This is a genomic window from Halothiobacillus sp. (assembly GCF_028710545.1).
GTDB lineage: Bacteria > Pseudomonadota > Gammaproteobacteria > Halothiobacillales > Halothiobacillaceae > Halothiobacillus.
In genome coordinates, this window is sequence record NZ_JAQTTX010000023.1 from 1 (window position 1) to 44,676 (window position 44,676).

The window sequence follows — 44,676 nt, forward strand, 5'->3', positions numbered from 1 at the left end:
GTGCCCGGCTTCGAACCGGACCCGAATGCCAAGCCCGAGCCATTGCGCAAACCACAGGCCGCGCGCCAACCCCGCCGCGACTTCCCGCAACGCAGCGCTCAAGGTCATGCCGCCCAAGCACCCCGGTCAGCAGGTTCCCAGCGAGACGGTCAACCCCGTTCACCTGGTGGTGCCGCAGCAGGCAATCGCCCCCAAAGAGAGGGCGGCAGAGATACGGGCAATCGTCCCGGGAATAACTCAGGGAACAACACCAGCAATCGCTCGCATACGGCAGGTTCCGGTCAACGCCGTCGACCATCTGGCAACATGTAACTTTGCGGCGTTTTAGTACGCAATATTGGATGCGGGTTCTGCAACGATCTCGCGGCCAACCGCGGGTAGCGATCAGTCTCAAACTAGAGCTAAACAGTACACCAGTTCCCAATATTCAAACGTTAGGGAAGCGCTGATTTATTCAGTGCGTCCCGCTTGGGGCAGGATGCCCCAACACGAACAAAGACGTAAGTCTTTGATTCGTGAGCGCCATCGCGGGCGTGTACCGCGATGAGCGCGCTGATTTATTCCAAGGATGGAATAAATCAGCATTTACTTAGGGCAGCTCGAAAACCCCCTCGAGCTGCCCCATTGTGATTACCACTCAAACACATCCCCCTGATGCGGCATGGTCACTTGGGTTTTTTCCAGGGCCTTGGCAAAGCTGCTCATCGCCTTTTCTTCGCCGTGAACCAGAATCGTGTGCTTTGGTTTGAGTGCCCGGTGCCAGGCCAGCAATTCATCGCGATCCGCGTGGGCGGAGAAACCGTTGATCGTGTACAGATGGGCATTGACCGGAATTTCATCGCCGAATAGCCGGACGGTCTTGGCACCGTCGATCAGAATGCGCGCGAGAGTGCCCGGAGCCGCATAGCCTACAAACACCACGCTCGAATCTCGGCGCCAAAGGTTATGGCGCAGGTGATGGCGCACCCGCCCGCCGGTACACATGCCGGAACCGGCCATGATGACGGCACCGCCAACCAGTCGATTGAGTGCAATCGATTCGGCGGTTTCACGGGTGAAGCGCAAACCCGGCAAGGCGAACGGGTCGCGTTTACCCTTGAATTGCTCGCGGGTCGCATCGTCGTAGCATTCATGGTGCCGGCGGAAGATTTCCGTGGCCGAAATGGCCATCGGCGAATCGAGGAATACCGGCAGATTCTTCGGCAAACGCCCTTGCTCAATCCCTTCGCGCAGGGTGAACAGTATCTCCTGAGTCCGCTCCAGCGCGAATGTCGGAATAATCACGTTCCCGCCGCGCGCGAGGGTTTCCGTGATGGCCTGGTATAGCTCCGCAATGGTCGGTTCAATCGGCTTGTGATTACGATCACCGTAGGTGGTTTCCATAACCACAACATCGGCTTTCGGCGGTATCTGGGGTTTGCGCAGAATCGGGCGCCCCGCGTTGCCGATATCACCGGAAAATATGACCGAACGCTTCTTGTCGCCCTTTTTCTCAATCCGGATACTGGCCGAACCGAGGATATGTCCCGCATCGTAGAAAGTCGCGGTTACTTTCGGGGCAATCTCGATGGATTCACCATAATTCACGGCGCGACCGAATTGCCCGACCGCGTTCAGGGCATCAAGGGTGTCATAGAGTGCATCGACAGGGTATTTACCATGCCGATGTGCATGACGGTTGTTACGCTCCGCCTCCTCTTCCTGCAAATGAGCGGCATCCAACATCACGACGCGCGCGAGTTCACGGGTTGCAGAAGTCGCAATGATTTCACCGTTGAAGCCGCGTTTCACCAGCAACGGGATGCGCCCGCAATGATCCAGATGCGCATGGGTCAGCAGCAGCAGGTCAATGGATTTCGGATCGAAACCAAACTCTTCGGCGTTTTCTTCCTCCAGTTCCCGCCCGCCCTGAAACATGCCACAGTCGATCAGAATGCGTTTGCCCGAAACCTCGAGCAGATGGCAGGAACCGGTCACGTCCCGATCCGCGCCGTGAAATGAAATCTTCATACCCTTCCCCTGATGTTGCCCGTTTCATCGATTGAAACGGTTCTTCCTGAATACCGACAATCCCTCAGTAAATGCTTATTCATTCCAATCAGCCGCGTTTTGCTTTCATCTTCGCTTCAATTTCAAGCACTTTGCGCGTGGTATTAACGACCGTATCGGGATTCAAGCTCATCGATTCAATCCCGATCTCGACCAGAAATGCAGCCATCTCCGGATAGTCGGACGGCGCCTGGCCACACAAGCCGGAGTGGATGCTGTTGCGCGCGCAGCCTTCGACCGCAAGCCGGATCATCTCCTTCACGCCGTCGTCACGCTCGTCATAGTCGAATGCAACCATCTCGCTGTCCCGATCCACGCCCAGCGTCAATTGCGTCAAATCGTTCGTGCCGATCGAGAAACCATCAAACCGTTTCGCGAACTGATCGATCAGGATCACATTATTCGGGATTTCACACATGGCGTAGATTTGCAGGCCGTTCTCGCCGCGTTTGAGCCCGAATTCCGCCATTTTTGCCAGCACGTCGTCGGCTTCTTTCACACGGCGAACAAAGGGCAGCATGAGAATCACGTTGGTCAAGCCCATCACTTCGCGCACGCGTTTCATGGCGAGACATTCAAGCCGGAATCCTTCCTCGTAGGCCGGATGGGCATAGCGTGCTGCGCCTCGAAAACCAATCATCGGGTTGGCCTCGTCCGGCTCGAAATCCGAACCGCCCAGCAAGCTCGCATATTCATTCGACTTGAAGTCGGACATCCGCACCACAACCGGCTTCGGCCAGAATGCGGCGGCAATCGTCCCCACACCTTCTGAAAGTCGCTCGATAAAATAGGCTTCGCCATTGGCATAACCGCTCGTCAAACGAGCGATTGCCGCGCGATCAGCCGCAGAAGAGACCTTCTCAGGATGCAACAGGGCCAGCGGGTGCGCCTTGATCGATTCATTGATGATGAACTCCATCCGGGCCAGCCCCACGCCATCATTCGGCAGGAACGAGGTTTTGAATGCAAGGTCCGGGTTACCGAGATTGATCATGATCTGGGTTGCCGGGCGCGGGATATCGCCCACTTCCGTCGTATCGACATGGAACGGCACGGCACCCTTGTAGATCCGACCGGTGTCACCTTCCGCGCAGGAAACCGTGACTGTCGCCCCATTGGGGATTTTTGTTGTCGCCTCGCCCGCACCGACCACGGCTGGGATGCCCAACTCACGCGCGATGATGGCCGCGTGGCAGGTACGCCCGCCGCGATTGGTCACAATGGCTGCTGCCGTTTTCATTACCGGCTCCCAGTCCGGCGTGGTGGTATCGGCGATTAGAACTTCACCCGGCTTGAATTCGCCCAGATGCTCGACATCCCTGATGACATGCGCGGTACCGGTAGCGATACGCTCGCCCACGGAGCGCCCGGTGATGATGACCGCCCCCTGACCATCGAGCGCATAGCTTTCGAGCAGATTGACCCGACGCTGGGACGCCACCGTTTCCGGCCGCGCCTGAACAATATAGATTTTGCCGTCCAACCCATCCTTGGCCCATTCCATATCCATGGGATGGCCATAATGCGATTCGATGGCGATGGCGTATTCGGCCAGTTCCAGAACATCCGCATCACCGATGCAGAACCGGCCACGGTCATCGGCGGGTGTGGGTACATTTCGGGTTGTGTTACGCGCGTCTCCGGCCATGTAAATCATCTTGATCGCCTTGCCGCCCATGTTACGCCGCAATACAGCCCGGTGACCCGCAGCGAAGGTTGGCTTATGCACATAAAACTCATCGGGATCGACCGCGCCCTGCACGATATTCTCCCCAAGACCATAGCTGCCGGTAATGAAGACGACATCACGGAAGCCCGATTCGGTATCGAGCGAGAACATCACGCCCGATGCCGACAGATCGGAACGCACCATTTTCATAACGCCGATGGAAAGGCCGATCTTGAAATGATCGAAGCCCTGATCGACACGATAATGAATCGCACGATCCGTAAACAGACTGGCAAAATCGCGCCGACAGGCATCCAGCAGGCTTTGCTCGCCCCGAACATTGAGAAACGTATCCTGCTGCCCGGCAAAGCTCGCCGTCGGCAAATCCTCCGCAGTGGCCGAACTACGTACAGCGAGTCCGACATCCTCACCATATTCTTCCTGTAGTTTGCGATAGGCTGCGATGATTTCCTTCGCCAGGTCATCCGGCAGACCTGCGCCGTAGACAATTTCCCGTGCTCGCTTGCCACGCCGCGCCAGATCGTCCACATCCTCGGGATTCAGTGCATCGAGCGCGTCATGCAGCGCAGGCCAGGCATTGGCCGAATCCAGCATATAGCGATAAGCCTCGGCCGTAATGGCAAAGCCATTGGGAATGCGCACACCGGCCGGTGACAGCTTGCGGTACATTTCACCCAAGGACGCATTCTTGCCACCGACCAGCGGCACATCGTCGATTCCCAATTCGTTAAAGAAGCGGATGTATTTGAATTCACTCATGAAATAACAACTCCTGTTTTGAATAGCCCTTGAATGAGGCCATGGGGATGCGCATTACCCGCATTAGGTACGGGAAAGGACACGGGACACGAACCGTCTTTATGCGGTCTTCAATTGATGCTCAAATCCATATCAATCTAAGGTAAATAAATCTGTTTGGGAATCCCCGATCAAATCAGAGTTTCCGTGCGGCACTTGGGATGTGTCGCCATGAACGGTCACGTATGTGATTGTTCATGAACAAAATCAAAAATCACATTTTTTGATTTTCGCCCTCAAAAAACTCCAGGATGGAATTATTCAGCGCTTTTTTGGAAAACAATAAGCCAACCCGACAATCCCAAACACACCCAAACCACAACACCGCTCCAGCAAACCTTATGAATCAATCCCGATTTATGGCAGAATCAGCGGGGTTCCGGATGTTCCTTATTTTCGCGGCGCCTCGGTCTGAGGTGTGGGCAGGAGTTGATTTGTGACAAAGATTATCGTTGTAACTTCAGGAAAAGGCGGCGTTGGTAAAACAACGACAAGCGCAGCGATTTCCAGTGGCTTGGCATTGGCCGGCAAAAAAACCGTCGTCATCGATTTTGATGTGGGTCTTCGAAACCTTGACCTCATCATGGGTGTTGAACGGCGCGTGGTCTATGACCTTGTGAACGTCATCCAGAAAGAGGCCGGCTTGAGCCAGGCGCTGATCAAGCATAAAGAGGTCGATAATCTTTATGTTCTGCCCGCCTCGCAGACCAAAGACAAGGATGCACTCACCGAAGAAGGCGTAAAGCAGGTATTCGATGATCTGAAGGCCGATGGCTTCGAGTACATCATTTGCGACTCCCCTGCCGGCATCGAGCGCGGCGCACAACTGGCTATGTATTTTGCCGACGAGGCGATTGTGGTTTCCAACCCAGAAGTATCTTCCGTGCGTGATTCCGACCGCATGCTCGGCATTCTCGCCAGCAAGTCACAGCGCGCGAAAAATGGTGAAACCCCGATTCGTGAATACCTGCTGATCACCCGCTACTCACCCAACCGGGTGGAGGCGGGAGAAATGCTTTCCATCGAAGACATGCTCGAAATTCTGGCCGTGCCGCTGCTGGGGGTCATTCCCGAATCACCCGCAGTACTCCAGGCATCCAACTCCGGTCGTCCGGTCATTCTCGACCAGACCGCCGACGCCGGACAGGCTTATCAGGATGCCGTCGCCCGACTTCTCGGCGAGGACCGGCCCATGCGGTTCGTCGAGGCTGAGAAAAAATCCTTTTTCAACCGCCTGTTCGGACGGGGGTAATCATGGGTCTTTTTGATTTATTCCGGGCACGTCCCAAGCCGACCGCACATCTGGCTAAAGAACGGCTCCAGATCCTGATCGCCCATGAACGCAGCCAGGGGCAGAATACCGACCCGGATTACCTGCCCAAGCTCAAAAACGATCTGCTGGATGTCATTCGCAAATATGTAGCGGTGCAAGACGACGCCGTTCAGGTGCAGATCGAACATCACGAAGGCGTCGATACGTTGGAACTCAATATTGTCCTGCCCGATCGCAAGGAAGAATCGAACTTACAACATTATTGATTTTATTTATACCTAATAAAACTAATAGAGTAGCTCAATAGGCCAATGAAAATGTTTAGCGCGCGGATTCAACATCCACACGCTAAAGTTCAGTCATATCTGCAATCGCCCCTGAGGGTGCAAACATGACTTTATCCGACTTCTCCTGGCTAACCGATTCCCCAATCTTTTCAACCGCCCTGTGGCCCGCATGGGTTGCAGGGGGTGCCATCGGTGCACTCGCTTTTGCGCAACGCTGGCTGACCGATCAACCTTTGGGCTGTTCGGCCGCTTTCGGTAACGCCTGTGCGCGCATGGGCAGTCGCCTGCCACTGTTCCAGGGGCCTGCTCACAGCACCGCGACCGACTGGAAACTCTGGTTCCTGGTCGGCATTTTCCTCGGCGGGCTTCTCGCAAGCCTCTCGACCGGCACGTGGGCCGAACCGACGCATTTCGGCACACTTTACACGGCATTGATGCCTCATTCCGATGTAGGTCGTGTGTTGTGGTGGCTGTTCGGCGGCGTTTTGATCGGCATGGGTTCACGCCTGGCCGGTGGCTGCACTTCCGGTCACACCATCAATGGCGTGGCCATGGGGTCACCAGCGAGTATTGTCGCATCCGCCTTCTTTTTCGCGGCGGCGGTCGGTACTGCGCAACTCTCCCACCACCTTCTGAACACATTCGGAGGTTGATCATGAATAACTCAAGCACCTTGATCCGCAACGGCAGCTTCCTGCTCTTCGGTGTGGTATTCGGCTTTTTGCTGAGCCGTGCCGGTGCAACCGATCCTGCGCTCATTGCCAGCCTGCTGCTGTTTGAGAACCTGCACCTGTTATGGGTCATCGCTACTGCTGTCGGCGTTGGCGCCGTACTCAATTTTCTCGCCAAGCAATTGAAATGGCGCAGTGTGGCGAGCGGTCAACCCATCAGCTTTCCGCATAAACCTTTCGTGCGCGCACTCATTCCCGGTGCCCTGCTGTTCGGTGTGGGTTGGGGCCTGACTGGAGTCTGCCCTGGAACCGCACCTGCCATGCTGGGCGAGGGCCAATGGTTTGTCGGCGTGATACTCATCGGCATCGTTGCGGGCACCTGGCTGGTCGGTTTTATCCACCACATCCAAATCAAGAGGCAGGTACAATCACGGAATATGACTGCCGCGAACAGATAATGTATGGCCAATTCCTCAGTAAATTCTTCAACCAACAAGACACAACAAACCGAACTCAAGGAACAGCGCATCGATACCTGGCTCTGGGCAGCGCGTTTTTTCAAGACACGCTCCCTTGCCTCCACGGCCATCGAAGGCGGCAAGATCGAAATCAACGGTCAATCATGTAAAAAATCCGGCAAGGTCATCCGAATCGGTGATGAGCTATCCATCGAACGCGGCGAAACCAAATGGGTTGTTACCGTTTCGGGATTATCCAAACAACGGGGATCGGCCACAGTGGCGCAAACCCTGTATTCCGAATCACCGGAGCATCTGGCCGAACGACTGAAAATAGCCGAACAAAATCGCCAAAATCACCTGATGAACCCAAGCCGCGTCAAACCGGATCAACATACCCGCATTCTGCTTCGCGCCCTGCGCGGCAAGCCTTCCTAAGTAAGCTCACACAAATGCAAAGCCCTCTTAAATCCCCCTCATTCCCCCTTTTACAAAGGGGGAGGCCCGCTCGTTCAAAAGCAGGTGGCTGATTCTCCCCCCTTTGAAAGGGAGGGATTTGCCGAGTCATGCCCGCTGCTCGAAGGAACGCATCATTATTTACACAGACCTTCCCTAAAGCACAATTCCCTCGATCTTGCGGCGATATGTCGGAATTACACTCTAAAATGCCGAGGTCAACCGGCTGTTTAGTGGACATTCCACCGGTCACACGGCACAATGCCGACAACTTGAATTTCACGACATAAAAGACACCCGCGACAAGGAACTGCGACGCATGGCAACAATTCTGCTGCTGAACGGCCCGAATCTGAATCGACTCGGCTCGCGCGAGCCCGAACGTTATGGCAAAACCACTTTGAACGATATCGTTCAGCGGTTGGATGACCTCTGCCGACACACATCGTCGACGCTTGAACATCTTCAAACCAATGCCGAACACGAGATGATCGAGCGTATCCATGCCGCTGCCGATGCCAGCGTGGATGGCATCGTCATCAATCCTGCCGCCTGGACGCACACCAGCGTCGCCTTGCGTGATGCCCTGCTCTCCACGGCCATTCCTTTCGTCGAAATCCACATCACCAACATTCATGCCCGCGAATCCTTCCGCCAGCACTCCTATTTTTCGGACATCGCGATCGGATCAATCGTGGGCTTGGGCGCCGTCGGCTACGAACTGGCGCTATTCGCCTTACTGAATCATCTTGGCATCCCCCGCAGCACGCTGTGGACGCCCACCCTGCCACCCGCCTGATTCCCGCTGAACTCAGGCCAAACTCATCTGGAGAAGTCCATCCATGGATATTCGTAAAATTAAAAAACTGATCGAACTGCTTGAGGAGTCGGGCATCGCCGAAATCGAGATCCGCGAAGGCGAAGAATCCGTGCGTATTTCTCGTAGCCAGATTGCTCAGGCCGCGCCGGTCCAGTACACCCTGCCAGCAGCCGCCCCGGCGTCTACCGCACCGTCTCCCGCGGCCCAACCCGCAGCCGAGGATCAGGCCAAGGGCACACCGATCAAATCACCGATGGTCGGCACCTTCTATCGCGCGGCCTCGCCCACGTCGAAACCATTTGTCGACGTCGGCAGCAGCGTCAAGGCCGGCGACACGCTCTGCGTCATCGAAGCCATGAAAATGTTCAACCAGATTGAGGCCGAAACCAGCGGCACCATCACCGCGATTCTGGTCGAGAATGGCCAGCCGGTCGAATACGACCAGCCTTTGTTCATCATCGAATAAGCCAGTGCGTTTTAGAGGTTTTGCCATGCTGAACAAAGTATTAATCGCCAATCGCGGTGAAATCGCGTTGCGCATCCTGCGTGCCTGTCGCGAACTCGACATCCAGACCGTCGCCGTCCATTCCACCGCCGACCGCGACCTAAAGCACGTTCGCCTTGCGGATGAATCGGTCTGCATCGGCGGCCCCCGTTCGAACGAGAGCTACCTGAACATCCCGGCGATCATCGCGGCGGCGGAAGTGACCGATTCGGTCGCCATTCACCCCGGTTATGGATTCCTGTCCGAGAATGCCGATTTTGCTGAACGCGTCGAGGAATCCGGTTTCATCTTCATCGGCCCGACGCCCCAGAACATCCGCATGATGGGCGACAAGGTCACCGCCAAGGAAACCATGCGAGAGGCCAATGTGCCTTGCGTGCCGGGTTCCGATGGCGCGCTGGGCGATGATCCGGATGAGAACCTGCGTCTTGGACGTGAAGTGGGTTATCCGGTCATCATCAAGGCAGCTGGCGGTGGTGGCGGTCGCGGAATGCGCGTGGTGCATACCGAAGCGGCGCTGCTGCACGCCATCGACATGACGCGTAGCGAAGCACAAGCGGCGTTCAACAATCCGCAGGTGTACATGGAAAAATTCCTTGAGCACCCACGCCACGTCGAAATCCAGGTACTTGCGGACACCCACGGCAATGCGATCTATCTGGGTGAACGCGATTGCTCCATGCAGCGCCGCCATCAGAAAATCATCGAAGAAGCCCCCGCACCAGGCGTCACGCCGGAGCAACGTGCCGAAATCGGCGCGGTATGCGTGGCCGCCTGTCAGCGCATGGGCTACCGCGGGGCGGGCACGTTCGAATTCCTGTATGAAAACGGCAATTTCTATTTCATCGAAATGAATACCCGTTTGCAGGTCGAGCACACGATCACCGAAATGATCACCGGCATCGATCTCGTCAAGCAGCAACTGCGTATCGCGGCGGGCCTGCCACTTGAGATCACGCAGGATCAAGTCCGCCTGACCGGGCATGCCATCGAATGCCGTATCAACGCGGAAGATCCGGCCACCTTTGTGCCGAGTCCGGGGAAAATCACCAACCTGCATTTTGCAGGCGGGCCGGGAGTACGCATCGACTCGCACATCTACAACGGCTATAGCGTGCCACCCTACTATGACTCGATGATCGGCAAGCTCATCACGCATGCCGACACGCGCGACCAGGCGATCCGCCGCATGGCCGGTGCGCTCGACGAAATGATGATCGATGGCATCAAGACGAATATTCCCTTGCACCGTGATCTGATGGCCGATCAGGCCTTTATCGAAGGCGGCACGGATATCCATTATCTGCAAAAGAAACTGGGTCTGAACTGATGTCCGAATCGTCTGCAATGAGTCCGGCCTGGCAGCGACTGAGCCTGGACGTTCCCCAATCCGATGTCGAAGCCTGCGAAGACGCCCTGCTTGAAGCGGGCGCAGTCTCCGTTTCGCTGGAAGAAATCGGCGACGAGCAGATTTACGAACCCAAACCGGGTGAAACGCCGCTCTGGCAGCGGGTTCGCGTCGCGGGTCTTTTCGAAGGCCATATCAGCCCGGCAGACATCATGGGACAGCTGCATGGCCTGCTGCGGCCATCCCTTCTGGGTGATTTCGACCACGAATTCATCGAGGAAACCGATTGGGTTCGGCAAACTCAAGCGGATTTCGCCCCCACTCATTACGGCGATGGCCTGTGGGTTACGCCCCATTGGAGCGACGCACCTACCGAAGCCAAAACCGTAGTGCGGATCGATCCGGGTCTGGCCTTCGGCACCGGGCAGCATGAAACCACATCCCTATGCCTCGACTGGCTCGATGCCCAATCACTCAAAGGGCTACGTGTCCTCGATGTGGGTTGTGGCTCGGGGATTCTCGCGCTGGCAGCCTTGATGAAAGGCGCCTCGGTTGCCTATGGCACCGATATTGACCCACAGGCACTCAAGGCCAGCCGGGACAATGCAGCCCTCAATGACATTCCGGAAGATCGCCTCTGGCTCGGTCTGCCGGAAGAACTGGGCTCAGCAGAAAGATTCGACGTCCTGGTCGCCAATATCCTGGCCCAGCCCCTGATCGAACTCGCGCCCATCCTCGCCCCCCATATCAAAGCGGGCGGACGTTTCGCGCTGTCTGGCATTCTCAATTCGCAAGCCGAAGCCGTGGCCGCGCAATGGATGGCGCAGGGCCTGACGATCGATGAAATCGAATCCCGGGGTGACTGGTCGCGAGTCTGTGGACATCGGGGTTAAACCACTACCCGGCACGCCCCCGAACCATGGATGGTTTTACCGGGGCATGAGGTTCAGGGGAAAGCCCCCGTACAGGCTCCAAGAATCCCCCTTCTTCCCCAAACCCTGATCAATCCGGCTCAGCAATCAATTGGCGTATTTTCGCTACGGCATCAGGCTGATCCCACTCCGCGCCACCAAACAAGGCGTAACGAATCCGTCCCTTCCGATCGATAAGGTAGGTGCTCGGATAAGCGTATACCTGCCATGTCTGCACTGCTGTCCCTGCCGGATCGGTCAGAATGGGGAAGTTGACAGGGTGCTGCTTGATGAAAGCATCGATGGCGGCGCGATCCTCGGCCAGATTGACGGCAAGAATCTCGAAAGGCTCGCCTTCCAACAAGGTTTTCAATCGGGTCATCGAGGGCATTTCATGCACACAGGGCGGGCACCAACTGGCCCAGAAGTTGAGCAATACCACCTTGCCCCGATAATCTTTCAAATCAATGGCTTGCCCTTGCAAATCCATGAGATCCAAAACTCTGTTCTGCGGCCCAGAATAAGGCTGAAGCTCGGTTGATTTTGTCTGCTCGACTGTTACCGGAGCCGACGTTTCGACTTTGCCCGCCACCCTCGGTTCGGCCATATACCCGGCCAACAACGAAGCCGCCTGAGCGATGCGCGACGACAGCGCCTTGCCTTGCGCCTGCTCGAACGCAGTGGCATCTGGCCGGAAATAGAAACGATCGCGCACGTCCGGCAGCAACTGCGTGAACACGGTGCTCCCGGATTTTTCCAACTGCTGCTTCAATTCCATAAGACGCCAGCGCCAGGGAGATAGCACGGCCTGCATCACAAACACAGGGGCATTGAATGCGGCTACTTGTGGCCAATAACGGGCAGGTTCACCGGGCACGGGGGTGTTGATATACAGATTCGGGTTAATGAAGACAAATCCAACACCCTGTTGGGGTGTGGATTGCAGCGCGACCCACCCCCGAACCGCCAGTTCGGCCGCCTTGTTGGGAGCGATCACAATCAAGGGCAGATTGTCGGCCTTTGCTTTAGTGATCAGGCCACTGATCCATTCGGGTGGCACCTTGTCGACAGCACTGGGCGTCGGCGACAGAAACAGCGGTTCGTAGAGATCGACAAACCAGCTCTCGAAACCGCGCACACTCAATGCCGCAGCCATCTGTTTCTCGGCAGGCAAAATCCCTTGCTCGGAAGGCAGCCACAACAAACGCATTTTGGGTGGCTCTTGGGCGGCTACAACATCGATCACAAGCGGCGTGTCCATACCCGGCATGGATAACTCGGCAGCCATGACAGAACTCGAAAACACCGCGCATAACAGCAGCAGCCAGCGCAAGTGCGCCGTGAAAAAAGCAGGTCGAAATATCTGGTACATTAAAATAACTCCGTGAATCAACGATCTATCACACCATGGTCAATTCCGGCCGGCCGTGTGCTGACCTGCCACGATGGCAGGAAATACATGACATAACGCACGGCCACATAACCAACCACGACGGTGGCGACCGCAAGTTCGACATCAGCGAGCAGATGGATCAGTTGCACATCGCGAAAATCGGCCCCCTCCGCCACCAGCCAGCCTTCAAGCATCACCAAGGCTTTTACGCCGATCACCATCGGGAAGGTGAATGCCGCATAGCCCGGGCTGAACGGCAATCGGAGCAGATCGAAGAATGCAGTGTAAATCAACAGGGTCATCAACACCGCGATGCTTGCCAACAGGGCCACCAGCATGGGCTGTGGCTGCGCGACCAGGGTCAGGTATCCGGCAAGCCCCAGACTGGCCGGGGCCGCCATGATGGCAATCGTCGGCTTGGCAGCTTCTGGGACATGTTCGACGAAAATCAACCGGTAGAGCATCATCGGCAGCATGATGGCATACATGCCAAGACCAAAATAGAGCAGCACTTGCGCCAAGAATAACAATGCCGGATTGCCGGGAAACGTCACATCGGCAACGATCAAACCGACCGGGGGCACAAACCAGGCGGGCACCATGTGGTGTAGGCGGAAGTCCCGTGCGCGATGGGTGACGAAGACACCCAGAAACAACAGATGCAGGGCGATCGCCGCCAGCCACAGCGCGACCGCGAGCCCGGCCCAATGCAGCGAAACGGCCTTGGAGACGACCATGAGCGTCATCGCAAACGTCGGCAGCACACTGCCCACGACCGGGTGCGCCAGTTCATTCCACACCAGGCTCCGGTTCAGCAGGAATTTAGCGGTCAACAGCAGCAGAAGCCCCCCTGCAATCAGGGCAGAAATGGTTTGCGCCCAGCCATGTAAGGGTAAAAAAGCTTCCCAGATCCAACCCAGGCTGGCCACCCCAAGGGCCAGCCCGGCAATCGGCGTTGGTATGGCCTGTAATTTGACAGGAAGTGATGTGTTCATCGTTTGCCTCCGGTGATGGTGATCAACTGGGGCTAGACTACTGCGTCCTTTTTGTTAAATATATTGGAACTTTTCTTACTATATGTAAGATTTAAATGAACACAGGGAATGATATGAACATTACCTTAAGGCAACTACAGGTTTTTCTCGCCATCACTCAGACGCGCTCGATCACCGCCGCAGCTGAGCGTCTGCACCTGACTAAACCCGCAGTCAGCGCCGCACTGTCCGAACTGGAAAAACGCATCGGCAACCCATTGTTCGACCGGTCAGGCAATCGGCTGCACCTCAATGACCTCGGCCAAAAGCTTCTGCCGCTGGCTGATGAATTACTGCAACGCAGTCGGGATATCGAAGTCCTGTTTTCCACTGAAGAAGTGCAACGCACCAGCTTGCGTCTCGGCGCCAGTTTTACCATCGGTCAGCAACTTATTCCCTGGCTGCTGCGGGATTATCGTCTCGACCATCTGCAGCCGCTGCCCAAGGTGCATATCAGCAATACACGCGAGATTTGCCAACAACTGATTGCATTCGAGCTTGACATCGGATTAATCGAAGGGGAGGTGGAAGATCCTGAGATCGAAACACTGACGTGGATGCAGGATCGTATGCTGATTCTAGCCAACCCGGAGCATCCATTGGCAGGTATAGAGCGATCAAGCCAAGAGGCCCTGGAGGATCAGCCTTGGGTTCTTCGAGAGCCAGGCTCAGGCTCGCGCAATCTGTTCCTGCATCGGATGGCGCCCCATCTGCAGCGTTGGCGAATCGCTTTGGAACTGAACAGTACCGAGGCGATCATCAATGCCACGGCAGCAGGTCTCGGCTTAAGCTGCCTGTCTGAATTGGAAGCGCAATACGCCATAAAATCCGGTCGACTCGTCGCGATCGAAGTCGATCTGAATCTGACGCGAACGTTCCGTCTCGCCTGGCACCGGGAGAAATACCTCAGCCCCGCACTTCTGCAGTTCGTGCACTATTGCCAGGCATGGAATGGTGTCGCGAATAGGGCCTGAGTAATTCTGCCCCCATACAGGGTGACTTCGAGCACTGGGTGCGATTTGGTAAATCCCCCACCCCCTCTTTCAAAGGAGGGAGTGAGTCATTTTTTGGACATGTGCGCTTCCCCCCTTTGTAAAAGGGGGAACGAGGGGGATTTGAAGAAGCTCTGATCTGTGGCGTGCTCGAATCCAAGCGCTTTTGCGGTCCAGCCATTGGCTTGTCATGCGAGCGGCAGTGTCTGCCTTGCGCACGATGCAGCCATCATTGATAGCTGAAGCGCAGGTGTATTCTCCCCAAGCTCAAAGCCGTTCGATCCGCAGCCGTTGCGCCCGTAATTCCCCAAGGCTGGTTTCGAATTTCTCCGCTCGCTCCCGTTCCTGTGCGACTACCTGCGCCGGGGCACGATCGGCAAAACCCGGTGCATCGAGTTTGTTACGGGATTTGGTCAACTCGGCTTCGGTCTTGGCAATTTCGCGCTCAAGTCGAGCCAATTCCGCTTCCTTGTCGATCAATCCCGCCAGGGGGATGTGGATTTGCAACTCGCCAACCAGTGCCATGGCCGCCTCGGGCACGGTCTCTCCCTCTGCCAATGGGGTAACGCGCCCAATCCGACCGACAGAATTCAGCAAAGCGCCAAACCGCTCAAACCGGGCGATCTCTTCAACGGTGGCATGCGTTACCAGCACGTCGAGCGATTTGCTGGGCGCTATGTCCATTTCGGCACGAATACGGCGCACGCCCAGAATCACATTTTTCAGCCATTCGACCGACTCGATCGCATGGGTATTGATTTTGCGCTCGTCCGCCAAGGGATACGGACGCCCCATGATGCTATCGGTTGACGACACATCCGCCAATACCATCGGTGCCAAGCGCTGCCAGATGGTTTCGGTAATGAACGGGATGATCGGGTGCAGGAGCCGCAAAAGTGCTTCGAGCACGCGCACGAGGGTGCGACGTGTGCCACGCTGAGCGGCTTCATCATCAGCCTTGAGCGCGGGCTTGGTGAACTCGAGATACCAGTCGCAGTATTCATTCCAGGTGAATTCATACAGAGCCTGTGCCGCCAGATCAAAGCGATATTCGGCAAAATGCCTTGCCACTTGTGCCTCGACCTGTTGCAGACGGCCGATAATCCACTCGTCCGCATCGCTCAGGGTCACCGGCGCGTCGGTCAGGCCGGTGTCTTGATCTTCGCATTGCATCATCACAAACCGGCTGGCATTCCACAGCTTGTTGCAGAAATTGCGGTAACCTTCGATGCGCCCGAGATCGAAACGGATGTCCCGCCCCGTGGTCGCCAGTGCGGCAAAGGTAAAGCGCAACGCATCGGTGCCGAAGGCCGGGATACCATTGGGAAATTCCTTGCGCGTGTCTTTTTCGATCTTCGCCGCCATTTTGGGCTGCATGAGGCCCGCGGTGCGTTTGGCAACGAGCGATTCGAGATCGATGCCATCGATCAGGTCGATCGGATCGAGCACGTTGCCCTTGGACTTGGACATTTTCTGTCCCTGCGCATCGCGAATCAGGCCATGCACGTACACTTCACGAAACGGCACGTCACGCATGAAGTACTTGCCCATCATCACCATCCGTGCGACCCAGAAGAAGATGATGTCAAAGCCGGTCACCAAGACGCTTGTGGGATAGAACTGCGCCAGTTCCTGTGTGTGCTGCGGCCAACCCAAGGTTGAAAACGGCCAGAGCGCGGAGGAGAACCAGGTGTCGAGCACATCGTTGTCCTGCGACAGAATCACCGTGCCTTCCAGATCGTATTTCGCCCTAACCTCGGCTTCGTTTCGCCCGACATACACCTTGCCCGATTCGTCATACCACGCCGGAATACGGTGGCCCCACCAGATCTGGCGGCTGATGCACCAGTCCTGAATGTTCTCAAGCCATTGGTAATAGGTATTCGACCAGTTTTCCGGCACGAATTTGATGTCACCGCCACGCACCGCGTCCAGGGCCGGGCGCGTAATGGCGGCCAGTCCGCCCGGACGACCATCTTCCTGTGTTTCGCGGGTGAGATCGACGAACCATTGGTCGGTCAACATCGGTTCAATCACCGCGCCACTGCGGTCGCCACGGGGCACCATGAGCTTGTGATCGTCGATCTTTTCCAGCAAATCGAGTTCTTTAAGATCGTGAATAATACGATCACGAGCTTCATAGCGATCCAGCCCCGCATAATGGGCTGGCAAGGCGCCCTCTTCTTCACCACCGATGATTTCCGGCAGTTCGCGAATCCGCGCATCGATGGTCAGCACATTGATTTTGGGCAGGCTGTGTCGTTGTCCGACGGCATAGTCGTTGAAATCGTGCGCGGGGGTGATTTTCACGCAGCCCGAGCCGAAGGCCGGATCGACGTAATCATCCGCAATGATCGGTATTTCACGGCCTACCAGCGGCAAGGTAATGGTCTTGCCAATCAGATGCTGGTAGCGCTCGTCTTCCGGATGTACGGCCACGGCGGTGTCACCCAACATGGTTTCAGGACGGGTCGTGGCGACAATCAAGTTGCCGCTGCCATCGGTCAGCGGGTATCGCAGATGCCAAAGGTGGCCGGTTTCCTCTTCGCTGATAACCTCCAAATCCGAAACGGCGGTATGCAGCACCGGGTCCCAGTTCACCAGCCGTTTGCCACGATAAATCAGACCATCCTCATACAAGCGCACAAAGACTTCACGCACCGCCTCGGACAAACCCTCATCCATCGTGAACCGCTCGCGCGACCAGTCGCAGGAGGCACCCAGGCGCTTCATCTGTTCGGTGATGAATCCACCCGATTCGGCTTTCCATTGCCACACCCGTTCGGTGAATGCCTCGCGGCCGAGATCATGCCGTGTCTTGCCTTCGGCCTCGAGTTGACGCTCCACCACCATTTGCGTGGCAATACCCGCATGATCGGTACCCGGCTGCCAGAGCGTGCGATCACCCTGCATCCGATGTACACGGGTGAGCATGTCCATCAGGGTATCCTGAAACGCATGGCCCATATGCAGGCGCCCCGTCACATTCGGTGGCGGCAGCATGATGCAGTAACTCGGTGCGTCGGCAGGCAGACTGGCATCGGGAGCAAAGTAGCCGCCCGCTTGCCAGCGCGCGTAACAAGGAGCTTCGATCTCGGCGGGATTGTAGGTTTTTTCCATTTTTATCATCAACTTAAATTATATATATTCGTACGGGGTTACGCGCTCAACGATCGTCACGCGGCACCTGGGCAATCTGCCGGTGAACGGGTTTGGTCCCTGTGGCTTGATACGCGCGCCAGCGTGCGCGGGCGGCATCCCGATTGGCGGGATTGGCATCAACAAGTTCATCCAGTTGAACGCGTTCGGCAACGCGCTCGATGGGTTTGCCGGAAAGATTGATCACATAATCAAAACCACCAGCCGCCACATCCACGCCCAGGAAAATCGGTGCGTGGGCGATATCTTCAGGGTCAGCCGTGTGCGGCACGAAGGCGTCGGGTTTGTAGCCCCATAAATAATCGTCAAAACTTTCCACATGCGCGAGATTGGCGCAGACAACATAGGTCATGTGCCCCGCTTCGGCCGCCTCAGCGCACAGTTCCGCCGCATAAAACCAGAAAGCCTCGGTGTCCGGATCATCGATCAGATGGAAAATCACGGCACTCATTCAATCGCCCCCTCGAGCACTCATTTAAAGACAGACACCACAACCACGCCCGGCGAGTATGACGGACGAACAGTGAGCGCGTATTATGCCCAATCCAGCCTTCTCTCGCAGCGCCACATGACTTCATCTGCACAATCATCCATTTCGCCCCGACTCAAAATGCTGCTTGCATGGGTTCTGGTGCTCGCGGTTCTGACCGGAGTGGTTGCCTGGATCGGGCCGGACAGACTGCTCGCACCCTGGCGCCTGATCTCCCTACCCGCACTCGGCATTGCCCTGATCCTGATGGTATTAAGCTATGCGCTGCGTGCCCTGCGTATTCAGAGATACTTTATCCACGAATTGCGTGGCCAATTCTGGCCCACACTGAAATTATCCACCTGGCACATCCTGCTGAACAATTTTCTGCCCATGAGAACAGGGGAAATCAGCTTCCCGATCCTGATGCAACGGTATTTCACCCTGCCCGCGTCCCGCACCGTACCGGTACTGCTCTGGTTTCGGCTACTCGATCTTCAGGCAATCGTTCTGCTCGGGTTGCTGGCTGCGATATGGGGCATGGGATTGCCGGATGCGTGGGCGATCCTCGTAATCATCCTCGTACCGGCTCCCGTGTTGATCTTCCTGGCCCGCCATCGCGTACGTCGAGTCATCGCAGCCCGCCCGGATGGCAAATGGCGAGGCCTTCTGCTCGGCAGTGTGGACAGCCTACCCCAATCCATCGCTCATTTCCTGGCCACACTCGGCTGGACCTGGGCAAACTGGCTGATAAAGCTTCTGACGCTGGCATGGGTTCTGTCCCATGTCGCCCAGCTGGGTCTGGCGGCCGCACTTGCAGGTGCCATTGGCGGCGATCTGACCACCGTCTTGCCCATCCATGCCCCCGGCGGATTTGGTACGTTTGAGGCAGGTGTCGTGCTTGCCCTGCAGCCTTTTGGTCTGGATGCGACGAGCGCACTGGCGGCAGCAGTCAATCTTCACCTGTTCGTGTTGGGTTCATCCCTGCTCGCGGCACTGATGGTTCTGCTCATCAAAGTACCCGGTCAAACCGGACAGGAAAGGGAACCGAGGCAAGATTTTTGACTCTACCTTCGGATTGAACCCCGTTGATTTCAATAATCGCCCTCAATAGTCAAGGAGCAAATCTGATGTATGTAGTCGCCAACCGAGTCCCCGTTGCCGCCGAATGGCACGATGCGTTTGAAGAACGTTTTCGCGCACGTGCCGGACAGGTCGATCTCCAACCCGGTTTTGTCCGTATGGAAATCCTGCGGCCCGATTCCGAAGACGGCGTCTATGTCGTTCTGACGCACTGGCAGGATAAGGCTTCATTTGAGAACTGGGTGGGCAGCGCGGATTTCAAGATCGCGCACCAGAATCCCTTGCCGAAGGAGGCATTTACGGGGCCGGGTAAGCTCGAACGTCACACGGCCATCATTGTCAGCGAAAAGATCTGAGCGCACGCTCTCCTCTCTTCGAAAAAACAACACGGATATTCCAGACGAAAAAAACCCCGCGTCGTCCGCGGGGTTTTTTGTGCGTTCAGCGAAATGCTCGCTTATTCTTCGCCGACCACGACCACTTTGATGATTGCATTGACATCAGTGTGCAGGTGTACAGGCACTTCGAATTCACCCACAGAGCGCAAGGCACCCGCAGACAAGCGCACTTGACGCTTTTCGATAGTCACGCCGTAGGCAGAAGACACGGCTTGTGCAATTTCAATCGTGCCGACAGAACCGAACAGCTTGCCTTCCGCGCCCGCTTTCACAGGGATGGTGACCATGGCTTCGGCCAGTTTCTCGGCTTGCGCCACAGCGGCGGCCAGTTCAGCGGCAGCCTGGCTTTCGAGTTCAGCGCGGCGGGCTTCAAACTCGGCCATGTTGGCCTTTGTTGCGGCCTTCGCTTTACCGTATGGAATAAGGAAGTTACGCGCATAACCGGCACGTACATTGACGATATCGCCCAAGGTGCCGAGGTTTTCGACTTTATTCAACAAAATAACTTGCATGATGTGTTCCTATACAGGTCGAACCGATCAGTGACGATCAGTGTAGGGCAGCAACGCGAGGAAGCGGGCACGCTTGATCGCAGTCTGGAGTTGACGCTGATAACGGGCAGCCGTACCGGTGACGCGCGCAGGCACAATCTTGCCGGTTTCGGTGAGGTATTGTTTCAAGGTATCGAGATCTTTGTAATCGATCTGTTTGACATTTTCGGCGGTGAATCGGCAAAAACGCTTACGACGGAAAAAACGTGACATGGTGTAATCCCCTAAACTGGTAAAGCTGGCTTATTCGCTTGCTTCGATTTGTTCTTCTTGATCTTCGTCATCGCGATCAAAACGGCCTGAATCCTGCTCGTCATCACGGCGACGTGGACGGCGCTCGTTATCACGCTCACGCATGATGATGGACGGCTCGGTCTCGGCTGCTTCCATACGGCTGGTCAGGTGGCGCAGAACGGCATCGTTGAAACGGAACGCTTCTTCGAGCTCGGCAATTGCGGCCTGAGACGCTTCAACGTTCATCATCACATAATGTGCTTTGACGAGCTTGTTGATGGGGTAGGCCAGTTGACGACGGCCCCAGTCTTCCAGACGGTGAACGGTGCCACCGGATGTTTCGATGATGCCGCGATAGCGTTCGATCATGGCGGGGACTTGTTCGCTTTGATCCGGGTGGACCATGAACACGATTTCATAGTGACGCATAATTGACTCCTGTGGATGGATAAAAAAGCAGCCTGCCGTATGCGCAACGGTCAGGCAGGAGAAACGAGGCGCGGATTATACGGGGTTTCTTGACCCATAACAACGGCCGCAGCCTTAAATGGAGTAGATCGGGAACTAATGCGCCAGATTCGCTCAAGGATCTCGCCGTCAATCTTGCCCGCACCTGAAGTCAAGTGTTATGCACGCATGGGCATAGGGATACAAGAGCGACTCATCGATCCCCGCCCTCGATGACCACAAATGCCAGCGCATGTGATCGTTCATCGCTGATGCTCAAATGCACCCGCACTGCCCCGATCTCATCCAGACGTTGTTGCGCCAGGCCGCTAAAAATAAGTTCAGGTGCGCCACGTGCGTTATGAATGGTCTGAATATCATGCAGGGAAATACCGCCGCTAAAGCCGGTGCCCAGCGCTTTGACGGCCGCTTCCTTGGCAGCAAACCGTTTGGCCAGCCAAGCTGTAAATCGAGGCGAGTCACTCACCGGTGCGGCCACCCGCTCCGATACGCCCAGAATTCGATGGACCAGACGATCGCCATGCCGGGCATAACTTTGCGCCAGACGTTCAATCTCCACCAAATCGGTGCCAATGCCAAGAATCATGAAACAATCAGCCCATCCGGGCTTCGCGCATCAACTTTTTCATGTCCGCAACCGCTTGGGGCAACCCGGTAAAAATCGAGCGGGCGATGATGGCGTGCCCGATGTTCAATTCCTCTATCTGGGGAATGGCCGCAATCGCCTGCACATTGTGGTAATGCAGCCCGTGGCCCGCATTGACTTGCAAGCCGACATCAGTCGCATCCCGTGCCGAACGGATGATATCGTTCAAAATCTGCTTTTGACCAGCGTCATCACGTGAGTCGGCATAATGACCGGTATGCAATTCGATGACGGGCGCCTCGCAGGCCACGGCCGCATCGATCTGGCGTGGATCGGCATCAATGAATAGTGACACACGAATGCCTGCCGCCCGCAACCGGTCACAAGCAGAATGGATGCGGTCAATTTGACCGGCCACATCCAATCCGCCTTCTGTCGTCAGCTCTTCGCGTTTTTCCGGCACCAGGCAGCAATCATGCGGTTGGACAAGACACGCAAACTCGATCATCTCTTCGGTTACCGCCATCTCGAGGTTCATGCGTGTTTGCAACATCTCACGCAGACGCAAAACGTCACGATCCTGGATATGTCGGCGATCTTCGCGCAAATGTAACGTGATACTGTCCGCACCCGCCTGTTCCGCCAGCAACGCGGCATGAACCGGATCCGGATAGGTGGTTCCCCTCGCCTGCCGCAAGGTGGCAACATGGTCGATATTCAGACCCAGAAGTGGTCGCAGCGCGGTCAGACGATTGGTCATAAATGTGTATCCCTTTTAACTGAAGTTTTAGGAGCAATTGCCCAAGTAATTTAATGAAGTTCGGTTACTGCGGGCGCAGGTGTTATTCGCCTTCGCCCGGTTGGGGCTGGCTCCGCCACAACGCTCTACTGTGAAACGGAGCCGATCCAACATGAGGCGCCAGCAGGCTTTGGAGCAGGTCGCGAGCCTGACGACGATCTGCCGCATCACCGAGTGCCTGATTTTCAGCAATGGCCTTCAAGACATTGCCTGCCACAGGATACCCTCGCCCCCGTTGTTGCAGAATCCCCTCTTCGGGAGCCAACCAGTACATCGCCTGCGGGTCAATCGACTCCTGGGTATCGGCAGTCAATTGCCAATCAATCCCTACACCCAGTTCTGCCAGCAAGTCACGCTCGAAGCCGCGCACCACCATACCAAAATCGACAGCTTGTCCAGTCAACTCGGCCAGATGCCGTGCATAAATATCAAACAATACCGGCGCTGGCTCATGGCGATGTAACGCGCGCATCAGCAATTCATTCAGATAGAATCCGACGGCAAGTGACTGACCATGCAGGATGTGCGCATACCCTGCCGGCTCGATCTGCGTGGCTGTTTTCATGTCACCACGACCCGCCAGCATCATCTGCAGGCATTGAAAAGCCATCGGTCTGAGCGGGGATTTCTTGCCACGGGTTCGCGCGCCGCGTTGATACGTGGTGAGTCGACCGAAGTCCTCAGTAAACCACTCGACCAGCAGGCTGGTATCCCGCCAGGGGCGCGTATGCAGCACAAAAGCACGGGTCATATCCACCGGTCCAAAACGTGCACCGGATTACTCGGGCAGCTGATAACCAAGCGACTGGACCGCACGCTCGTCATCCGCCCAGTCCGCTCTCACCCGAACCCATAATCGCAGCATGACTCTGGTCTGCAACATCTGCTCGAGATCATGCCGGGCCAAGCTGCCGATGTCTTTGAGTTTCTTGCCGCCAGAACCAATGACAATACCCTTCTGACTATCACGCGCTACATAAATGACCGCGTCGATTTCTGTCAGCTCCGGCTCCTCGCTGAATCGCTCGATCAGTACAGTGGTTTTGTAGGGCAATTCGTCGTGCAGTAAGCGCGCCATTTTTTCGCGAATGATCTCGGATGCCATGAATCTTGTGGTGATCGTGGTCACTTCATCCGGATCGTACATCGGCTCGCCCTGAGGCAGGTGCTTGAATATCAAATCAAGCAAGCCGTCAAATCCCCGGTCACGTCGCGCGGACAGGGGATAAAGCGCCAAAAAATCAAAGCGCGCCTGCATCTGGGCCAAAAAGGGGAAAAGTGCTGTCTTATCTGACAACAGATCGATCTTGTTGATCAGCAGGATCGTCGGCAGGCCGGATTGCCGGATCAATTCCAGCACACCGGCATCTTCTTCATTGAATCGACCGGATTGAACGACGAACAGCACCAGATCCACATCGTCGAACCCACTACGGGCCGTGCGATTGAGTTGGCGATTGAGCGCATCACTGCCGCCCTGATGAATGCCGGGGGTATCAACGAACACAATCTGCCCACGCGGTTCACTCAGAATTCCGGTTATCCGATGTCGCGTCGTTTGCGGCTTGGGCGCTGTGATGCTGATTTTCTGCCCGACCAGACGGTTGAGCAGGCTGGATTTACCGACATTCGGTCGACCGACAATCGCTACCTGACCGAACCGGTGAACAGCTGTTTCCATATTTGATGTGATTTTGGGCTCCATTTACTGCCCCGACCCGGTGAACTTCTGCTGCCTCAGGGTGAGCGCTTCATACATCGACTCAGCTGCCGCTTGCTCCGCCTTACGCCGGGAACTGCCACGCCCAACGGCTTTCTGCTGCGTGTCACTCAAACGACAGGTCACCTCAAACACTTGCTTATGTGCCTGCCCACTGATCTTTGTCACCTCGTAGGATGGCAATTCACGCTTGCTGCCTTGCAACCATTCCTGTAAACGGGTTTTCGGGTCCTTGAGGCTTGCGGCATCGGGCAGGTCTTTCAGCATGCGTTCAAACAGGCGTACCAGCAATGCCTGAGCAACCTCAAAACCCTGATCGAGATATACGGCCCCGATCGTGGCTTCGAGTGCATCCGCGAGAATCGAGTCGCGGCGAAAGCCTCCGCTTTTCAGTTCGCCCGGCCCGAGAACCAAATAACGCCCCAAATCCAGCTCCCGCGCAATGACGGCCAGACTTTCCTCTCGCACAAGACTTGCACGCCAGCGCGAAAGTTCACCTTCCGTTGCCTTTGAATGAATTGTGTAGAGTTGGTGGGCAATCACCAGATTGAGTACGGCATCACCCAGAAATTCCAGGCGTTCGTTATTCAAGTTGCCGGCCGAGCGATGGCGCAGTGCCATCTCAAGTAGCTCGGGGTTGGTGAAGGCGATACCGATGTGCTGCGCCAGCTTCTCCGGCGCAGCCACAAGCGGGTTGCCCGACTTAAGGACTGACATTCACTGAATGCGTAAAGGATGCCACCACCGCCAGGTTACCGACGATATCTGCGCGACCGTCATAATCGTAAGTCACTTTGTATCCATTACCGAATGGCGTGATTTTGAAATCTTTGGAGGTAATGTTATCGATTTCATTGATATCAAGTTGCTTATCGATCGTACTCCGAATCTGCATCGGATCACCATGAAAGCTCTGAAGCTGTTTAAAAATGCTACTGATTTTCTGGTCGGTCAGATAAAGCGGCACCACTTTCATCAAAAGTATGGCCAGAAAAAAGGCAATAAAGGCGTACATAATCAGGCCAATCAGGGTCATACCCGATTGGTGACGACGACTGGCGGTACTGTGATCAAGCTTCATGCAACTGTCCCTCTTCCATTAATCAAAACCAAAAAAATCAATGAATGCCCATACCGATACGGCTGGCGTCAAATTTGCCGTCTTTCCAGTCCCAATGCAACCAAATCATGAAGGCTTTGCCCACCAGATTGGCTTCGGGCACAAAACCCCAATAACGGCTGTCGTTACTGTTGTCACGATTGTCACCCATCATAAAATATTCGTGGGGCGGCACAACCCACTCGCCGTTCTTTTCGTATCCATCCTTTTCGAACAGCACGTCATGCTCGACGCCCAGCAGATTTTCCCGATAGACCGAGGCACCGGCCATGCGCATGCCATCGTCCCCAGGGTAGACGCCAACATAAGTTTCGGGAATAGGCGTGCCGTTCACCCAGAGCTTATTGCCCTCGACGCGGATATGATCACCCGGAACGCCGATTACCCGTTTGATGTAATCGACTTTCGGATCATTGGGATAACGGAACACCGCAATATCACCCCGCTTCGGTTCCCAGGTTGGCAGTATCTTGGTATCCAGCACCGGCAGTCGCAAGCCATAACTGAATTTATTGACCAAAATAAAATCCCCCACCAGCAAGGTCGGCATCAGCGAACCCGAGGGAATACGGAATGGCTCGACAATGAACGAACGCACGACCAGAACCACAAGGAGAATAGGGAAAAAGGAACGGGCATAATCGACCAGCAGGGGTTCGTGAAGCACAACCGGCGCACCATCGGCAACCACACCCGTAGCCGCACGGCGGACACGCGCCTTTTTGAAAAACAGGCTATCAGTCAACCAGATCAAGCCCGAAATCAGGGTAGCCAGCACCAGTATCAATGTAAAATCCAAAATCACTCTCCCCGAGTCGGTGTTATTTGTTGGCATCCATTTGCAAAACAGCCAGGAATGCCTCTTGTGGCACCTCGACCTGACCGATTTGCTTCATGCGTTTCTTGCCTTTCTTTTGCTTATCGAGCAACTTGCGTTTTCGGGAGACATCCCCGCCATAGCACTTGGCCAGCACGTTCTTGCGCAGAGCCTTTACCGTGCTGCGCGCAATGATCTTGGCACCGATGGCCGCCTGAACCGCTACTTCGAACATCTGCTGCGGAATGAGTTCCTTGAGCTTCTCGGATAAATCCCGGCCCCGGCTTTGAGCGATGCTGCGATGCACGATCAACGACAGCGCATCGACGATTTCGCCATTGATCAGCATGTCCATTTTAACGAGATCGGCATCCTGGAAGCGGACAAACTTGTAATCGAACGAGGCATAGCCCCGGCTCACCGATTTGAGCCGGTCGAAGAAATCGAGCACCACTTCGCCCAGCGGTAACTCGAAAACAAGCGTGACCTGCTTGCCCGCGTAACTCAGATTTTTCTGTACGCCACGTTTCTCAATGCAAAGCCCGATGACCGCGCCGACGTACTCATCGGGGCAGAAAATGCTTGCCTCAATTATTGGCTCACGCAGTTCCTTGATATTACTCACATTAGGGAGCTGGGCGGGGTTGTGAATTCGATAGGTCGAACCATCGTTTTCTACAATTTCATACACAACCGTCGGCGCGGTGGTAATGAGATCGAGGTCATACTCGCGCTCCAAGCGTTCCTGCACGATCTCCATGTGCAACAAACCGAGGAATCCGCAGCGAAAGCCGAATCCAAGTGCCTGCGAAACTTCAGGCTCGAAATGCAGCGCTGCGTCATTCAGGCGCAACTTGCGCAGGGCTTCGCGCAGATTTTCGTAGTCTTCACCCTCGACAGGATACAAACCGGAAAATACCCTTGGCTGCATTTCCTTGAAGCCGGGCAAGGCTGCCGTGGCGCCATTTTCGGCGTCCGTCAGGGTATCACCGACCTTCGCCGAATCGATATTCTTGATCCCGGCGATCACAAACCCCACATCACCGGCATAAAGACCCTCGCGCGCGAGCGTTTTGGGCGTGAATACTCCCACTTTTTCGACCTGAAAAATATCCCCAGTACCCATGGCCTTGATTTTGCGTTTCGGCAGGATTGCCCCGTCGATGACACGCACCAGCGCGACTACGCCGACATAGTTGTCAAACCAGGAATCGATGATCAGCGCCTTGAGCGGACCTTCTTCATTACCGACGGGCGCCGGAATCTCCTCGATCAGGCGTTCGAGCACATCTTCGATACCCACCCCGGTTTTGGCGGAAGTGAGGACAGCGTGCTCTGCATCGATACCAATGACATCCTCGATTTCCTGCTTGACGCGCTCGGGCTCGGCCGACGGCAGATCAATCTTGTTCAAGACAGGCACGACGGTGAGACCAAGATCGATGGCCGTATAGCAGTTGGCAACCGATTGCGCCTCAACGCCCTGTGAGGCATCAACCACCAGCAACGCACCCTCGCAAGCCGCCAGTGAGCGCGAAACTTCATACGAGAAATCCACGTGCCCGGGTGTATCGATGAAATTCAGACGGTAGACCTTACCACTGCGGGAGGTGTAGTCGAGCGATACACTCTGCGCCTTAATGGTGATACCGCGCTCCCGCTCGATATCCATGGAGTCAAGCACCTGCACATCCATTTCACGCGCGCTCAAGCCACCGCACAACTGAATAATGCGGTCAGACAGGGTGGATTTACCGTGGTCAATGTGGGCGATAATCGAAAAATTACGAATCAGCGAGAGCCGTTCGGACATGGTTCTACTCAATAGTTTTTAAAAGGCGCACCGCGACGGGGCGCTCATGAAAATCCAGATACCGGTGAAAATGCTTCATACACGACACATACACCGCAAAGCGGCGAAGTATAACCGATTCGGCCAATTTTACTCGGCGCCTTGCAACCAAGAAGCCTCATGCCACCATCTCTCATTAACGCCCATCAGTCGGCCTGAAGCGAGATGGCCACGTAATGCTGTTGGTCGCCACGGCGCATGAGAACCGCATTGGGCCTGTCCTTGCGGGCTGACTCGAAGGCTTTCTGCGCAGCGTCCAGGGAATTCAATGCGCGCTGATTCAGCGTGAGCAGGACATCCTGAGCCGCCAGCCCCGCTTTTGCGGCCGGGCTGTCGGGCTCAACGGCCTTGACACGGATCGTGCCGCCATCGTCCGTCAAAAGCAGGCCGAAATCTTCCACAATCAGGTCATGAGATTTCATCGACTGAACCTGCCTCGGTGCATGTTGAGGCAATGCAGCCAGCTTTATTGAAATGTTGCGCGCCTTACCTTTCGTGAGCACCTCGAGGCGCACGTCGCTTCCCGGTGGGAGCACGCCGATGGTTTGCGGCAAGTCGGCAGATTCGGTAATCGGGTGGCCATTGGCAGCGATAATAATATCGCCCGGTTGCAGCGCGGATTGCTCGGCAGGTGACCCTGAAACGAATCCGGTCACCAATGCACCCTTGGCCCGGTCAAGACCCATGGCTTGTGCCATTTCACGGTTCAGGGATTGAATCTGAACCCCCAGAAAACCACGATTAACCGCACCGTGCTGCTTTAATTGTTCCACCACCTGCAGGGCGTAATTGATCGGTATGGAGAATGACAGGCCATTGTAAGCACCAGATTCCGTGAGAATCTGCGCATTGATGCCAATAACCTCACCCTGGACGTTGAACAATGGGCCACCTGAGCTTCCCGGATTGATGGCGACATCGGTCTGCAAATACGGTACATACCGCTGATTGTCATCGCCCGGCAGTGATCGCCCCTTGGCGCTGACAACACCGGCCGTGACGGAATGATCAAACCCGAAAGGTGAACCGATCGCCACCGCCCATTGCCCGGGTTTGACTTGGTCGGAATTACCGATTCTGACGGGCTTGAGCCCTTTGGCATCAATCTTGAGCAGTGCTATATCACCGGCCTTATCGCTACCCAGAACCTTTGCCTTAAGTTCACGACCATCCGCCAGCCGAACGTAAATTTGTGATGCGCCATCGATCACATGCTCGTTGGTTACGATTTCACCATTTTGACTCAGGACGAATCCCGAACCGCTACTTGATTCAGGCTCGAGTGGCGGTGTTGGCTCCTGAGGCGCCGATCCACCGGGCGCCTGACCATTGAAACCGAAAAACTGACGGAAGAAATCATTGAGTTCGCTGTTATTCCCGCCTTGATTCGGGGTATCCGGCATGGCCGCCAACGGGACAATGGCGCTCACATTGACCACGGAGGCATTATTGGCCGCAACCAAGGCGGAAAAGTCAGGTAAACCGGTGACTTGTGCTTCTGACTTTTGGTCATCACAAGCCGCGAGCGAGAAAGCCACGACCAAGACAAGGGCCGACCAGGACAATCGACGAAAAGCCATAAGAGAAAATAACAATGCATTCACCGTAATGGGTACCCAGGATTTCAACTGACCAGTGATTCAACCCGAAGGCGAACTATGGGCGCGCAGACTTCGCCGAGTGCCTGAAGCGACTCGATGGCAGCATTCATTATGGCCTCTCGCATCGGGTGCGTCAGCAGCACAATGGGCAAATGCAAGGTTTCGTTACTTGCCTCTTTCTGAATCATCGCTTCGATATTGATGCCGAAATCAGCCAGGGTGCGGGCGATATTGGCCAGAACACCCGGTTGATCCAGTACGGTCAAGCGAAGGTAGTAGCCGGTTTGAATTTCATCCATTGGCAGGATGGGAAGATCAGTCACCTGATCGGGCACCACGGCCAGATGGGGCACGCGGTGATTCGGATCGGCCGTTAATGTGCGCGCCACATCCACCAGATCGGCCACGACGGCAGAAGCGGTCGGATCAGCCCCTGCGCCCGCACCGTAGTACAACGTAGGGCCCACCGCATCACCCCAGACCAGAACGGCGTTCTTGACGCCATCGACGTTGGCCAGTAACCGGCGCTCGGGGATCAGGGTTGGATGCACCCGCATCTCGACGCCATTTTCGTGCCGCCGGGCAAAGCCGAGGTGCTTGATTTGATAGCCCAACTCGCGCGCGTAACGAACGTCTTCGGTTTTGAGTGTGCTGATTCCCTCGGTGTAGACACCGTCGAATTTAAGCGGCATGCCAAAGGCGATCGCCGCCAGAATCGATAGTTTGTGCGCCGCATCGATGCCTTCGACGTCGAACGTCGGATCGGCTTCGGCGTAACCCAGCTTCTGCGCTTCGGCGAGCACATCACTGAAACTGCGACCCTCATCACGCATGGCCGTAAGGATGAAATTACCGGTGCCATTGATGATGCCGGCAAGCCATTCGATCCGGTTGCCCGCCAAGCCTTCACGGATGGCCTTGATAATCGGAATGCCGCCCGCCACCGCCGCCTCGAATGCCACGACGGTGCCCTTGGCCTGCGCCAGAGCGAATAGTTCGTTGCCCTCGTGGGCAATCAGCGCCTTATTGGCGGTAATGACCGGTTTGCCCAGCTCAAGCGCGCGACGAATCAACATGCTGGCCGGTGTCATGCCGCCCATGACTTCGATAATGACGTCGACATTCGGATTTTCGACGACATCCATCGGGTTGGTGGTCAGCAGAATCCCGTCAAGAGGACAAATACGCGGGGCACCCAGATTACGGGCCGAGGCATGAATCACATCGATGCGTCGCCCGGAACGACGTGCAATATCTTCCGCATTGCGCGTCAGAACGTTGACCACGCCGCCGCCCACCGTGCCCAGACCCAACAAACCGACACGCAACGGCGGCAGCGCGATATCGGCATTCGTCACTTCGCCCACACTCATTTGCGTGACTCCGACTGCTTATCCGCAAGCTCTGCCCGGCGAAGCTCTTCTTTGCGGAACATGGCTTTGATTCCACGAATCGCCTGGCGGGTGCGGTGCTCGTTTTCAATCAGGCCGAAACGGACATGATCATCGCCGTACTCACCAAAACCGATCCCCGGTGAAACGGCCACCTTGGCTTCTGCCAACAGATGCTTGGTGAATTCAAGTGACTTCATGTGCGAGAACTGCTCGGGTATTTTCGCCCAGACGAACATCGTCGCTTTTGGAATGGCCACATCCCAACCCGCAGAGATCAAGCCCTCACAGAGCACATCACGGCGGCGCTGATACATGTCACTGATTTCCTTGACACAAGTCTGGTCGCCTTCCAGTGCCAGAATCGCCGCCACCTGAATCGGGGTGAAGGTGCCGTAATCGAAATAGGATTTGATCCGGGCCAGTGCATTGACGAGCGTCGGATTGCCCACCATGAAGCCCACCCGCCAGCCGGGCATGTTGTAGCTTTTGGACAAGGTGAAAAACTCCACCGCAATGTCCTTGGCGCCGGGCACTTCCATGATCGACGGTGCACGATAACCATCGAACACGATGTCGGCATAAGCCAGATCATGCACGATCCAGATACCGGCTTCCTTGCAGATGGCCACCACTTTCTCGAAAAAATCCAGCTCGACACATTGTGTCGTCGGGTTGGCCGGAAAGTTGAGAATCAGCATCTTCGGCTTGGGGTAAGTTTCCTTGATCGCACGATCAAGCTCTTCGAAGAAATCGACATCGGGCGTGAGCCGCACATGCCGGATATCCGCATCGGCGATAATGCTGCCGTAAGGATGGATCGGGTACGCCGGATTGGGCACGAGTACCGTATCGCCCGCCGACATGGTCGCCATGGCAAGATGCCCTAAACCCTCTTTGGAGCCGATGGTGACAATCGCTTCCTTTTCCGGATCGATGTCGACGTCGTAACGCGTCTTGTACCAGTTCGCAATGGCTCTTCGCAGGCGCGGAATGCCTTTGGATTGCGAGTAACGGTGCGTGTCACCCCGACGGACGGCTTCAACCATTTTCTCGACAATATGCGGCGGCGTCGGTTGATCGGGATTCCCCATGCCAAAGTCGATGATATCTTCCCCGGCCGCTCGCGCCTTCGCCTTCAATTCTCCAATAATATTAAACACGTAGGGTGGAAGGCGATTGATGCGGGCGAATTGGTCGTTCACGATAGTCCTGCTAGATCAAAAAAAGAGTGTAGAAGAGAAAGGCTTGAGTCACTCAAGCGGGTATCAGCCCAAACGAGTTCCGCCAAACGGGTTCTGTAAGGGTACAGCGAATCCGGTACTAAATAACCCATCGCCCAAGCAAAAAGCCCAAGCAAAAAACCAGGCGCAAGGGTCAACAATAAATAGCGCCACCAACCGTGTCAATTTGTGACACGGTCGTGATATTACATAAAGCCGAGGATTGCGCTACGCACCGAATCCAGATTGGCATCAATGGTCAACATCCGGGCTTTTTCCACATCGCCCTGTGCACTCTGGCACTGGGCAATCGCGGTATCCGGATCTTTCATGCCATTGCCGGTCAGGGTCAAGACCACGCTGGAACCTTCAGGGATCTTTCCTGCCTTGATGTCATTGATCAGGCCCGCCAGCGAAGCGGCTGAAGCCGGTTCGCAGAAAATTCCTTCATACATGGTCAACATGCGTTGGGCAGCCAGAATTTCGGTGTCGGTGACTTCTGCGAACCAGCCACCGGACTCGCTCATAACCTTCCATGCACGATCCCAGCTTTGCGGATGACCGATGCGGATCGCCGTGGCGACGGTTTCGGGTTGATCGACCATCGCGCCGCGAATGAACGGTGCCGAACCCGACGCTTGATAACCGACCATTTTAGGACGATTGCTGCAGACCGCGCCTTTGACAAATTTGCAGTTGCCTTCACAGAACGCGCAGGATTCCGTGAGATTGTCACCGTGTGATGCAGAACTTTCGCAGTAACCGATCCAATGCGCCGTGATGTTGCCCGCGTTGCCAACCGGCAGGCAGTGGTAATCCGGCGCACGACCCAGTTCTTCAATGATTTCGAATGCGGCTGTTTTCTGGCCTTGCAGGCGGAACGGGTTGACCGAGTTCACGATGGTGACCGGCGCATGGTCAGCGACTTCCTTGACCAGCCGCATCCCATCATCGAAATTGCCGCGAATCTGCAATGTGGTGGCTCCGTACATCATCGCCTGTGCCAGCTTGCCCATGGCGATCTTGCCGTCAGGGATCAAGACAAATGCCGTGATGCCTGCCCGCGCGGCATAGGCCGCGGCAGAAGCCGAGGTATTGCCGGTTGAGGCGCAAATGACCGCTTTGGAACCGGCTTCAACCGCTTTGGTCACCGCCATGGTCATGCCGCGATCCTTGAAGGAACCCGTCGGATTCAAACCTTCGTATTTGACGTAGATATCGAGTGAGCGACCAAGCACCCGCGGGATATTGTTCAGCCGAATCAAGGGCGTGTTGCCTTCACCGAGACTGATAACCGGGGTGGTATCAGAGACGGGAAGACGATCTCGATAGCGGTCGATCAAACCGCTATAGCGTTGAGCTGGGCGTTGCGCTTGCGACATGGGAAAAGATTCTCGGTTTAGGTAAAACGAACCCTGGGTACGCCGCCTTACGAGCAGCACGGGCAATAGATGGAAAACAGGGTGAGCATTTTACGCATCATTACCGGTTTTTGCATCGTGCGAATGAAAGCAGGATTACTCATCCTCTGCACAGACCGCACAATCACGTGTTTGCAGCAGATGAACAAACAATCGCCGGACATCGCGCATGGCCGCACTGATGGTCTGGCTGACGAAATGCAAATCGACCGGCCCGCCGCCGTTTTTGCCGGCAGCCCGATTGCCGATCACGTTCAGGCTCGCGTAGCGCATGTCGCACTCGCGCGCCAGCACCGCTTCGGGCATACCCGTCATGCCCACCACGTCACAACCGTCTTGCTCGAAGCGACGAATCTCTGCGGCCGTTTCAAACCGCGGGCCTTGCGTCGCGCCATAGGTTCCGCCGTCGATCAAGGGAATTTCCAGCGCCATTCCCGCACGCAGCAAACCTTCACGCAGCGGTTGATGATAGGGATAACTGAAATCGACGTGGGTCACGGATTCGAGATCCGATTCGAAGAAGGTACTTGGCCGCCCCCAGGTGTAATCGATGATCTGATCCGGTACACAAAGCGTGCCCGGCTGCATTTGTTCCGTGATTCCGCCTACCGACGAAACGGCCAGAACATGTTTGACGCCAAGTTCGCGCAGCGCCCACATGTTTGCCAGGTAATTGATGGCGTGCGGCGGGATTCGGTGGTTGTAACCATGCCGGGGCAGGAACACGACATCACAACCGGCCAGACGGCCGATCGTCAGTGGCCCGGAGGGTTCGCCGAACGGTGTAGAAATCACCTGATGCCGAAGGATTTCCAGACCCTCCAGTTCACTCAACCCGGTGCCGCCTATGATCGCCAGTTGCATACCTCAATTCTCCTGTGGCAGGGCGTAGATACCCTGTACATTTCTGAAAAAACCGTTGTAATCGAGTCCTTCGCCCAAAATGAATCGATCCGGCACGTCGATGCCGACAAAGTCAGGCAAGAAATCGCTGACTTTGTGATCATGTACCTTGTTTGTCGCCACGGCCACCCAGACGCGCGTGGCGCCCGCATCGCGGCAACTGGCGGCGATGGATTTGAGCGTCACACCCTCATCGAACACATCGTCGATAATCAGCACCTCCCGTTCGGCCAGGGGAATCTGCGGCAGAGCCAGCCACTGAAGCGCCCCACCCTGTGTTTCCCCACGATAACGCGTGGCGTGGACATAGCCGATTTCCAGCGGAAAATTCAGGCGTGAAAGCAAGGCACCGGCGGGAATCAGACCGCCATTCATCACCGCCAGCACGACGGGCAATCGATCACGCAACACCTGCGTGATTTGATCGGCAAGCGTTCCATACACCGCCTGCATGGTCTCGGCATCGACCAGACAATCGCAGGTGGCAAGCAATTCATTCAGTTCGGCTGCCCGCGTACGTGCCGCGCTGATAAGCGAAGATTCTTGAGTCATTCGTCCTTACTCCTCGTTCAAAAACCAACCGTCGTCGGCGGCCGCCCGCTCGTCTCCGAATGACTCATTCTGGAGCCGCTCAACCCAGGCTTTCGCCATGGCCGTGCGGGGGTCGTGCAAAAAACGCTTGGGCGATGGTACCGGGCCGTGCCCCATGAGATGGGCCAAACGCGCCTCGCGCAGGGGATCGGCGGTAAATTTGCGGTGGATCAACAGTTGATCCACCCATTGTGGATGATTGCAGATCAATGCCATATCGCAACCGGCCGCCAGCGCCGCATCCACGCGCGCACCGATATCACCGGCCACGGAAGCGGCAGCCATGGTGAGGTCATCTGTGAATACGGCGCCCTGATACCGCCAACGTTGGCGCAAGAGATCCTGCACCCAGACCTTGGAAAAGCCTGCAGGCAATGCATCGATTTTAGGGTAAACCACATGTGCCATCATCAGGGCGGGGATGAAACGTTCAATCAGGGCAACGAAGGGCCGAAGATCCTCGCGCTCGATCGTGGACAAGGCCCGGTGGTCGACCGGATGTGCGATGTGTGAATCTTCGGCAATCGAGCCATGACCGGGGAAATGCTTGCCAACGGCAGCCATGCCCGCCTCTTTCATGCCGGAGATCCAGGCGACGGCCAGCGCAATGATTGCAGCCGGATCGCGGGAAAAAGCACGGTCGCCAATCACACCACTGACACCGCGATCCAGATCCAGCACCGGCGCAAAACTCAAATCCACGCCCGCCATGCGCAGTTGCACGGCCATCAACCAGCCCAGACTTCTGGCCGCTTCCAAACCCGCTTGACGATCGTGTTTAAACAAGGCACCGAGCCGACCCATTGGCGGCAGGTGGATAAAACCGTCATCCCGGAACCGTTGTACACGCCCGCCTTCCTGATCGACCGCAATCAACAGGTGCGGGTGGCGCAAGGCGCGAATTTCGGCCGTCAGCGCAGTTAGTTGTTCAGTCGAGGAAAAGTTGCGGGCAAATAGAATCACGCCGCCCACAGCGGGGTTCATCAAGCGCGTGCGCTCCGCATCCGTCAGCGTCAAACCGGCGACGTCCACCATCAACGGACCCAAAGCAGTCATTCCCATTCCTCAAAGCAAAAAAAAGGCACCCAAAACGGGTGCCCAACAATAACAGGAGGAGTCAGACGCTGCCACGCAGGATTCAATCAAAGCGCGTCGGGGTAGAACGCTCCAAGAAGAAAAGCCCCGTGTGGCATGTATCTAACAGCGATAATCATGCCAACTTTATATGACAACTTGACGACGATAAAAAGCAATTAAATATCATTGCATTACAGAACAATGAATCAAAAACGCGAAGAAATCGGCATGAGAACAAGTGCCTTAATTTGCTGCAAAACTGCGCTTTTTGAGCACAGTCATTGTGCACGGCGGGGCGTTCAATACCTCGTCTTACCGCAGCGACATCACGCCTTGAACGCGTCAGCCAGAAACAAGCTCATCTGATGCCAGGAATCGTTCGCCGCCTGCTCGTTGTATTGCAGGGGCAAATTGAATTTTTCGCCTTTCTGGGTCGCGGCGGGATTGGTAAAGGCATGCTTCGCGTTCGGGTACGTGACAACTTCGATATCCGTTCCGGCTGCGCGCATTTCCTTGACCGTTGCGTCAACCTGCTCCGTAGGGACGAAGGGATCATTGCCGCCCATGTAGAGTCGAACCGGTACGCTGACCGGCGAATGGGCAATCGGTGCCAACCCGCCAAGCCCGGTGTGGAAGCCCGCCATGGCCCGAAGTGATACGCCCTGGCGTACCATGCTCAGAGCCACGGTGCCACCAAAGCAGAACCCGATCACGGCGATGCGTTCCGGATCAACCTCGGGCTGCTGTTTCACGGCGTGAATCGCTGCCATGAAACGGCCTTTCATCAAGGGCAGGTTGCCCCCGATGGCCGAAGAAAAGGCCGATGCCTCGGTCGGATTGTCTGCCTGGGCATGATTGCCGTACATGTCGACAGCAAAGCCAACATAACCCAGCTTGGCCAATGCCTTTGCACGATCATCGGAAAACGCATTTCGCCCCCACCATTCATGGACGACCAAAACGGCGGGACGACGACCCTGTTTGGAGGTGTCGACAGCAAGCGCCCCCTGCATCGTCACATCATCCAAAGTGTACGGAATGGTTTTAAGTTCAATCGAGGTTGAATTCGAAACAGTCATCAGCGTGCATCTCCTGAACAAATGAATCTAAACGTGGGGCCCTAAGGAACCTCTGATTGAATCCCTCGTGAGCCGAGTTGCTGAGCCAAAAGCCGCAAAACGAGGCAGAGGCCGCAGGTCGTAGTTTACGCTACGATGCCAAGGCCGATAACGAAGTGTTGCGGCTTTTGGGCGGCAACCCGTATGGGACGGGCTTTTGAGGGCGATTTACGCGCAGCTGGCGTAAGCCCGCTGTGTTGCGCCGCTCACGAATGGAATAACCATTAACGCGGAGCTGGCGTAAGCCCGTTTCGCGCCGCGCCTTGCGACTCATCCCTCAAAAGCCCGTCTCGGCCACGAAGGATTCAATCAGAGGTTCCCTAAACAGCCACAAATAAAATAAATGGCAGGCTATTGGTTTAGCAGACTAATCATCCTGCTGAAATTTTTTTCAGCAAGATGATAGAGCAGGAAAGGGGCGAACAGAAAGTATCTAATTGATTTTAAGAATCAAACGGTACTAAAACAGTCATCGGTCAAACTGAAAACCCCTGGTTGCGTTTTCCATCACCCGGTTACGCAAAACCACCAAGATACCGTATAAGGTTACGATTTGGATGCCGTGCTCGGCAAATCTGATGCGACCTTATCTAAGGCATCATGCATGGCTTGAACGATCAATCTGTCAGCCTCTGCCTGGTTCACGCCCGGCACATCCCAATCGAAGATCGCCCGATATTTTTCCACCAATGCCCGCATGTCGTGCAGCATTTGTGCGCGATGATGTTCAAGTTCAATGTCTTCAATGCTACTCATGATCCTTACCTCGTATTTTAAGTGCTGATGATTGAGTGGGTTCGATTATCAGGCGGGACATGGATGCCCCGCACGCAAGTCGATCACGTAAGTGATTGATTTGCTGATGCCGGGTCCATGCATGTACCGGATCCGGTATCGCTGAAAAACTCAGGGGGGGCGGTTTTTCGGCATCGTGTTAGTCCAGCAAACCGGCTTCTGACCACATCACGTTCTTGTGCTCCTTAACCGCCGCTTTTAGCAAATCGATTAACGGCGCAGCGCGGGTGGAGGGGCTGACACCATCGCCTGCATCCTGCCCAACCGCATGACTGACGCCGACCGCGGCAGTCAATTTTTCGAGCGCCTGCGGCACGTCGGCAGCCAGAATCGATCCGGGCACTGTCGCGCTATGGCCCATCTTGTCGATCATGGCCAGCGCATCCGCCCGATGCATGGTGATATTCGGGTACACCTTGGTTGAAAACGTAATCATGCTGAATCTCCTCTGGTTATCTACCCTGGAACCGGTCATCGAATCTATTGTTGTTTACACCCCGTCTCATTCTTATCCATGCCGCAACGGATGTCGCAGCATATTCAGAAAACTGCGATGCGGTGCCGCCGTATAGTCGAAGCGTCGCTGGATGCTTACTTTGGCAACATCCGTCACAAATGACCAGACAATTGAATAACCCCAGATGAGCGCCACATCAAACCAGGTGATTGGCGCCATCAAGCCCATCGGGTACAAACACAGCAGGGTGGCGGCAACCTTGGTGGCTACAGCCGTCCAGATCATGACCGGCGCAGGATAAGGGCGGGTGAGGTACCAACCGCGCGCCCTGGCGACAAACAAGGCCAGATGACCGGATACCGCCATCTTGAGAAACACATAGGTTTGTACTTGTGGGATGGAAAGATGCAGCCAGTTCATGGCCAGATACAACATCAGGAAACTGCCGATGGTGCCGGTTACACCCATCACAGTGGACACTGCCAACACCCGGTGCATGTTCCAGCGCACGGGCTTGGGCTCGACCTTGGTGTGATCATAGGCAATCGTCATGATCGGCAGATCGTTGAAGAAGGCCAGAAGAATGATCATGATCGCCGTGATCGGGTAGAAGTTGTACACGATCATCGCCAACACCACGAAGATCATGATCCGAATCGTTTCATTGATTCGATAAATGGCGTAGGAGTTCATGCGCTCGAAGATACGTCGGGCCTCTTCGACCGCGGTGGTAATGGTCGATAGCCCCGGCGCCGTGAGAATCAGATCAGCAGCCGCACGCGCCGCATCCGTTGCGCCGGAAACGGCAATCCCGACATCCGCCTGTTTGAGCGCTGGTGCATCGTTGACCCCGTCCCCGGTCATGGCAACGAGGTGGTGTCGCCCCTGCAGCGCTTTGACAATGGCGTATTTGTCTTCGGGAAAGACCTGGGCATACCCATCGGCTTTCTCGATTTGTTCGGCAGCATCCAGCGCTTTAGCACCATCGGCACCCAGCAGATTACTCGCCGGTTGAATCGCCTGGCCCAAACCCAGTTGCCCCGCGATTTGCCGTGCAATGGCGACATTGTCTCCCGTCACCATTTTCACGTGAATGCCGTGTTCATTCGCTTCCTTGATCGTTTGCGCCGAATCGTCACGCGGCGGGTCGAACATCGGCAGAATGCCAAGGAATGTCCAGTTCTTGCCATCATCTGAACGCGCGACACCCAGGGTGCGAAAGCCCTTGGCGGCGAAGTCATCAACCAGTTGATTGGCCCGTTTGGCCTCGTCACCGGCAAGCTGAGCCAGAGCGACAATGACCTGTGGCGCGCCCTTGGTGGTTTTGAAGCGCTGACCCGAGGATGACGTGATGGAAGCTTCGGTCCGTTTACCGATCGGATCGAATGGCACGAAGGCCGTTTGCGTGTATTGCTCAAGCACATGGGCGTCATTCAATCCGCCAATCACCGCCTGATCAATCGCATCCTTATCCTCTGCCTTGGACGCCAGCGCGGCAGCCAGAATCAGATCCTGTGCGTCCTTCGCCGAGAATACGGCAGGTTCGCCCAGCGTGAGCTTGTTTTGAGTCAATGTACCCGTCTTGTCCGAGCACAAAATGTCGATACCCGCCATTTCTTCAATGGACTGCAATTTCGAAACAATCGCCCCCTTTTTCGATAATGCCATGGCGCCGACAGCCATCGTGACCGACAGTACGGCGGGCATCGCCACCGGAATCGAGGCAACCGTCAGAATCAGCGCGAACTGGAACAGTTCGAGCATCGGCGAGCCTCGCTGGAGCTGAACCAGTATCAGCACCGCCACGAGCCCGAGACTCAAGAAAATCAGGTAATCGCCAATCGCCAGAACGGCCTTCTGAAAGTGCGACGGCGCACCCGCGCCCTCGACCAGTTTCGCCGTCCGACCGAAGAAGGTCTGACTGCCGGTGGCCGTAATCATCGCCACCATTTCGCCTTGCTTGGCGATCGAGCCGGAATACACCACTTCGCCCGCTTTCTTGTCCACCGGCAGTGATTCGCCCGTCAGCGCGGACTGATCGACCGACAGATAATCCCCTTCGATCAATTTAGCATCGGCGGGAATAATGTCACCCAAGCGCAAACGAACGACGTCGCCCGGCACCAGCTCAGCCGCATCAATTTCGCTCCATTGCCCATCACGCAGAACCCGAGCCCGAAGCGCCAGTTGGCTTTTCAGCGCCTCCAGCGCATTGGCCGCCTTGAACTCCTGCCAGAACCCGACGCCCGCATTGAACAACAGCAAGGCGAGAATGATGAAAAAGTCCGGCCAATGCCGCACGAAGGCCGACAGAATCGCAGCCACCTCGATCATCCAGGGAATAGGCCCCCAGAAGTAACCCAAAAACTTGACCCACGGACTGACCTTTTTTTCCAGCAGCGCGTTCGGACCGAACTGGGCCAGCCGAGCCGCAGCCTCCGCGCCACTCAAGCCCTTGGATGTGCTTTGAAGTTGCTTGGTCAATTCATCAATACTGAGCTTCTCGACTTGCTGACTATCGATGGCCTTAACCATGCCCAAACCTCCTTCTACTCTGGATTTACTCGGCCGAAGATCGCTGGGTCTGAGCTCATTGGGCGCAAGCTCAAAAACTTAATTGCAGACCGCATACTCGCCAAACCATAAACATAGTATGCCTATTCGATCAGAGTAGAAAAGAAAACAAACCGTTCAGGGCCGCATCTATCACTCAAACATGAACTATCTTGCGAGTTAAAGAAGCCTTTTCTGTCATGCTCGAAAGCCACCTCAATCCGCTATATGTGCGGCAGCAATTTCCTTCATTACCGGCAAATCCAGACCAAACCTTTCGGCCAGTTTCAGCGCCCGCTGCAAGCGAGCCGCCGCCGTACGACCCTGACAAGCATGTGCCGGATCACCCTCGAATCCAGCCAACATGCCCTCGATCAGAGGCTCTGCTGCCAGCGGCTGTCCGACCAGTTTCTCCTGAAGCGCAATGACTTCAAGAGCCACGGCGCGTGCAAGCGGCTGATATTCACGCCAGAGTGTTTCGACATCTCCACCCACCTTGAGCCCGGCGATATTGGTGGTGAGAATGTACACGTTCTTGATGACCAACTCGTTTTGCATGGCAGCCAAATCGTCGATAATCCGCGCATTCAGACCAATCGCTGCAAGCGATTCGGCCATCAAACCGGCATTGCGCCCCCAAACCGGGCTGGGCATGAGTTGTTTGACGAGTTTGCCCGGCTTTTTCTCGAACCAGATGGACATGACGGTCGGGTTGACGATCCCTGCCGATTGCCAGTCCTTGGGCAGCAGTTCGTTCTGGATCAGCACCAGTCGCTCGTGCCATTGTGCAGGGATTTGCGTGAGCAGATCCGGTAGGTCTTTTTCACCGACCGCCAGCACCAGCGCTTGGGCATCCGGCACCTGGGCCAGCACGCCGGAAAGTGATTGCCGACGGGTCACCGGAATGACCGGATGGCGGGTTTTCAGAAAGCCTGCGGCCAGTACCTGACCGATTTCGCCCATCCCAACCAAAATCACGGACGGGGCAAGACCAGAAGTATTCTGACTCATTACTTATTCTCCTTTTGGATCAGATAGTAAGCATGTTTGGCCGCCACTGAACCACACCGTCGGCATACAGTTGCTGCAACAGTTCGGCTGCGGCTGGCTGCTCGGTGACGGCCAGCAGTTCGGCGGCATCATAAAAAACCTGACTCACAAGCAAACGCGCCAAAGGGAACATTTCGGCATTCAAGAGCGTGCTTTGACCATCTACGGCCAGTGTTCCGCCAGCCGAATCGGACGCATCTTCCACCAACAGCATTCGCGCAGCCGGCGTGCGCATCAGGCTGTCACCGCTATGGGCGATTTCATCGCGCAGGGCCTTCGCGTCCAATGGCTCGTTTTGTGGATAAAAACCCGCGTGATCCAGCGGGCGCTCGGTGAGCGTTTCGGCGATGAATCGATCCAGCATGGCATCATCCTGATCCAGTACCGATTGCAAGATCGCGCGCAATTTGGCACGAGACGCGGCGTTCAATGCACCGGGATTCGCCGGTGCCTGCAAATCGGGATCACCGTAACGAGCCGTTTGATCCATCTGGGTGATCAGCCGATCGGTCACGCCCGCCGCCAACTCGTGCAGCAAGGGCGCACGGAACCCGATTGAAAACGTCATGCAGTGGTCGACCGCTACGCCGTGATGCGGCACACCGGGCGGCAGATAGAGCATGTCGCCCGGTTCCAGCACCCATTCTTCGGTCGGATCGAATTCCTGCAGCAGACGGATATCCAGATCCGGTACGAAATCACTGTGTTTCGGCGGATATTCGATCATCCATTTGCGCCGCCCCATACCCTGCAACAGGAACACATCATATTCATCGATATGCGCCCCGACCGAACCACCGGGCGGTGCGTAGGAAATCATCAGGTCATCGATCCGCCAATCCGGCACGAAACGGAATTGCTCAACCAGGGTCATCAAGTCAGGAATCAGCTTTTCGCAGTCGGTAATCAGCAACGAGTAACCGTCTTCGGGCAGGCTCGTGAAATCCTCTTCCACGAAAGGGCCGTGTCGCAACGTCCAGGGCCGCGTGCCTGCCGATTCGAGAATCAAACGCGCGGGCACGTCTTCCTCACAGGCCAGACCAGCCAACTCCTCCGGCGATAGTGGCGACTCGAAGCCGGGCACCGCCTGACGGATCAACACCGGTTTTTTCTGCCAGTAATCACGCAGAAAATCAGCCACGGACAAGTTACCCAGCACATGCGAAATTGCCATAAATCCACCTTCCAAAAATACGGCCACCAATAGTAACACTTGGGTAACAGCCACCCCATTCCACAACGCCATAAAGTACGAATTCGGTTATGCTATGAAAACATAACGCTCGCCCATAGCTCCGCGAACCATGGACTCAAGGAAGTCATCATGCCGAAAAAATCCCTCCTCGACCGCCTGCCCGGTGATGCCTACAGCGAACAGATTCACGCCCGGTTCTGGCTGATCAGCGCCGATCAGAAAGGCTATCTCGGTGTCGGAAAAGTCCGTCTGATGGAACTCATCGACGAACTGGGTTCAATCAGTCAGGCCGCCAAGACACTGGGCATGTCGTACAAGCGCGCGTGGTCGCTGATCGAGGAAGTCAACAAGATCGGCAGCCTGCCGTACGTGACCAAAGAAGTCGGTGGTGCGGGCGGCGGCCATGCCACCCTGACCGAAGCAGGTCGCAAGGCAATCGCCCAATACCGTGCACTGGAAGCGGACTTCCGGCAATTCATCGAGCAGCGCATGCAAAAAATTCAACTGTGATGCCACCCTCTTCGCCAGCAGCCATGACAAGCAATTCAACGATCCGCGAACAGGCCTATCACTGGCTGATGACAACCGATCCGCGGCAGAAATCAGCAGGCGCAGCCAACTTGTATCGACAGGCACTCATGACGGACGATGCCGTCATCCCACGCCCGCCCGACGAGACCATCGTTCGCGTGGAAGACCCCGGCCGCCCTGCCCTACCCAAGCTGGTGCCACCGCGCGATCTGCCGAGACGGATCACCCACACCCAGGAAGGGCGCAACGCAATGGCCCACGCCTTTGCCCATATCGAATTCAATGCCATCAATATCGCGCTGGATGCGGTCTACCGCTTCGACGACATGCCTGCGGCTTACTATCGTGACTGGTTGCGAGTCGCGTCTGAAGAAGGCAAGCACTTCCTGCTACTGGCCGACTACCTCGCACAACACGGCAGCAGCTACGGTGATTTTCCCGCACACAACAGCCTGTGGGAAACCGTCTGCGCCACCGATCACGATGTCATGGTGCGCATGGCGCTGGTGCCCCGCGTTCTCGAAGCGCGCGGACTCGACGTCACTCCGGCCATCGCCGACAAATTGCGCTTGGTGGGCGATCAGGCACTCGTCGATATTCTCGGGGTGATTTATACGGACGAAATCGGCCATGTCGAAATCGGCACCCGCTGGTTCCGCCACTGCGCCGAACAACGCCAACTCGATCCGCGCAGCAACTTTCGCGACTTGCTGGCCGAATACATGCACGGCCGTATTCGCGGCCCCTACGACGAACCGGGGCGCATGGCCGCCGGTTTCACCCGCGAAGAAATCGACGATCTCAAGGCCATGGAAGCGCAGACGCTGGC

At 56.0% G+C, this 44,676-nt stretch carries 45 protein-coding genes and 1 pseudogene; 16 read left to right on the forward strand and 30 right to left on the reverse strand.

The window, feature by feature from the left end:
* Positions 1–312, forward strand: a pseudogene (locus PHD44_RS06260) (hypothetical protein); the annotation flags it as partial.
* Between the two features lie 318 nt (positions 313–630).
* On the opposite strand, the gene PHD44_RS06265 reads toward PHD44_RS06260, so the two are convergent.
* Positions 631–2,010: an MBL fold metallo-hydrolase gene (locus PHD44_RS06265; RefSeq protein ID WP_300189314.1), complete on the reverse strand. Its 1,380-nt coding sequence runs from the start codon at positions 2,008–2,010 to the stop codon at positions 631–633.
* Positions 2,011–2,098: 88 nt separating this feature from the next.
* Positions 2,099–4,498, reverse strand: coding sequence for a phosphoenolpyruvate synthase (gene ppsA, locus PHD44_RS06270; protein WP_300189317.1), 2,400 nt, complete (start codon positions 4,496–4,498; stop codon positions 2,099–2,101).
* 475 nt (positions 4,499–4,973) lie between these two features.
* On the opposite strand from ppsA, the gene minD reads away from it, so the two are divergent.
* The 9 genes from minD (at position 4,974) to prmA (ending at position 11,248) form a co-directional block, all read left to right on the forward strand.
* A complete protein-coding gene (gene minD, locus PHD44_RS06275) occupies positions 4,974–5,789 on the forward strand; it encodes a septum site-determining protein MinD (RefSeq protein WP_300189319.1) in 816 nt (271 codons plus the stop codon).
* A 2-nt stretch (positions 5,790–5,791) separates the two neighbouring features.
* Positions 5,792–6,076: a cell division topological specificity factor MinE gene (gene minE, locus PHD44_RS06280; protein WP_300189322.1), complete on the forward strand. Its 285-nt coding sequence runs from the start codon at positions 5,792–5,794 to the stop codon at positions 6,074–6,076.
* A 125-nt stretch (positions 6,077–6,201) separates the two neighbouring features.
* Positions 6,202–6,750 carry a YeeE/YedE thiosulfate transporter family protein gene (locus tag PHD44_RS06285; protein ID WP_300189325.1) on the forward strand — a complete coding sequence of 183 codons (549 nt, stop codon included), beginning with the start codon at positions 6,202–6,204 and terminating at the stop codon, positions 6,748–6,750.
* A 2-nt stretch (positions 6,751–6,752) separates the two neighbouring features.
* Entirely contained in the window at positions 6,753–7,226 is a 474-nt protein-coding gene (locus PHD44_RS06290; protein ID WP_300189327.1) for a DUF6691 family protein, read from the forward strand.
* A gap of 3 nt (positions 7,227–7,229) precedes the next feature.
* A complete protein-coding gene (locus tag PHD44_RS06295; protein ID WP_300189330.1) occupies positions 7,230–7,664 on the forward strand; it encodes an RNA-binding S4 domain-containing protein in 435 nt (144 codons plus the stop codon).
* Between the two features lie 337 nt (positions 7,665–8,001).
* Entirely contained in the window at positions 8,002–8,481 is a 480-nt protein-coding gene (gene aroQ, locus PHD44_RS06300; RefSeq protein ID WP_300189331.1) for a type II 3-dehydroquinate dehydratase, read from the forward strand.
* Between the two features lie 43 nt (positions 8,482–8,524).
* Complete coding sequence (gene accB / locus PHD44_RS06305) at positions 8,525–8,968, forward strand: acetyl-CoA carboxylase biotin carboxyl carrier protein (protein WP_300189334.1); 444 nt, start codon at positions 8,525–8,527, stop codon at positions 8,966–8,968.
* A gap of 25 nt (positions 8,969–8,993) precedes the next feature.
* On the forward strand, positions 8,994–10,337 hold the full coding sequence (gene accC / locus PHD44_RS06310; RefSeq protein WP_300189336.1) for an acetyl-CoA carboxylase biotin carboxylase subunit: 1,344 nt from the start codon (positions 8,994–8,996) through the stop codon (positions 10,335–10,337).
* Positions 10,337–11,248 carry a 50S ribosomal protein L11 methyltransferase gene (gene prmA, locus PHD44_RS06315; protein ID WP_300189339.1) on the forward strand — a complete coding sequence of 304 codons (912 nt, stop codon included), beginning with the start codon at positions 10,337–10,339 and terminating at the stop codon, positions 11,246–11,248. The genes accC and prmA overlap by 1 nt, the downstream gene beginning before the upstream one ends.
* Positions 11,249–11,357: 109 nt before the next feature.
* On the opposite strand, the gene PHD44_RS06320 is transcribed toward prmA, so the two are convergent.
* Both PHD44_RS06320 and PHD44_RS06325 read right to left on the reverse strand, forming a co-directional pair.
* Positions 11,358–12,638: a TlpA disulfide reductase family protein gene (locus PHD44_RS06320; RefSeq protein ID WP_300189341.1), complete on the reverse strand. Its 1,281-nt coding sequence runs from the start codon at positions 12,636–12,638 to the stop codon at positions 11,358–11,360.
* Between the two features lie 17 nt (positions 12,639–12,655).
* On the reverse strand, positions 12,656–13,654 hold the full coding sequence (locus PHD44_RS06325; RefSeq protein WP_300189344.1) for a TDT family transporter: 999 nt from the start codon (positions 13,652–13,654) through the stop codon (positions 12,656–12,658).
* Between the two features lie 113 nt (positions 13,655–13,767).
* On the opposite strand from PHD44_RS06325, the gene PHD44_RS06330 reads away from it, so the two are divergent.
* Positions 13,768–14,667: a LysR substrate-binding domain-containing protein gene (locus PHD44_RS06330; RefSeq protein WP_300189347.1), complete on the forward strand. Its 900-nt coding sequence runs from the start codon at positions 13,768–13,770 to the stop codon at positions 14,665–14,667.
* A 285-nt stretch (positions 14,668–14,952) separates the two neighbouring features.
* On the opposite strand, the gene PHD44_RS06335 is transcribed toward PHD44_RS06330, so the two are convergent.
* The gene (locus tag PHD44_RS06335) at positions 14,953–17,805 is read right to left on the reverse strand and encodes a valine--tRNA ligase (protein ID WP_300189350.1); all 2,853 of its coding nucleotides are present in this window, start codon (positions 17,803–17,805) and stop codon (positions 14,953–14,955) included.
* A gap of 46 nt (positions 17,806–17,851) precedes the next feature.
* Positions 17,852–18,295 (reverse strand): DNA polymerase III subunit chi, encoded by a 444-nt coding sequence (locus PHD44_RS06340; protein WP_300189353.1) that lies wholly within the window; start codon positions 18,293–18,295, stop codon positions 17,852–17,854.
* A 117-nt stretch (positions 18,296–18,412) separates the two neighbouring features.
* Between PHD44_RS06340 and PHD44_RS06345 the strand changes: the two genes are divergently transcribed.
* The gene (locus tag PHD44_RS06345; RefSeq protein WP_300189356.1) at positions 18,413–19,378 is read left to right on the forward strand and encodes a lysylphosphatidylglycerol synthase transmembrane domain-containing protein; all 966 of its coding nucleotides are present in this window, start codon (positions 18,413–18,415) and stop codon (positions 19,376–19,378) included.
* A 65-nt stretch (positions 19,379–19,443) separates the two neighbouring features.
* Positions 19,444–19,752 (forward strand): antibiotic biosynthesis monooxygenase, encoded by a 309-nt coding sequence (locus tag PHD44_RS06350; protein ID WP_300189358.1) that lies wholly within the window; start codon positions 19,444–19,446, stop codon positions 19,750–19,752.
* A gap of 101 nt (positions 19,753–19,853) precedes the next feature.
* Here the strand turns inward: PHD44_RS06350 and rplI are convergent, their stop codons facing one another.
* The 19 genes from rplI to PHD44_RS06445 form a co-directional block, all read right to left on the reverse strand.
* Entirely contained in the window at positions 19,854–20,306 is a 453-nt protein-coding gene (gene rplI, locus PHD44_RS06355) for a 50S ribosomal protein L9 (protein ID WP_300189361.1), read from the reverse strand.
* A 27-nt stretch (positions 20,307–20,333) separates the two neighbouring features.
* Entirely contained in the window at positions 20,334–20,558 is a 225-nt protein-coding gene (gene rpsR / locus PHD44_RS06360; RefSeq protein WP_012824250.1) for a 30S ribosomal protein S18, read from the reverse strand.
* Between the two features lie 30 nt (positions 20,559–20,588).
* A complete protein-coding gene (gene rpsF / locus PHD44_RS06365; protein ID WP_290677569.1) occupies positions 20,589–21,008 on the reverse strand; it encodes a 30S ribosomal protein S6 in 420 nt (139 codons plus the stop codon).
* 232 nt (positions 21,009–21,240) lie between these two features.
* The gene (acpS, locus tag PHD44_RS06370) at positions 21,241–21,633 is read right to left on the reverse strand and encodes a holo-ACP synthase (RefSeq protein ID WP_300189364.1); all 393 of its coding nucleotides are present in this window, start codon (positions 21,631–21,633) and stop codon (positions 21,241–21,243) included.
* Positions 21,634–21,640: 7 nt separating this feature from the next.
* Positions 21,641–22,393: a pyridoxine 5'-phosphate synthase gene (pdxJ, locus tag PHD44_RS06375; RefSeq protein WP_300189367.1), complete on the reverse strand. Its 753-nt coding sequence runs from the start codon at positions 22,391–22,393 to the stop codon at positions 21,641–21,643.
* Between the two features lie 82 nt (positions 22,394–22,475).
* A complete protein-coding gene (gene recO / locus PHD44_RS06380; protein ID WP_300189370.1) occupies positions 22,476–23,183 on the reverse strand; it encodes a DNA repair protein RecO in 708 nt (235 codons plus the stop codon).
* 27 nt (positions 23,184–23,210) lie between these two features.
* Positions 23,211–24,113: a GTPase Era gene (era, locus tag PHD44_RS06385; RefSeq protein WP_300189372.1), complete on the reverse strand. Its 903-nt coding sequence runs from the start codon at positions 24,111–24,113 to the stop codon at positions 23,211–23,213.
* A gap of 24 nt (positions 24,114–24,137) precedes the next feature.
* Positions 24,138–24,869 (reverse strand): ribonuclease III, encoded by a 732-nt coding sequence (gene rnc, locus PHD44_RS06390; RefSeq protein ID WP_300189375.1) that lies wholly within the window; start codon positions 24,867–24,869, stop codon positions 24,138–24,140.
* Positions 24,856–25,233 carry a DUF4845 domain-containing protein gene (locus tag PHD44_RS06395; protein ID WP_300189377.1) on the reverse strand — a complete coding sequence of 126 codons (378 nt, stop codon included), beginning with the start codon at positions 25,231–25,233 and terminating at the stop codon, positions 24,856–24,858. The genes rnc and PHD44_RS06395 overlap by 14 nt, the downstream gene beginning before the upstream one ends.
* A gap of 37 nt (positions 25,234–25,270) precedes the next feature.
* On the reverse strand, positions 25,271–26,071 hold the full coding sequence (lepB, locus tag PHD44_RS06400; RefSeq protein ID WP_300189380.1) for a signal peptidase I: 801 nt from the start codon (positions 26,069–26,071) through the stop codon (positions 25,271–25,273).
* Positions 26,072–26,093: 22 nt separating this feature from the next.
* Complete coding sequence (lepA, locus tag PHD44_RS06405) at positions 26,094–27,902, reverse strand: translation elongation factor 4 (protein WP_300189382.1); 1,809 nt, start codon at positions 27,900–27,902, stop codon at positions 26,094–26,096.
* 185 nt (positions 27,903–28,087) lie between these two features.
* A complete protein-coding gene (locus PHD44_RS06410; protein ID WP_300189384.1) occupies positions 28,088–29,521 on the reverse strand; it encodes a Do family serine endopeptidase in 1,434 nt (477 codons plus the stop codon).
* Positions 29,522–29,565: 44 nt separating this feature from the next.
* The gene (locus PHD44_RS06415; RefSeq protein WP_300189419.1) at positions 29,566–30,879 is read right to left on the reverse strand and encodes a homoserine dehydrogenase; all 1,314 of its coding nucleotides are present in this window, start codon (positions 30,877–30,879) and stop codon (positions 29,566–29,568) included.
* A gap of 32 nt (positions 30,880–30,911) precedes the next feature.
* Positions 30,912–32,138, reverse strand: a complete 1,227-nt coding sequence (gene alaC, locus PHD44_RS06420; RefSeq protein WP_300189386.1) for an alanine transaminase — start codon at positions 32,136–32,138, stop codon at positions 30,912–30,914.
* A gap of 224 nt (positions 32,139–32,362) precedes the next feature.
* Positions 32,363–33,538, reverse strand: a complete 1,176-nt coding sequence (gene thrC, locus PHD44_RS06425) for a threonine synthase (protein ID WP_300189388.1) — start codon at positions 33,536–33,538, stop codon at positions 32,363–32,365.
* Positions 33,539–33,673: 135 nt separating this feature from the next.
* Entirely contained in the window at positions 33,674–34,441 is a 768-nt protein-coding gene (locus tag PHD44_RS06430) for an S-methyl-5'-thioinosine phosphorylase (protein WP_300189391.1), read from the reverse strand.
* A gap of 3 nt (positions 34,442–34,444) precedes the next feature.
* Positions 34,445–35,032 (reverse strand): hypoxanthine-guanine phosphoribosyltransferase, encoded by a 588-nt coding sequence (locus PHD44_RS06435; protein ID WP_300189394.1) that lies wholly within the window; start codon positions 35,030–35,032, stop codon positions 34,445–34,447.
* A 6-nt stretch (positions 35,033–35,038) separates the two neighbouring features.
* Positions 35,039–36,127: a beta-N-acetylhexosaminidase gene (gene nagZ / locus PHD44_RS06440; protein WP_300189397.1), complete on the reverse strand. Its 1,089-nt coding sequence runs from the start codon at positions 36,125–36,127 to the stop codon at positions 35,039–35,041.
* A 347-nt stretch (positions 36,128–36,474) separates the two neighbouring features.
* Positions 36,475–37,227: a dienelactone hydrolase family protein gene (locus PHD44_RS06445; RefSeq protein ID WP_300189400.1), complete on the reverse strand. Its 753-nt coding sequence runs from the start codon at positions 37,225–37,227 to the stop codon at positions 36,475–36,477.
* A gap of 77 nt (positions 37,228–37,304) precedes the next feature.
* Between PHD44_RS06445 and PHD44_RS06450 the strand changes: the two genes are divergently transcribed.
* Positions 37,305–37,427, forward strand: a complete 123-nt coding sequence (locus PHD44_RS06450) for a hypothetical protein (RefSeq protein ID WP_300189401.1) — start codon at positions 37,305–37,307, stop codon at positions 37,425–37,427.
* A gap of 385 nt (positions 37,428–37,812) precedes the next feature.
* Here PHD44_RS06450 and PHD44_RS06455 read toward each other — a convergent pair whose 3' ends face one another.
* The 5 genes from PHD44_RS06455 to PHD44_RS06475 form a co-directional block, all read right to left on the reverse strand.
* Positions 37,813–38,022 (reverse strand): hypothetical protein, encoded by a 210-nt coding sequence (locus PHD44_RS06455; protein WP_300189404.1) that lies wholly within the window; start codon positions 38,020–38,022, stop codon positions 37,813–37,815.
* Between the two features lie 178 nt (positions 38,023–38,200).
* On the reverse strand, positions 38,201–38,497 hold the full coding sequence (locus tag PHD44_RS06460) for a DUF1840 domain-containing protein (RefSeq protein WP_300189406.1): 297 nt from the start codon (positions 38,495–38,497) through the stop codon (positions 38,201–38,203).
* A 72-nt stretch (positions 38,498–38,569) separates the two neighbouring features.
* Positions 38,570–41,053, reverse strand: coding sequence for a plasma-membrane proton-efflux P-type ATPase (locus PHD44_RS06465; RefSeq protein ID WP_300189409.1), 2,484 nt, complete (start codon positions 41,051–41,053; stop codon positions 38,570–38,572).
* Positions 41,054–41,287: 234 nt separating this feature from the next.
* Entirely contained in the window at positions 41,288–42,082 is a 795-nt protein-coding gene (locus PHD44_RS06470) for a hypothetical protein (protein ID WP_300189412.1), read from the reverse strand.
* Between the two features lie 19 nt (positions 42,083–42,101).
* On the reverse strand, positions 42,102–43,295 hold the full coding sequence (locus tag PHD44_RS06475) for a cupin domain-containing protein (protein WP_300189415.1): 1,194 nt from the start codon (positions 43,293–43,295) through the stop codon (positions 42,102–42,104).
* A 150-nt stretch (positions 43,296–43,445) separates the two neighbouring features.
* Between PHD44_RS06475 and PHD44_RS06480 the strand changes: the two genes are divergently transcribed.
* The gene (locus tag PHD44_RS06480; protein WP_300189417.1) at positions 43,446–43,826 is read left to right on the forward strand and encodes a winged helix-turn-helix domain-containing protein; all 381 of its coding nucleotides are present in this window, start codon (positions 43,446–43,448) and stop codon (positions 43,824–43,826) included.
* Between the two features lie 128 nt (positions 43,827–43,954).
* Positions 43,955–44,676: ferritin-like domain-containing protein (locus PHD44_RS06485; RefSeq protein WP_300189421.1), on the forward strand; the 722-nt coding region annotated here is incomplete at its 3' end.

Bases quoted from the DNA above. Each gene is read 5' to 3' on its own strand.
- PHD44_RS06265 (WP_300189314.1), bottom strand. From the start codon at position 2,010: ATGAAGATTTCATTTCACGGCGCGGATCGGGACGTGACCGGTTCCTGC.
- ppsA (WP_300189317.1), bottom strand. From the start codon at position 4,498: ATGAGTGAATTCAAATACATCCGCTTCTTTAACGAATTGGGAATCGAC.
- minE (WP_300189322.1), top strand. From the start codon at position 5,792: ATGGGTCTTTTTGATTTATTCCGGGCACGTCCCAAGCCGACCGCACAT.
- PHD44_RS06285 (WP_300189325.1), top strand. From the start codon at position 6,202: ATGACTTTATCCGACTTCTCCTGGCTAACCGATTCCCCAATCTTTTCA.
- PHD44_RS06290 (WP_300189327.1), top strand. From the start codon at position 6,753: ATGAATAACTCAAGCACCTTGATCCGCAACGGCAGCTTCCTGCTCTTC.
- PHD44_RS06295 (WP_300189330.1), top strand. From the start codon at position 7,230: ATGGCCAATTCCTCAGTAAATTCTTCAACCAACAAGACACAACAAACC.
- aroQ (WP_300189331.1), top strand. From the start codon at position 8,002: ATGGCAACAATTCTGCTGCTGAACGGCCCGAATCTGAATCGACTCGGC.
- accB (WP_300189334.1), top strand. From the start codon at position 8,525: ATGGATATTCGTAAAATTAAAAAACTGATCGAACTGCTTGAGGAGTCG.
- accC (WP_300189336.1), top strand. From the start codon at position 8,994: ATGCTGAACAAAGTATTAATCGCCAATCGCGGTGAAATCGCGTTGCGC.
- prmA (WP_300189339.1), top strand. From the start codon at position 10,337: ATGTCCGAATCGTCTGCAATGAGTCCGGCCTGGCAGCGACTGAGCCTG.
- PHD44_RS06320 (WP_300189341.1), bottom strand. From the start codon at position 12,638: ATGTACCAGATATTTCGACCTGCTTTTTTCACGGCGCACTTGCGCTGG.
- PHD44_RS06325 (WP_300189344.1), bottom strand. From the start codon at position 13,654: ATGAACACATCACTTCCTGTCAAATTACAGGCCATACCAACGCCGATT.
- PHD44_RS06330 (WP_300189347.1), top strand. From the start codon at position 13,768: ATGAACATTACCTTAAGGCAACTACAGGTTTTTCTCGCCATCACTCAG.
- PHD44_RS06335 (WP_300189350.1), bottom strand. From the start codon at position 17,805: ATGGAAAAAACCTACAATCCCGCCGAGATCGAAGCTCCTTGTTACGCG.
- PHD44_RS06340 (WP_300189353.1), bottom strand. From the start codon at position 18,295: ATGAGTGCCGTGATTTTCCATCTGATCGATGATCCGGACACCGAGGCT.
- PHD44_RS06345 (WP_300189356.1), top strand. From the start codon at position 18,413: ATGACTTCATCTGCACAATCATCCATTTCGCCCCGACTCAAAATGCTG.
- PHD44_RS06350 (WP_300189358.1), top strand. From the start codon at position 19,444: ATGTATGTAGTCGCCAACCGAGTCCCCGTTGCCGCCGAATGGCACGAT.
- rplI (WP_300189361.1), bottom strand. From the start codon at position 20,306: ATGCAAGTTATTTTGTTGAATAAAGTCGAAAACCTCGGCACCTTGGGC.
- rpsR (WP_012824250.1), bottom strand. From the start codon at position 20,558: ATGTCACGTTTTTTCCGTCGTAAGCGTTTTTGCCGATTCACCGCCGAA.
- rpsF (WP_290677569.1), bottom strand. From the start codon at position 21,008: ATGCGTCACTATGAAATCGTGTTCATGGTCCACCCGGATCAAAGCGAA.
- acpS (WP_300189364.1), bottom strand. From the start codon at position 21,633: ATGATTCTTGGCATTGGCACCGATTTGGTGGAGATTGAACGTCTGGCG.
- pdxJ (WP_300189367.1), bottom strand. From the start codon at position 22,393: ATGACCAATCGTCTGACCGCGCTGCGACCACTTCTGGGTCTGAATATC.
- recO (WP_300189370.1), bottom strand. From the start codon at position 23,183: ATGACCCGTGCTTTTGTGCTGCATACGCGCCCCTGGCGGGATACCAGC.
- era (WP_300189372.1), bottom strand. From the start codon at position 24,113: ATGGAAACAGCTGTTCACCGGTTCGGTCAGGTAGCGATTGTCGGTCGA.
- rnc (WP_300189375.1), bottom strand. From the start codon at position 24,869: ATGTCAGTCCTTAAGTCGGGCAACCCGCTTGTGGCTGCGCCGGAGAAG.
- PHD44_RS06395 (WP_300189377.1), bottom strand. From the start codon at position 25,233: ATGAAGCTTGATCACAGTACCGCCAGTCGTCGTCACCAATCGGGTATG.
- lepA (WP_300189382.1), bottom strand. From the start codon at position 27,902: ATGTCCGAACGGCTCTCGCTGATTCGTAATTTTTCGATTATCGCCCAC.
- PHD44_RS06410 (WP_300189384.1), bottom strand. From the start codon at position 29,521: ATGGCTTTTCGTCGATTGTCCTGGTCGGCCCTTGTCTTGGTCGTGGCT.
- thrC (WP_300189388.1), bottom strand. From the start codon at position 33,538: ATGTCGCAAGCGCAACGCCCAGCTCAACGCTATAGCGGTTTGATCGAC.
- PHD44_RS06430 (WP_300189391.1), bottom strand. From the start codon at position 34,441: ATGCAACTGGCGATCATAGGCGGCACCGGGTTGAGTGAACTGGAGGGT.
- PHD44_RS06435 (WP_300189394.1), bottom strand. From the start codon at position 35,032: ATGACTCAAGAATCTTCGCTTATCAGCGCGGCACGTACGCGGGCAGCC.
- nagZ (WP_300189397.1), bottom strand. From the start codon at position 36,127: ATGACTGCTTTGGGTCCGTTGATGGTGGACGTCGCCGGTTTGACGCTG.
- PHD44_RS06445 (WP_300189400.1), bottom strand. From the start codon at position 37,227: ATGACTGTTTCGAATTCAACCTCGATTGAACTTAAAACCATTCCGTAC.
- PHD44_RS06455 (WP_300189404.1), bottom strand. From the start codon at position 38,022: ATGAGTAGCATTGAAGACATTGAACTTGAACATCATCGCGCACAAATG.
- PHD44_RS06460 (WP_300189406.1), bottom strand. From the start codon at position 38,497: ATGATTACGTTTTCAACCAAGGTGTACCCGAATATCACCATGCATCGG.
- PHD44_RS06465 (WP_300189409.1), bottom strand. From the start codon at position 41,053: ATGGTTAAGGCCATCGATAGTCAGCAAGTCGAGAAGCTCAGTATTGAT.
- PHD44_RS06470 (WP_300189412.1), bottom strand. From the start codon at position 42,082: ATGAGTCAGAATACTTCTGGTCTTGCCCCGTCCGTGATTTTGGTTGGG.
- PHD44_RS06475 (WP_300189415.1), bottom strand. From the start codon at position 43,295: ATGGCAATTTCGCATGTGCTGGGTAACTTGTCCGTGGCTGATTTTCTG.
- PHD44_RS06480 (WP_300189417.1), top strand. From the start codon at position 43,446: ATGCCGAAAAAATCCCTCCTCGACCGCCTGCCCGGTGATGCCTACAGC.